This window comes from Amycolatopsis sp. NPDC104863 (genome assembly GCF_055582965.1).
The window spans coordinates 185,990-240,035 of record NZ_JBVJOW010000006.1 but is presented as its reverse complement, the minus strand read 5'-3'; the positions used below and the strand labels follow the sequence as shown (position 1 = coordinate 240,035).

General features: G+C 71.5%; 59 protein-coding genes and 1 riboswitch (1 of these 60 only partly in view). Of the genes, 29 read left to right on the top strand and 30 right to left on the bottom strand.

Features of this window, described 5'->3' with window-relative positions; translation table 11 throughout:
- Positions 1–427 precede the first annotated feature (427 nt).
- Positions 428–1,414, bottom strand: a complete 987-nt coding sequence (locus ACZ63J_RS31815) for a HAMP domain-containing sensor histidine kinase (protein ID WP_465399528.1) — start codon at positions 1,412–1,414, stop codon at positions 428–430.
- 2 nt (positions 1,415–1,416) lie between these two features.
- Positions 1,417–2,103 (bottom strand): response regulator transcription factor, encoded by a 687-nt coding sequence (locus tag ACZ63J_RS31810; RefSeq protein WP_465309506.1) that lies wholly within the window; start codon positions 2,101–2,103, stop codon positions 1,417–1,419.
- 220 nt (positions 2,104–2,323) lie between these two features.
- Between ACZ63J_RS31810 and ACZ63J_RS31805 the strand changes: the two genes are divergently transcribed.
- The 5 genes from ACZ63J_RS31805 to ACZ63J_RS31785 all read left to right on the top strand — a co-directional run bounded on the left by ACZ63J_RS31805 (position 2,324) and on the right by ACZ63J_RS31785 (position 8,577).
- The gene (locus ACZ63J_RS31805; protein ID WP_465399527.1) at positions 2,324–3,877 is read left to right on the top strand and encodes an NCS1 family nucleobase:cation symporter-1; all 1,554 of its coding nucleotides are present in this window, start codon (positions 2,324–2,326) and stop codon (positions 3,875–3,877) included.
- 10 nt (positions 3,878–3,887) lie between these two features.
- Positions 3,888–4,670, top strand: a complete 783-nt coding sequence (locus ACZ63J_RS31800; RefSeq protein WP_465335504.1) for a nitrilase-related carbon-nitrogen hydrolase — start codon at positions 3,888–3,890, stop codon at positions 4,668–4,670.
- A complete protein-coding gene (hydA, locus tag ACZ63J_RS31795) occupies positions 4,670–6,052 on the top strand; it encodes a dihydropyrimidinase (protein ID WP_465399526.1) in 1,383 nt (460 codons plus the stop codon). The genes ACZ63J_RS31800 and hydA overlap by 1 nt, the downstream gene beginning before the upstream one ends.
- A 9-nt stretch (positions 6,053–6,061) precedes the next feature.
- Positions 6,062–7,060: a TIGR03842 family LLM class F420-dependent oxidoreductase gene (locus ACZ63J_RS31790; protein WP_465334873.1), complete on the top strand. Its 999-nt coding sequence runs from the start codon at positions 6,062–6,064 to the stop codon at positions 7,058–7,060.
- Between the two features lie 71 nt (positions 7,061–7,131).
- A complete protein-coding gene (locus ACZ63J_RS31785; protein WP_465399525.1) occupies positions 7,132–8,577 on the top strand; it encodes an alpha/beta hydrolase in 1,446 nt (481 codons plus the stop codon).
- Here the strand turns inward: ACZ63J_RS31785 and ACZ63J_RS31780 are convergent.
- Positions 8,574–9,809: a styrene monooxygenase/indole monooxygenase family protein gene (locus ACZ63J_RS31780; protein WP_465399524.1), complete on the bottom strand. Its 1,236-nt coding sequence runs from the start codon at positions 9,807–9,809 to the stop codon at positions 8,574–8,576. The genes ACZ63J_RS31785 and ACZ63J_RS31780 overlap by 4 nt on opposite strands.
- Before the next feature lie 93 nt (positions 9,810–9,902).
- Here ACZ63J_RS31780 and ACZ63J_RS31775 point away from each other — a divergent pair, with 93 nt between their 5' ends.
- A complete protein-coding gene (locus tag ACZ63J_RS31775; RefSeq protein WP_465399523.1) occupies positions 9,903–10,493 on the top strand; it encodes a GNAT family N-acetyltransferase in 591 nt (196 codons plus the stop codon).
- Between the two features lie 95 nt (positions 10,494–10,588).
- On the opposite strand, the gene ACZ63J_RS31770 is transcribed toward ACZ63J_RS31775, so the two are convergent.
- The 4 genes from ACZ63J_RS31770 to ACZ63J_RS31755 form a co-directional block, all read right to left on the bottom strand.
- Positions 10,589–11,818, bottom strand: coding sequence for a serine hydrolase domain-containing protein (locus tag ACZ63J_RS31770; RefSeq protein ID WP_465334865.1), 1,230 nt, complete (start codon positions 11,816–11,818; stop codon positions 10,589–10,591).
- 9 nt (positions 11,819–11,827) lie between these two features.
- Positions 11,828–12,640: a siderophore-interacting protein gene (locus tag ACZ63J_RS31765; RefSeq protein ID WP_465399521.1), complete on the bottom strand. Its 813-nt coding sequence runs from the start codon at positions 12,638–12,640 to the stop codon at positions 11,828–11,830.
- Between the two features lie 65 nt (positions 12,641–12,705).
- Positions 12,706–12,945, bottom strand: a complete 240-nt coding sequence (locus ACZ63J_RS31760) for a hypothetical protein (RefSeq protein ID WP_465334861.1) — start codon at positions 12,943–12,945, stop codon at positions 12,706–12,708.
- Between the two features lie 92 nt (positions 12,946–13,037).
- Entirely contained in the window at positions 13,038–13,454 is a 417-nt protein-coding gene (locus ACZ63J_RS31755; protein ID WP_465399520.1) for an SgcJ/EcaC family oxidoreductase, read from the bottom strand.
- Between the two features lie 84 nt (positions 13,455–13,538).
- Between ACZ63J_RS31755 and ACZ63J_RS31750 the strand changes: the two genes are divergently transcribed.
- Complete coding sequence (locus ACZ63J_RS31750) at positions 13,539–14,243, top strand: TetR/AcrR family transcriptional regulator (protein ID WP_465399519.1); 705 nt, start codon at positions 13,539–13,541, stop codon at positions 14,241–14,243.
- Here the strand turns inward: ACZ63J_RS31750 and ACZ63J_RS31745 are convergent.
- The 3 genes from ACZ63J_RS31745 to ACZ63J_RS31735 all read right to left on the bottom strand — a co-directional run bounded on the left by ACZ63J_RS31745 (position 14,240) and on the right by ACZ63J_RS31735 (position 16,870).
- Positions 14,240–15,160, bottom strand: coding sequence for an NADP-dependent oxidoreductase (locus ACZ63J_RS31745; protein ID WP_465399518.1), 921 nt, complete (start codon positions 15,158–15,160; stop codon positions 14,240–14,242). The two genes, ACZ63J_RS31750 and ACZ63J_RS31745, sit on opposite strands and share 4 nt — an antisense overlap.
- 61 nt (positions 15,161–15,221) lie before the next feature.
- A complete protein-coding gene (gene hemW / locus ACZ63J_RS31740) occupies positions 15,222–16,439 on the bottom strand; it encodes a radical SAM family heme chaperone HemW (protein WP_465399517.1) in 1,218 nt (405 codons plus the stop codon).
- Between the two features lie 14 nt (positions 16,440–16,453).
- The gene (locus ACZ63J_RS31735) at positions 16,454–16,870 is read right to left on the bottom strand and encodes a VOC family protein (RefSeq protein WP_465334855.1); all 417 of its coding nucleotides are present in this window, start codon (positions 16,868–16,870) and stop codon (positions 16,454–16,456) included.
- Positions 16,871–16,986: 116 nt separating this feature from the next.
- On the opposite strand from ACZ63J_RS31735, the gene ACZ63J_RS31730 reads away from it, so the two are divergent.
- From ACZ63J_RS31730 to ACZ63J_RS31680, 11 genes are all read left to right on the top strand, one after another.
- The gene (locus tag ACZ63J_RS31730; protein ID WP_465334853.1) at positions 16,987–17,121 is read left to right on the top strand and encodes a putative leader peptide; all 135 of its coding nucleotides are present in this window, start codon (positions 16,987–16,989) and stop codon (positions 17,119–17,121) included.
- A gap of 107 nt (positions 17,122–17,228) precedes the next feature.
- Positions 17,229–18,917, top strand: a complete 1,689-nt coding sequence (locus ACZ63J_RS31725; protein ID WP_465399516.1) for a nitrite/sulfite reductase — start codon at positions 17,229–17,231, stop codon at positions 18,915–18,917.
- Positions 18,914–19,069, top strand: coding sequence for an Insertion element protein (locus ACZ63J_RS31720; protein ID WP_155545716.1), 156 nt, complete (start codon positions 18,914–18,916; stop codon positions 19,067–19,069). Before ACZ63J_RS31725 ends, ACZ63J_RS31720 begins: the two co-directional genes overlap by 4 nt.
- Positions 19,066–19,761 (top strand): phosphoadenylyl-sulfate reductase, encoded by a 696-nt coding sequence (locus ACZ63J_RS31715; protein ID WP_465399515.1) that lies wholly within the window; start codon positions 19,066–19,068, stop codon positions 19,759–19,761. Before ACZ63J_RS31720 ends, ACZ63J_RS31715 begins: the two co-directional genes overlap by 4 nt.
- Before the next feature lie 12 nt (positions 19,762–19,773).
- On the top strand, positions 19,774–20,694 hold the full coding sequence (gene cysD / locus ACZ63J_RS31710) for a sulfate adenylyltransferase subunit CysD (protein WP_465399514.1): 921 nt from the start codon (positions 19,774–19,776) through the stop codon (positions 20,692–20,694).
- Positions 20,694–21,956 carry a sulfate adenylyltransferase subunit 1 gene (locus ACZ63J_RS31705; RefSeq protein WP_465399513.1) on the top strand — a complete coding sequence of 421 codons (1,263 nt, stop codon included), beginning with the start codon at positions 20,694–20,696 and terminating at the stop codon, positions 21,954–21,956. The genes cysD and ACZ63J_RS31705 overlap by 1 nt, the downstream gene beginning before the upstream one ends.
- Positions 21,953–22,690, top strand: a complete 738-nt coding sequence (locus ACZ63J_RS31700) for a sirohydrochlorin chelatase (RefSeq protein WP_465399512.1) — start codon at positions 21,953–21,955, stop codon at positions 22,688–22,690. The genes ACZ63J_RS31705 and ACZ63J_RS31700 overlap by 4 nt, the downstream gene beginning before the upstream one ends.
- 26 nt (positions 22,691–22,716) lie before the next feature.
- Positions 22,717–23,436, top strand: coding sequence for a hypothetical protein (locus ACZ63J_RS31695; RefSeq protein ID WP_465399511.1), 720 nt, complete (start codon positions 22,717–22,719; stop codon positions 23,434–23,436).
- A gap of 181 nt (positions 23,437–23,617) precedes the next feature.
- Positions 23,618–24,247 carry a cyclase gene (locus ACZ63J_RS31690; RefSeq protein WP_465399510.1) on the top strand — a complete coding sequence of 210 codons (630 nt, stop codon included), beginning with the start codon at positions 23,618–23,620 and terminating at the stop codon, positions 24,245–24,247.
- Positions 24,248–24,413: 166 nt separating this feature from the next.
- A complete protein-coding gene (locus ACZ63J_RS31685; RefSeq protein WP_465399632.1) occupies positions 24,414–24,578 on the top strand; it encodes a DUF3291 domain-containing protein in 165 nt (54 codons plus the stop codon).
- A 38-nt stretch (positions 24,579–24,616) separates the two neighbouring features.
- A complete protein-coding gene (locus ACZ63J_RS31680; protein ID WP_465399509.1) occupies positions 24,617–25,390 on the top strand; it encodes an enoyl-CoA hydratase family protein in 774 nt (257 codons plus the stop codon).
- Positions 25,391–25,393: 3 nt separating this feature from the next.
- Here the strand turns inward: ACZ63J_RS31680 and ACZ63J_RS31675 are convergent, their stop codons facing one another.
- The 3 genes from ACZ63J_RS31675 to ACZ63J_RS31665 are packed head-to-tail and all read right to left on the bottom strand — an operon-like array spanning position 25,394 to position 26,438.
- Positions 25,394–25,762 (bottom strand): barstar family protein, encoded by a 369-nt coding sequence (locus ACZ63J_RS31675; RefSeq protein ID WP_465334837.1) that lies wholly within the window; start codon positions 25,760–25,762, stop codon positions 25,394–25,396.
- A complete protein-coding gene (locus ACZ63J_RS31670; protein ID WP_465314508.1) occupies positions 25,759–26,223 on the bottom strand; it encodes a guanyl-specific ribonuclease in 465 nt (154 codons plus the stop codon). The genes ACZ63J_RS31675 and ACZ63J_RS31670 overlap by 4 nt, the downstream gene beginning before the upstream one ends.
- 11 nt (positions 26,224–26,234) lie before the next feature.
- Positions 26,235–26,438 (bottom strand): hypothetical protein, encoded by a 204-nt coding sequence (locus ACZ63J_RS31665; RefSeq protein WP_465314509.1) that lies wholly within the window; start codon positions 26,436–26,438, stop codon positions 26,235–26,237.
- 59 nt (positions 26,439–26,497) lie between these two features.
- Between ACZ63J_RS31665 and ACZ63J_RS31660 the strand changes: the two genes are divergently transcribed.
- The 3 genes from ACZ63J_RS31660 to ACZ63J_RS31650 all read left to right on the top strand — a co-directional run bounded on the left by ACZ63J_RS31660 (position 26,498) and on the right by ACZ63J_RS31650 (position 30,193).
- Positions 26,498–27,463 (top strand): quinone oxidoreductase family protein, encoded by a 966-nt coding sequence (locus ACZ63J_RS31660; RefSeq protein ID WP_465399508.1) that lies wholly within the window; start codon positions 26,498–26,500, stop codon positions 27,461–27,463.
- A 149-nt stretch (positions 27,464–27,612) separates the two neighbouring features.
- Positions 27,613–28,656, top strand: coding sequence for an alpha/beta hydrolase (locus tag ACZ63J_RS31655; RefSeq protein ID WP_465314511.1), 1,044 nt, complete (start codon positions 27,613–27,615; stop codon positions 28,654–28,656).
- Positions 28,657–28,747: 91 nt separating this feature from the next.
- Entirely contained in the window at positions 28,748–30,193 is a 1,446-nt protein-coding gene (locus ACZ63J_RS31650) for an amino acid permease (RefSeq protein WP_465399507.1), read from the top strand.
- On the opposite strand, the gene ACZ63J_RS31645 is transcribed toward ACZ63J_RS31650, so the two are convergent.
- Genes ACZ63J_RS31645 through ACZ63J_RS31635 form a run of 3 tightly spaced genes read right to left on the bottom strand, consistent with a single transcriptional unit; the run spans position 30,190 to position 32,174 of the window.
- Complete coding sequence (locus ACZ63J_RS31645; protein ID WP_465399506.1) at positions 30,190–31,239, bottom strand: nitronate monooxygenase; 1,050 nt, start codon at positions 31,237–31,239, stop codon at positions 30,190–30,192. The two genes, ACZ63J_RS31650 and ACZ63J_RS31645, sit on opposite strands and share 4 nt — an antisense overlap.
- Positions 31,240–31,256: 17 nt before the next feature.
- The gene (locus ACZ63J_RS31640) at positions 31,257–31,613 is read right to left on the bottom strand and encodes a nuclear transport factor 2 family protein (RefSeq protein ID WP_465399505.1); all 357 of its coding nucleotides are present in this window, start codon (positions 31,611–31,613) and stop codon (positions 31,257–31,259) included.
- Between the two features lie 51 nt (positions 31,614–31,664).
- Positions 31,665–32,174 carry a MarR family winged helix-turn-helix transcriptional regulator gene (locus tag ACZ63J_RS31635; protein ID WP_465399504.1) on the bottom strand — a complete coding sequence of 170 codons (510 nt, stop codon included), beginning with the start codon at positions 32,172–32,174 and terminating at the stop codon, positions 31,665–31,667.
- A gap of 107 nt (positions 32,175–32,281) precedes the next feature.
- Between ACZ63J_RS31635 and ACZ63J_RS31630 the strand changes: the two genes are divergently transcribed.
- The 4 genes from ACZ63J_RS31630 to ACZ63J_RS31615 all read left to right on the top strand — a co-directional run bounded on the left by ACZ63J_RS31630 (position 32,282) and on the right by ACZ63J_RS31615 (position 35,733).
- Positions 32,282–34,054: a family 20 glycosylhydrolase gene (locus ACZ63J_RS31630; protein ID WP_465399503.1), complete on the top strand. Its 1,773-nt coding sequence runs from the start codon at positions 32,282–32,284 to the stop codon at positions 34,052–34,054.
- A 161-nt stretch (positions 34,055–34,215) separates the two neighbouring features.
- Positions 34,216–34,638 carry an HIT family protein gene (locus tag ACZ63J_RS31625; RefSeq protein ID WP_465399502.1) on the top strand — a complete coding sequence of 141 codons (423 nt, stop codon included), beginning with the start codon at positions 34,216–34,218 and terminating at the stop codon, positions 34,636–34,638.
- A gap of 40 nt (positions 34,639–34,678) precedes the next feature.
- Positions 34,679–35,125, top strand: a complete 447-nt coding sequence (locus ACZ63J_RS31620) for a pyridoxamine 5'-phosphate oxidase family protein (RefSeq protein WP_465314517.1) — start codon at positions 34,679–34,681, stop codon at positions 35,123–35,125.
- A 26-nt stretch (positions 35,126–35,151) separates the two neighbouring features.
- Positions 35,152–35,733 (top strand): hypothetical protein, encoded by a 582-nt coding sequence (locus ACZ63J_RS31615; protein ID WP_465399501.1) that lies wholly within the window; start codon positions 35,152–35,154, stop codon positions 35,731–35,733.
- Between the two features lie 451 nt (positions 35,734–36,184).
- On the opposite strand, the gene ACZ63J_RS31610 is transcribed toward ACZ63J_RS31615, so the two are convergent.
- Both ACZ63J_RS31610 and lepA read right to left on the bottom strand, forming a co-directional pair.
- Positions 36,185–36,754 carry a Uma2 family endonuclease gene (locus tag ACZ63J_RS31610; protein WP_465399500.1) on the bottom strand — a complete coding sequence of 190 codons (570 nt, stop codon included), beginning with the start codon at positions 36,752–36,754 and terminating at the stop codon, positions 36,185–36,187.
- Positions 36,755–36,886: 132 nt separating this feature from the next.
- A complete protein-coding gene (gene lepA / locus ACZ63J_RS31605) occupies positions 36,887–38,728 on the bottom strand; it encodes a translation elongation factor 4 (protein ID WP_465334817.1) in 1,842 nt (613 codons plus the stop codon).
- A gap of 115 nt (positions 38,729–38,843) precedes the next feature.
- On the opposite strand from lepA, the gene ACZ63J_RS31600 reads away from it, so the two are divergent.
- Positions 38,844–39,464 (top strand): class I SAM-dependent methyltransferase, encoded by a 621-nt coding sequence (locus ACZ63J_RS31600; RefSeq protein WP_465399499.1) that lies wholly within the window; start codon positions 38,844–38,846, stop codon positions 39,462–39,464.
- Here the strand turns inward: ACZ63J_RS31600 and ACZ63J_RS31595 are convergent.
- Together ACZ63J_RS31595 and ACZ63J_RS31590 are read right to left on the bottom strand one after the other, a co-directional pair.
- The gene (locus ACZ63J_RS31595; RefSeq protein ID WP_465399498.1) at positions 39,461–39,835 is read right to left on the bottom strand and encodes a VOC family protein; all 375 of its coding nucleotides are present in this window, start codon (positions 39,833–39,835) and stop codon (positions 39,461–39,463) included. The two genes, ACZ63J_RS31600 and ACZ63J_RS31595, sit on opposite strands and share 4 nt — an antisense overlap.
- Before the next feature lie 23 nt (positions 39,836–39,858).
- Complete coding sequence (locus tag ACZ63J_RS31590; protein WP_465399497.1) at positions 39,859–40,722, bottom strand: DMT family transporter; 864 nt, start codon at positions 40,720–40,722, stop codon at positions 39,859–39,861.
- 354 nt (positions 40,723–41,076) lie between these two features.
- Here ACZ63J_RS31590 and rpsT point away from each other — a divergent pair, with 354 nt between their 5' ends.
- Positions 41,077–41,337 carry a 30S ribosomal protein S20 gene (gene rpsT / locus ACZ63J_RS31585; protein ID WP_284742036.1) on the top strand — a complete coding sequence of 87 codons (261 nt, stop codon included), beginning with the start codon at positions 41,077–41,079 and terminating at the stop codon, positions 41,335–41,337.
- A gap of 49 nt (positions 41,338–41,386) precedes the next feature.
- Here the strand turns inward: rpsT and holA are convergent, their stop codons facing one another.
- Positions 41,387–42,367, bottom strand: a complete 981-nt coding sequence (gene holA / locus ACZ63J_RS31580) for a DNA polymerase III subunit delta (protein WP_465399496.1) — start codon at positions 42,365–42,367, stop codon at positions 41,387–41,389.
- A gap of 135 nt (positions 42,368–42,502) precedes the next feature.
- Positions 42,503–42,636, top strand: a riboswitch (SAM riboswitch).
- Between the two features lie 13 nt (positions 42,637–42,649).
- Between holA and thrC the strand changes: the two genes are divergently transcribed.
- Positions 42,650–43,915: a threonine synthase gene (thrC, locus tag ACZ63J_RS31575; RefSeq protein ID WP_465334807.1), complete on the top strand. Its 1,266-nt coding sequence runs from the start codon at positions 42,650–42,652 to the stop codon at positions 43,913–43,915.
- A 47-nt stretch (positions 43,916–43,962) separates the two neighbouring features.
- Here thrC and ACZ63J_RS31570 read toward each other — a convergent pair whose 3' ends face one another.
- The 4 genes from ACZ63J_RS31570 to ACZ63J_RS31555 form a co-directional block, all read right to left on the bottom strand.
- Complete coding sequence (locus ACZ63J_RS31570; protein WP_465399495.1) at positions 43,963–46,341, bottom strand: DNA internalization-related competence protein ComEC/Rec2; 2,379 nt, start codon at positions 46,339–46,341, stop codon at positions 43,963–43,965.
- A 1,093-nt stretch (positions 46,342–47,434) separates the two neighbouring features.
- Positions 47,435–48,160: a ComEA family DNA-binding protein gene (locus tag ACZ63J_RS31565; RefSeq protein ID WP_465399494.1), complete on the bottom strand. Its 726-nt coding sequence runs from the start codon at positions 48,158–48,160 to the stop codon at positions 47,435–47,437.
- 144 nt (positions 48,161–48,304) lie between these two features.
- Entirely contained in the window at positions 48,305–49,630 is a 1,326-nt protein-coding gene (locus tag ACZ63J_RS31560) for an FtsX-like permease family protein (RefSeq protein ID WP_465399493.1), read from the bottom strand.
- Between the two features lies 1 nt (position 49,631).
- Positions 49,632–50,396, bottom strand: coding sequence for an ABC transporter ATP-binding protein (locus tag ACZ63J_RS31555; RefSeq protein ID WP_465399492.1), 765 nt, complete (start codon positions 50,394–50,396; stop codon positions 49,632–49,634).
- A gap of 65 nt (positions 50,397–50,461) precedes the next feature.
- Here ACZ63J_RS31555 and ACZ63J_RS31550 point away from each other — a divergent pair, with 65 nt between their 5' ends.
- Positions 50,462–51,004: a TetR/AcrR family transcriptional regulator gene (locus ACZ63J_RS31550; RefSeq protein WP_465399491.1), complete on the top strand. Its 543-nt coding sequence runs from the start codon at positions 50,462–50,464 to the stop codon at positions 51,002–51,004.
- Here ACZ63J_RS31550 and ACZ63J_RS31545 read toward each other — a convergent pair.
- The 5 genes in view from ACZ63J_RS31545 to nadD are tightly spaced (at most 59 nt apart) and all read right to left on the bottom strand, a layout consistent with a single transcriptional unit that may run on beyond the window.
- Positions 51,001–51,855: a DegV family protein gene (locus ACZ63J_RS31545; RefSeq protein WP_465334797.1), complete on the bottom strand. Its 855-nt coding sequence runs from the start codon at positions 51,853–51,855 to the stop codon at positions 51,001–51,003. The two genes, ACZ63J_RS31550 and ACZ63J_RS31545, sit on opposite strands and share 4 nt — an antisense overlap.
- Positions 51,856–51,859: 4 nt before the next feature.
- Positions 51,860–52,588: a diglucosylglycerate octanoyltransferase gene (gene octT, locus ACZ63J_RS31540; RefSeq protein WP_465399490.1), complete on the bottom strand. Its 729-nt coding sequence runs from the start codon at positions 52,586–52,588 to the stop codon at positions 51,860–51,862.
- A 3-nt stretch (positions 52,589–52,591) separates the two neighbouring features.
- Positions 52,592–53,206, bottom strand: coding sequence for a histidine phosphatase family protein (locus ACZ63J_RS31535; RefSeq protein WP_465314533.1), 615 nt, complete (start codon positions 53,204–53,206; stop codon positions 52,592–52,594).
- Entirely contained in the window at positions 53,203–53,598 is a 396-nt protein-coding gene (gene rsfS / locus ACZ63J_RS31530; protein WP_465399489.1) for a ribosome silencing factor, read from the bottom strand. Before rsfS ends, ACZ63J_RS31535 begins: the two co-directional genes overlap by 4 nt.
- Before the next feature lie 59 nt (positions 53,599–53,657).
- Positions 53,658–54,046 carry the 3' portion of a nicotinate-nucleotide adenylyltransferase gene (gene nadD, locus ACZ63J_RS31525; RefSeq protein WP_465399631.1) on the bottom strand. The gene runs 181 nt beyond the window's last position, so 389 of the gene's 570 nt are visible here — the last part of the coding sequence; its start codon lies off the right edge, out of view; it ends in the stop codon at positions 53,658–53,660.

Below are 54,046 nucleotides of genomic sequence, written 5' to 3'. Positions count from 1 at the left end.
CGCCAGCTGAGGCACCACCGCCACCGCCCGCCAAGCCTCCCCCACCGCCAGCGCGCCCGCCAGCTGAGGCACCACCGCCACCGCCCGCCGAGCTTCGCTCACGACCAGCGCGCCCGCCGACCGAGGCGCCACCACCCGCGCTCGCCGAGCCTCCCCGACCACCGGCGACCCCACCGCCCGAGGCGTCACCGCCCGCCGAGCCTCCCCCGCCGGCGCGCCCACCAACCGAAGCACCAGCCACCCCTCCCTCCACATCGGCACGCGCCGCGGCTCCCGGCCGCCGTTTCCCCCGCGGCACGCCCGGTTCCCCGGGCTCACCAAACCTGCTCTTCGGCATCTCGCCTGCTTTCTAGTCAGCATTTCCCGCACACAAGTTCGCTTTTGCAAATACCCGCAGCGTGTCAACCCACCACCCGAGCCGAAAGCGCTAAATCGTCGGAAGGCTCACCCGGATCCGGCACCCCGGCGCCGAATCCACGACCCCGATGGTCCCGCCGTGCAGATCCACGGCCCACCGAGCTATCGCCAGCCCCAACCCCGTCCCACCCCCGGTCGGACGCTCGCCACGCGTGAACCGCTCGAACACCCGGACCCGATCGGCCGGGGCGATGCCCGGGCCCTCGTCGCACACCTCGATGCGCACCTCGCCCGGGCGCACCTCCGCCGTCACGCGGACCGAGCCGCCCGCCGGGCCGTGGCGGGCCGCGTTCTCCAGGAGGTTCGCCACCACCTGGAACAGCCGGCCGCGGTCCGCGAACACCGTCGCGTCCGGCGGGGACACCGCCACCTCGAAGCTCACCCCGCGCACCAACGCGGCCTCGGACACCGCCTCCGACAGCAGCTCCGCCACCGGGAACGTCGTCTTGTGCAGCGGGATCGCCCCCGCGTCCAGGCGCGACAGGTCCAGCAGCTCGTCCACCAGCGTCGCCAGGCGCTCGGTCTGCTGCAGCGCCGTCTTCAGCGTCGCCGGGTCCGGGTCCTCGACGCCGTCGACTAGGTTCTCGAGCACTCCGCTCAACGCCGTGATCGGTGTGCGCAGCTCGTGCGACACGTTCGCCACCAGCTCACGGCGCTGCCGGTCCGCGTCGCCGAGGTCGCCGGCCATCTGGTTGAACGCGCGGGCCAGCGTTCCCACCTCGTCGCGGGTCGTCGCGCGGATGCGCCGTGTGTAGTCGCCCTTGGCCATCGCGCGCGCCGCCGCCGTCATCTCGCGCAGCGGCCGGGTCATCCCGTGGGCCAGGACCTGCGACAACACCAGGGCCAGCACCATCGCCGTGATCGTGGTCCGCGGCGGCAGCCAGCCGATCTGCCAGTTGAAGAACGCGAACGCGACGCCGCCCGAAGCGACCATCAGGATCGCCAGCTTCAGCTTGATCGACCGGATCCGGTCCAGCGGCCGCGGAACGAGGTTCACGATCACGCCTCCAACGCGTAGCCGACACCGTGCACCGTGCGGATGAGGTCGGCGCCGAGCTTCCGCCGCAGCGCCTTGATGTGGCTGTCCACCGCCCGCGTCCCCGCGGAGGTGCCGTGGACGTCCCAGTCCCACACCTCCGACAGCAGCCGTTCCCGCGGCTGCACGACCCGTGGCCGGCGCGCGAAGTGCACCAGCAGGTCGAACTCGATCGGCGTCAGCTGCGCCGCCACCCCCGCCCGCGCGACGCGCCGCTGGTCGACGTCGATCTCGAGGTCGCCGAGCACGATCCGGGCGCCGTGCCCGGACGAAGACCGCTCGACCCGCCGCAGCAGCGCGTGCACCCGCGCCGTGAGCACCCGCATCGAGAACGGCTTCGTGAGGTAGTCGTCGGCGCCGACCCCCAGCCCGACCAGCATGTCCGTCTCGTCGGCCCGCGCGGTCAGCATGAGCACGGGCACCGGCCGCCGCCCCTGGATCCGGCGGCAGACCTCCAGGCCGTCGAACCCCGGGAGCATCACGTCCAGCACGACGAGGTCCGGCTCCGCGGCCGCTTCCGCCTCGACCGCGGCCGGCCCGTCGTGGGCGACGTCCACGGTGAACCCTTCGGCCCGCAGCCGGGCCGTGATCGACGCGGCGATCGTGACGTCGTCCTCGACGACCAGCACCCGTCTTGCTCCCGGTTCCATGGTCACGACCTTAAGCACCCCCGGTGGAGACGGTTCGCGTGAAGTGTGGAGATCCTGTGGAGACGTTTCACCCGCTTTTCCGGTTCGTGACGAGCGGATGTGTGACGCAGGTCATGCACTTCGACGCCCGTTCGCGCAATCGACAGACTGCACTCCTGATCAGGGAAGAGTGAACAGTCTGCCGTTGCCCCGGCGATGACCAGGCGCGCAGGATGCCGCAATGGCGCCGACACCCGCAGACCAGCGCGTGCACGACGACGGCCGGGTCGAGCTCGACCCCGCCGACGCCGGGTCTCTCGAAGGCAGCCGGTTCTTCAACGAAGAGCTGGCCCCCGTCCCCGTCGCAAAGCGGACCTGGACCACTTACAACTACTTCGCGCTCTGGATGGGGATGGCCCACAACATCCCCAGCTACGCCCTGGCCGCGTCGCTGATCGCGCTCGGCATGAACTGGGTGCAGGCGCTCATCACGATCACGATCGGCAACCTGGTCGTGCTCGCGCCGATGCTGCTCAACAGCCACGCGGGCACGAAGTACGGCATCCCGTTCCCGGTGTTCGCCCGCGCGTTCTACGGCCTGCGCGGCGCCAACCTGGCCGCGCTGCTGCGCGCGTTCATCGCGTGCGGCTGGTTCGGCATCCAGACCTGGGTCGGCGGCGAGGCCATCTACGTCATCCTCGGGCGCCTGCTCGGCTCGTGGTGGCGGGACGCGCCGGAGGTCGCCGGGCAGCACTGGACGCTGTGGCTGTCGTTCGTGGTCTTCTGGATCGGCCAGATGCTGATCATCTGGCGCGGCATGGAGGCGGTCCGCCGGTTCGAGAACTGGACGGCGCCGCTGGTGTCCGTCGGCTTCCTGATCATGCTCGGGTACGTGCTGGTCAAGGCGGGCGGGCTCGGCCCGATCCTGTCCGACGGCGGCAAGCTCGGCTGGGGCCCGGACTTCTGGAAGGTGTTCGCGCCGTCACTGATGGCGATGATCGCCTTCTGGTCGACGCTCTCGCTGAACATGCCGGACTTCACGCGCTTCGGCGGCAGCCAGCGCAAGCAGGTCCGCGGCCAGATCCTCGGCCTGCCGACGACGATGACGTTCATCGCGATCGTCGCCATCCTGACCACGTCCGGCGGGCACGTGCTCTACGGCGAGGACATCTGGGACCCGGCGCAGCTGGCCGACAAGTTCACCAGCCCCGTCGTGGTGGTCGTCGCGCTGGTCGCGCTGGTGCTCGCCACGATTTCGGCGAACCTGGCGGCCAACGTCGTCAGCCCGTCCTACGACTTCTCCAACGCCTTCCCGAAGAAGATCACGTTCGCGGTCGGCGGCGGCATCACCGGGGTCATCGGCATCCTGATCCAGCCGTGGCGCCTCTACTCCGACCCGAACATCTACATCTTCGCCTGGCTCGGCTTCTACGGCGGCCTGCTCGGCGCGGTCGCCGGCGTGCTCGTCGCGGGCTACTGGGTGATCGCCCGCACCCAGCTCAAGCTGAAGGACCTCTACACACCCGATGGGGTGTATTGGTTCTCCGGCGGCTGGAACTGGCGCGCGCTGGTCGCGACGCTGGTGGGAGCCGTCCTCGCGGTCGGCGGCGCGTATGGCGGGCCGTTCCCCGACGGCGGGCTGATCCCGTTCCTCAAGCCGCTTTACGACTACAACTGGGTGGTCGGCTTCGTCGGCGCGCTCGTCGTCTTCGCCGCCCTGTCCCGTTCCACGACCAAGGAGGTAGCCAGTGACCACGGTCCGAGCCGGATTGATCCAGCAGCGGTGGACGGGTGACAAGGAGTCCATGATCAAGGCGGCGGTCGACCACATCGCCACCGCCGCCTCGCAGGGCGCCCAGGTCGTCTGCCTGCAGGAGCTGTTCTACGGCCCCTACTTCTGCCAGGTGCAGGACACCGAGTTCTACTCCTACACCGAGGGCATCCCGGACGGGCCGACGACCAAGCTCATGCAGGAGGTCGCCGAGCGCCACGGCGTGGTGCTGGTCGTGCCGATGTACGAGGTCGAGCAACCCGGCGTCTACTACAACACCGCCGCGGTGATCGACGCCGACGGGACGTACCTGGGCAAGCACCGGAAGAACCACATCCCGCAGGTCAAGGGCTTCTGGGAGAAGTTCTACTTCCGGCCCGGGAACCTGGGCTACCCGGTGTTCGACACCGCCGTGGGCCGCATCGGCGTCTACATCTGCTACGAGCGGCACTTCCCCGAGGGCTGGCGCGCGCTGGGCCTGGCCGGGGCGAAGATCGTGTTCAACCCGTCGGCGACCAGCCGCGGGCTGTCGCAGTACCTCTGGCGGCTGGAGCAGCCGGCGGCCGCGGTGGCGAACGAGTACTTCGTCGGCGCGATCAACCGCGTCGGCGTGGAACCGCTGGGCGACAACGACTTCTACGGCCAGACGTACTTCGCCGACCCGCGCGGCCAGCTGATCGGCGACGCCGCGTCCGACACCGACGACGAGGTCGTCATCCGCGACCTCGACATGACGCTGCTCGACGAGGTCCGGGACCTGTGGGCGTTCTACCGCGACCGCCGGCCGGACACCTACGGCCCCCTCACGGAGGCCTGATGACCACGCTCATCAAGGGTGGTCAGGTCGTTTCGCCGTCGGGCGCGCTCCTGGCCGACGTCCTCGTCGACGGCGAGACGATCACCGCCGTCGGGGCGCCCGGGACGCTGACCGGCGACGAGACGATCGACGCCACCGGCAAGTACGTGCTGCCCGGCGGAATCGACGCGCACACGCACATGGAGATGCCGTTCGGCGGCACGCATTCGGTCGACACGTTCTCGACCGGCACCACCGCGGCCGCGTGGGGCGGGACGACCACGATCATCGACTTCGCCGTGCAGGCCAAGGGGACGTCGCTGCTGTCCACTTTGGACAAGTGGCACGCCAAGGCCGACGGCAACTGCGCGATCGACTACGGCTTCCACATGATCGTCTCCGACGTCAACGACCAGTCGTTGAAGGAGATGGAAGCCTGCGTCGACGGCGGGGTCGGCAGCTTCAAGATGTTCATGGCGTACCCGGGGGTGTTCTACTCCACGGACGGGGAAATCCTGCTGGCGATGCAGAAAGCGCGGGAAATCGGCGCTACGATCATGATGCACGCGGAGAACGGCATCGCGATCGACCAGCTGGCGGCGCAGGCGTTCGAAGCGGGCAACATCGATCCCGTGCAGCACGGCCTCACCCGGCCCCCGGAACTGGAAGGAGAAGCGACGTCGCGGGCGATCCAGCTCGCGAAGGTGACCGGCTCGCCGTTGTACATCGTGCATCTGTCGGCGTCGCAAGCGCTGGCGGCGGTGGCGGAAGCGCGCAACGACGGCCAGAACGTCTTCGCCGAGACGTGCCCGCAGTACCTCTACCTGTCCATTGAGGACCTGGCGAAGCCCGACTTCGAGGGCGCGAAGTACGTCGCTTCGCCGCCGCTGCGGGAGAAGTCGCACCAGGCCGACCTGTGGCGCGGGCTGCGGACCAACGACCTGTCCGTGGTGTCGACCGACCACTGCCCGTTCTGCTTCAAGGACCAGAAGGAGCTGGGCCGGGGCGACTTCCGGGCGATCCCGAACGGGATGCCGGGGGTCGAGCACCGGATGGACCTGCTGCACCAGGGTGTCGTCGCCGGTGAGCTGACGCTCGGCCGCTGGGTCGAGACATGCTCGGCGACGCCGGCGCGGATGTTCGGGCTGTACCCGCGCAAGGGTGTCATCGCGGCGGGTTCGGACGCGGACATCGTCGTCTACGACCCGTCGGCGAAGCAGACCCTGTCGGCCGAGACGCACCACATGAACGTGGACTACTCGGCGTACGAAGGGTTCGAGCTGACCGGGCGGGTGCACACGGTGCTGTCGCGGGGGCGCGTGGTCGTGTCGCCGGACGGGTTCACCGGGTCTACGTCGCACGGGAAGTTCCTGTCCCGCGAGCTGAACCAGTACCTGAACTAGGAGCGGGCCATGGACTTCGGGATCGTGCTGCAGACGGACCCGCCCGCGCGGGACGTGGTGCGGCTGATGAAGGACGCCGAGGCCGCCGGGTTCCGCTACGGCTGGACGTTCGACTCCTGCGTGCTGTGGCAGGAGCCGTTTGTCATCTACTCGGCGATCCTCGCGGCGACGTCGTCGCTGGTGGTCGGGCCGATGGTGACCAGCCCGGGCACGCGGGACTGGTCGGTGATGGCGTCGACGTTCGCGACGCTCAACGACATGTACGGCAACCGGACGGTCTGCGGCATCGGCCGCGGCGACTCCGCGCACCGGGTCGTCGGGAAGCCACCGTCCACTTTGGCCACCGTGCGCGACTGCATGCAGGTCGTGAAGGACCTCGCCGAAGGCCGCGCGGTGACGATGAACGAGAAGACCGTGCAGATCCCGTGGATCCGCAACGGCCGGCTCGAGATGTGGATGGCCGGGTACGGGCCGAAGGCGCTGAAGACGGTCGGCGAGCACGCCGATGGCTTCATCCTCCAGTGCGCGGACCCGGCGATCGCCCGCTGGACGATCGGCGCGGTCCGCGACGCCGCGCGGGCGGCCGGCCGCGACCCGGGCGGGATCACGATCTGCGTCGCGGCCCCGGCGTACGTCGGCGAAGACCTGCCGCACCAGCGGGAACAGCTGCGCTGGTTCGGCGGGATGGTCGGCAACCACGTCGCGGACCTGGTCGCGCGTTACGGCTCTTCCGGTGCGGTGCCGAAGGAGCTGACGGACTACATCCGCGAGCGGGAGGGCTACGACTACAGCCACCACGGGAAGGCGGGCAACCCGTCGACGGAGTTCGTCCCGGACGAGATCGTCGACCGGTTCTGCCTGCTCGGCCCGCCGTCGGCGCACATCGCCCGGCTGCAGGAGCTGGCCGAGCTGGGCGTGGACCAGTTCTCGCTGTACCTGATGCACGACGACCGCGAGGCGACCCTGGCGTCGTACGGGTCGCAGATCATCCCGAAGCTGACCGCGTAGGGCTCGCCCTACCCCGGTTCCGGGGGTGCGCACCAGCGCGCCCCCGGTCCCGGCGGCGGGACGATCGGCGGATGAAATCTCCGAAACTCCGTGCTGCGCTGGCTCTGGGGGCCGCGGCGGGCGTGGTGGCGTTGAGCGCACCCGCAGCGTCGGCGAGCCCCGCCGGAATCGTCTGGGAAGACACCTGTCAGGCCGGCTACCAGTGCGGCCACCTCGACGTCCCGCTGTCCTACCAGGATCCGTCCGCCGGGACGGTGACCATCGCGGTCGGGCGCCTCCCGGCCACCGACCAGGCCCACAAGCTGGGCACGATCTTCTACAACCCCGGCGGCCCCGGCTCGTCCGGGCGCTTCGCCCCGGCGCTCACCCCGCAGCTGCACGCGCGCTTCGACATCGTCGGGATCGACCCGCGTGGCGTCGGGGCGAGCTCGAAGATCCGCTGTTTCACCGATCCCTCGCAGCTCGAAGTGCTGCAGCGCGCGCTCGGCACGTTCCCGCTGACCCGTGACGCCGAACAGCAGCAGATCGCGGACACGAAGACCGTCACCGACCTCTGCGAACAGAACACGGGCCCGCTCGCGAACCACCTCTCGACCGGCACGATCGCGCGGGACCTCGACCGCCTGCGGGCGGCGTTCGGCGAGAGCAAGCTGCGGTTCTACGGGAAGTCGTACGGCACCTACATCGGCGAGACGTACGCGAACCTGTTTCCGGGCCGGGTCGGCACCCTCGCGCTGGACGCCGTCGACGACCCGTCGCGATGGGCGACCGGCGCCGGGCCGATGAGCTACCGGCTCGGCGGTTTCGAGGACGGCCCCCGCTCGATCAAGTCCTTTTTGGACGCCTGCGCGTCGCGCTGCGCCTTCGACTACAACGCGATCCTCGACCGCCTGCAGCGCGGCCCGATCACGGTGACGGACACTTCCGGCAAGCAGGTGACCGTCACCTACCAGAGCGCGATCGGCCAGATCCACACCTACCTGACCGACGCCCAGGCCGCGCCGCAGCTGGCGGCGTACCTGCAGGCGCTGGCGGATCCGGCTTCCCGGGCGCCGGTCGTCGCGGGCGGCCCGCCGGACGTCGACTCGCTGCTGGGCGGCGGCGCGACCCTGTGCTCGGACGCGGCGAACCCGCGCGACCCGGCGGTCTGGTGGGACTACGCCCGGCGCGCGGACCAGGTCGGACGCGGCTTCGGCCCGTACGACGTCTACAAGACGCTCCCGTGCGCGACCTGGGACGTCGCGGACACCGGTCGTTACACCGGGCCGTGGAACCGCCCGACCGCCCCGATCCTGCTCCTCGCCAACCGCCAGGGTGACCTGGAAACGCCGTACGCGGGGGCTCAGCGGACGGAACGGCTCCTGGGCAACGCACGGCTGCTGAGCCTCGACACTTACGGCCACGGCTCGCGCGGCAAGAGCGCGTGTGTGGACGGGTGGCTGGACCGCTACTTCGTCGCCGGTTCGGTGCCGGCCCGGGGCACGGTCTGCGCCCCGGACCACGGCCCGTTCGGCTAGCGCGTCGCGACGAGCCGGGCCGTCGCCTCTTCGAGGAACCCGTACGACGCCCGGGGGTCGGCGAGCCAGCCCTCGTAGTCGGCGGGGTTCTCGAAGAGGTGCGCGAACCGGTGCGCCACTTCGGGAACCCGCTGCGCGGTGTCCAAAGTGGCCAGTACGTGGTCGGCCGGCGGGGCCAGCAGGTCGTTGTTGAAGAGTGTCGCGTGCCGGGCGTGCCGCCAGTAGCGGGCGAAGGTGCCGTACATGAACTCTTCGTCGAACGGCCGGTCGGCGTGGTCGACGATCGCCTCCTGGTACGCCCGGGCCGCGCGGGCGGCCATGTTGGCGCCCTGGCCGCCGACCGGGTCGTTGGTCACCGCGGTGTCGCCCATCGCGAGGACCTTCGCCCCGGACGGCAGGGTGCCCACGGGGTGGCGCACGACCGGCGTGATCCGGCCGTGCAGCAGGTCGCCCGGCGCCGCGGGCTGCGTGTGGTCGAGCAAGCCGGCCTGCCACGGGTAGTGCGTGCGCAGCAGTTTCCGGGCCGTCTCGTGGTGCTGCTCGACGTCGGTGACGCCGTCCCAGACGTCGAGGGGGCCGCCGGGCACGCCGAAGAAGCCGAGGCCGTGGACCGGGCCGTGGACCGAGAACACCGGCAGCAGGAAGAACTCGCCCACCTGCGACATCCCGAAGGTGAGCCCGGGAACGGCGTCCACCGGCCCGGCGACGTAGAACACGCCGATCGCGCGCTGCGGCTCGCGGTAGGGAGAACGCTCGTCGTCCCGCGGGAAGAGCGCGTCGAACTGCGGCCCGCGCCCGGCGGCGACCACGAGCAGCTCGAACTCGCGGGCGCACTCGTCGAGCTCGGCCGGGCTCACCCGGCGGATCCGCAGGTCGCCGCCGAGGCGTTCGAACTCGGCCAGCCAGTCGGAGACCTTGACGCGCTGGTCGACCGACTGCGCCGGCCGGTCGAGCGCGACCCGCCAGGAGATGGCCGGATCCCCGGTCTCCCCAGCGGCGGCGAAGGCGACCTCACGCACCGGCGGCGCGTCGGCGTCCCAGAAGTTGATGCCGAGCTCACGCTCGCGTTCGAGCGCGGGGTGGAAGAGGCACTGGTTCGAGACGAGCCGCCCCGCCCGCACCTCGGCGGCGGGACGTTCGGCGAACACGGTGACGTCGTAACCCCGTTGCCGCAACCCGATCGCGAGGACCAGTCCCGCTTGCCCCGCTCCGACGATCCCGATCCGCCGCATGGCCGCCCTTCCCCCCGGAAACCCCTTTGTTCCCAACGTACTCGTCCGGCGGAAGTCCGCCCTGCCCGAAAGGGCAGCCGCTAGGGTGACCCGGTGACGCAGCCGCCGCCGGGATTCGACCGAACGCTCCTCCTCCGCGACGGCCGCCGCGTGCGGGTCCGCCCCCTCACCCCGCAGGACGCGCCGGAGCTGGGCGAAGCGATCCGCACGGCCGACCCGGAGACGCTGCGCCGCCGCTTCTGCGGCACGGCGCCCCGGGTGACGCCCAGGCTGCTGGAGCGCCTGACGGTCCTGGACTACGAGCGCCGGTTCGCCCTAGTGGCCCGCAGCGAGGAAGGCCCGGGCGTGGCGATAGCGCGTTACGAGGCAACGGGCCGAAGGGTGGCGGAGATAGCGGTGGCGGTGGCCCCGGCGTGGCGCCGGGTGGGGTTGGCATCGGCAATGCTGCACATGCTGGGGCTGGCGGCGTTGGAGAGGGGGTTCGACCGGTTCACGGCGGTGTTTTCGGCGGACAACCGGCCGGTGTCGGAACTGCTGGACTTCGCCCGCGGGCGCAAGGTGATCGCGGAGGGAGTGGCGGAGGCCGAGGTCAGGTTGGCCGACCACCCCGCCGCGCCGGCGCATGTCGCCGCGGAACAGGTGAGGCGGGCTTCGGGGTTTTCGTTTTTCGAGCGGAGTCCATGACGGGCCTCGAGAACCAATAGTCGCGAGAGCGGGGCGGCGACTGGAGGCCGGACGCGGCGCCGCGACGAGGTATCTCACCGCGGCGCCGACGCCGCTCAGTCCACCAGCGCCTGGTAAACCAGCTGCCTCAGCTGCGACCGCAGCCGATAAGTACTCGAAGGCAACAGCTGCGTATAAAACCCCACGGTCAGATCCTCATCCGGATCCACCCAAAACGCGGTAGAAGCCGCCCCACCCCACGCGAACTCCCCCGCCGACGACAGCGTCCGGGCCTTCACCGGGTCCTCCAACACCGAAAACCCGAGGCCGAACCCGTGCCCGTCGAACGGCATCTCCGCGAACAGCGGGCGCCCGAAGGACTCCAGATCGACGTGGCCCGGCAAGTGGTTGCTGGCCATCAACGACACCGTCCGCGGGGACAGCAGGCGGACGTCGTCGAGAGCTCCGCCGCGCAGCAGCATCTCCGTGAACCGCCAGTAGTCCGCCGCTGACGACACCAGGCCGCCACCTCCGGACAAGCAGTCCGGGCGGGACTTGCCCAAGCTTCCGAACGCCTCGTTCCGGGTCGCGCGCCCCGTCGCGGGGTCCGGGATGTACAACGCCGCCAGGCGGTCCGGGGCAGACGTCCAGAAGCCCGTGTCCGTCATGCCCAACGGCGTGAAGATGCGCGTCGCGAAGAACTCGTCCAACGGCAGCCCGGACACCACCTCGACCAGCCGGCCGAGCACGTCCGACGCGATCGAGTAGTTCCATTCGCTCCCAGGCTGGAACAGCAGCGGCAGCTTCGCCCACTGTTCGGAGCACGCGGCCAGGTCCAGGCCCGGCGGCGTGCCCCACTCGAAGCCTGCCGCGCGGTACATCGCGTCCACCGGGTGGCCGTGGTGGAAGCCGTACGTCAGGCCCGCCGTGTGCGTCAGCAGGTGCCACACCCGGATCGGCGACGTGGCGGGCTCGGTCAGCGGCCTGAGCGAAGACCCCTTCACGAACACCTGCGGCGAAGCGAACTCCGGCAGCCACCGCGAGATCGGGTCGTCCAGCTCCAGCAGGCCCTCTTCGGCGAGGATCATCGCCGCGACCGAGGTGACCGGCTTGGTCATCGAGAAGATGCGCCACAGCGTGTCGGTCTCCACCGGCGCCCCGGCTTCGACGTCGCGGTGGCCGCCGCTGCCCACGTGCACGATCCGGCCGTGCCTGCTCACCACCGCGAGCCAGCCCGGCAACCGTCCATCCTCGACGTACCGGTCGAAATGCGTGTCCAGCCGCGAAAGCCGCGCCGCGTCGAACCCGGCTTCGGCCGGGTCGACGTCCACCTTGAGTTCTGCCATGCCGCGAGGTTACTTCTCGCGCGCCCGCTCGGCCGCTTTCTCCTCGCGCCAGGCTTCGTCGTTCTTCCCCAGCCGCCAGTAGCCCGAAATGGACAGCAGCTCGCGCCGCACCCCGCGCTCGTCGAGCAGGTACCGGCGCAGGTCGCGCACGAAGCCCGCTTCGCCGTGCACGAACGCCTGCACGACGCCGTCCCGCCACGGCAGCGCCCGGACCGCCTCGGCGATGTCGTCCCCGGCGGAGCGGTGCAGCCACGTGATCTGCGCGTCCGCCTTCGTGAGCAGTTCCTGCTCCTCCGCCGAGTCCTCGACCAGGATCACGGCGTGGGCCACGGCGCCGGCCGGGAGCGCTTCGAGCGACGCCGCGATCGCGGGCAACGCGCTTTCGTCGCCGGCCAGCAGGTGCCAGTCCGCCTCGGAACCCGGCGCATACGCCCCGCCGGGACCGGAGAGCAGCAGCTCGTCACCCGGCTGGGCCGCGGCGGCCCACGGGCCGGCGATGCCTTCGTCACCGTGGTGCACGAAGTCGAAGACGAGCTCGCCGGCCTGCGGGTCGAACGCCCGGACGGTGTAGGAGCGCATCCGCGGCCAGTGCTCCCGCGGCAGCGTGGCCCGGCACTCCTGGACGTCGAACGGCTCCGGATACTCGACCCCCGGGACCTTGAACAGCACCTTCACGTAGGCGTCGGTGAACGCGTTGGGGGTGAAGTCGGCGATGCCCTCCCCGCCCGCGACGATCCGGAGCATGTGCGGGGTGAGCCGCTCGGTGCGCAGCACTCGCAGTTTCACCGCGGGCCGTCCGGACCGCCGGGGTGCTTCGGCCATCGGCCAACTCCTCGCTCGTACTAAGGCTTGCCTAAGTCACCCTACGCGCCCCGGACGGCCGACGCCTACCCGCCCGAACCCAGTTCTTCCAGCATCCGGGCAAAACCGGCAGCCGTCTTCGCCCGGAACCCGACGAAGAACCGGTTCGCCAGCGGCACTCCCCAGCGCCACCACGAAGCCGCGTTGACGACCCGGTGCTCCACCCGGGCGCCCGCGGGATCCGGCGTGACGCGGTATTCGCCGCGGTACCACCAGCCACCCTGCACCGCGACGAACCCGCGCTCGGGATCCACTTCCGTCTTCATCGGGTGACCACCCCCGGTCACCCGGCGCCGCACCGCGTCGAACACCTCCGCCGGCGGCCGTGCGACGACCCCCGAGGCCTCCGCAAGCGTTTTCACCCGCGCGGATCCGAGACGCGCGTGTTCTGGAACGCCGTGATCAGCCACTCGCCGTCCTCCTCGACGAGCACGAAGCTGACCGTGGATTCCCGGCCTTCGTCGGCCGTGTCGGAGCCGTCGAGCGAAGAGCCGCCGCCCACCACGACGACCGCGACGTCCGGGCGGACGAACCGCACCTTCGCCGTGACGCCGAGCTGCCCGGTCAGCTTCGAGCCCTTGAGCGGCCCTTCGAACAGGGCGCGGTGCGAGCTTTCGATCGCGTCCCGGCCCGGGAAGTTCATCCCGAAGAAGGTGATGTAGTCCGCGTCTTCGGTGAAGAGCCGCCCGTACGCGGTGGCGTCGGCGGCGTTCCACGCGTCGGTGAGCCGGCCCAGCACGGCGCGGACGTCGGCTTCGGCGGTGGTCGTGGTCATGAGAAGTCCCCTTTCGCGAACGGCGTTCGTTCGACGAACACAGTTCTACTTACGAACGGCGTTCGCGTCAAGTACAGTGTTCGTGTGACCGTTCCCCCACCGCCGTGGCGCAGCGCCCCTCGTCGTCGTGCCGCGAAGCCCGCGCTCTCCCAGGACCTGATCGTGAAGACGGCGCTGGGGATCCTCGCCGAGGAGGGGCTCGAGGCGGTGACCATGCGACGGGTCGCCCAGGAGCTGGAGACGGGGCCCGCGTCGCTCTACGCGCACGTGGCCAACAAGGACGAGCTGGCGGAGCTGATGCTCGACGCCGTGCTCGCCGAAGCCGCGCTGCCGGACCCGGACCCGGCGCGCTGGGACGAGCAGGTGAAGGAGCTGGTCCGCGACCAGATCCGGGTGATGGTCGCCCACCCCGGCATCGCCCGCGTCGCGTGGGACATCGCGGTGCCGGTCACGCCCAGCTCGCTGCGTCAGGGCGAGGCGATGCTGGCCCTGCTGCGCGCGGGCGGCCTGACGCTCCGGCAGGCGACCTTCGCGGGTGACGCGTTGTCGTTGTACGCCAAGGCGTACGCCTACGAAGCGAGCGGCTGGACCTGGGGCGACATCGACGAGGCCGAGACGGCGAAACGCGGCGAGCAGATGGTGGCCTACATGCGGTCGCTGCCGCCCGAAGCCTTCCCGAACATGCTGCACATCGGCGAGTTCTTCTCCGCCGAGACGGCGCAGGAACGCCTCGAGTTCGCCCTCGAGACGTACCTGGCCGGCCTGAAAGTCCTCGCGGCGAAGAACTAGGGACGCAGCACGATCTTGCCGCGCGTGTGCCGCTTCTCCAGCTCACGGTAGGCGTCCCGCACGTCGGCGAGCGGGTAGACGGCGGCGACCGGCACCTCCAGCAGCCCCTTGGCCGCCAGCAGGCTCAGCTCGCGCAGCACTTCGGCCGACGACGCCGCGGCGTTGCCCTCGGTCTTCACGTTGTACTTCTGGGCCGCCGCGAAGTCGATGACCGTGTTGATACGCCCGGGGTGGATGCCCAGGTGCAGGGCCAGTTCCACGTACCCGGAGCCGAAGGTGTCGATGAACGCGTGCACCCCGTCGGGCGCGATGGCCCGGATCCGCTCCAGCACACCGTCGCCGTAGGTCACCGGGAGCACGTCGAACTCGCGCAGCCAGTCGTGGTTCGCTTCCCCGGCGAGGCCGATCACCGTGGCGCCGGACAGCTTCGCCAGCTGCACCACCAGGGATCCGACGCCGCCCGCGGCGCCCGACACGACGATGGTCTCGCCCTCGCGCGGGCAGACCGCGCGCACCGCGGCGTACGCGGTGGTCCCGGCGACGAACAGCGATCCGGCGACCTCCCACTCGACGCCGTCCGGGCGCGGGGTCAGGTTCTCCGCCTCGGCCACGACGAAGTCCGCGTGGCTCGCCCGCGTCTCGACGAAGCCGATGACCTCGTCGCCCACCTGGATCTCCTCGACGCCGTCGCCGAGCTCGGCGACCACGCCGGCGAAGTCGCTGCCCTGGCCGGACGGGAACGTCGCCGGGAAGCGCTCGTGCAGGAACCCCTGGCGGATGGCGGCCTCGCCGGGGTTGATCCCGGCGGCGCGCACCTCGACGAGCACCTGCCCGGGGCCCGGCGCCGGCCGCGGCACCTCCGCGACCCGCAGGACGTCCACGTCGCCGTACTCGTCGAACCTGATCGCGCGCGCCATGGGCCCTCCTCTAAGTCGTTGCTGAATACAAGCAACGACCGGGTCCCCGGTTTTAATCCCGTCAGCCGGCCAGGCGGCGGACGACGCCGTCCGCGAGGAGCCGTCCGCGGTCGGTGAGCACCGCGCGGCCCCGGGAGTCCAAAGCGGACGGGTCGAGCAGGCCTTCGGCCGCGGCCGCCCGCGCTTCGACCAGCCCGGGCTCGTCGAGCACGTCGAGCGGAAGCCCTTCGGCGACGCGGAGTTCGAGCATGATCCGCTCGAGGTGCTGGTCGTCTTCGGTGAGCACCTCACGCCCGCCCGCGGGCGATTCACCGGCGGCGAGCAACGAGGTGTAGCGCGCGGGGTGCTTGACGTTCCACCAGCGCACGCCGCCGACGTGGCTGTGCGCGCCCGGCCCGGCGCCCCACCAGTCGTCGCCGCGCCAGTAGCCGAGGTTGTGCCGGCAGCGGGCCGCGTCGGACGCCGCCCAGTTCGACACCTCGTACCAGCGCAGCCCGGCCGCGGACAGCGTCGCGTCGATCATCTCGTAGTCCGCGGCCAGCACGTCGTCGTCCGGCGCGGGCAGCTCGCCGCGGCGCACGCGGCGGGCCAGCGCCGTGCCCTCCTCGACGATCAGCGCGTACGCCGACACGTGGTCGACCCCCGCGGCCAGCACGGCGTCGAGCGTCGCGAGCAGGTCGTCGGGGCGCTCGCCGGGCGTGCCGTAGATCACGTCGAGGTTCACGTGCTCGAACCCGGCCGCGCGGGCCTCGGCGGCGGCCTTGCCCGGCCGGCCCGGCGTGTGCACGCGGTCGAGGATCTTCAGCACGTGCTGCGCGGCCGACTGCATGCCGAGCGACACGCGCGTGTACCCCGCGTCCCGGATCCCGGCGAAGAACTCCGACGACGTCGACTCGGGGTTCGACTCCGTGGTCACCTCGGCGCCCGGGGCGAGCCCGAAGACGTCGCGGACGGCGTCGAGCACCGAGCGCAGGCCGTCGGCGCCGAGCAGCGACGGGGTGCCGCCGCCGACGAACACGGTGTCGGCGGCGGGCGGCACGACCAGGACCTTCGCGGCGAGCTCCAGCTCGCGCCGCAGCCCGTCGAGCCAGGACTGCGGCGACGAGCCCGAGTCGAGCTCTCCCGCGGTGTAGGTGTTGAAGTCGCAGTAACCGCAGCGTGTCGCGCAGAACGGGACGTGCACGTAGACCCCGAACGCTCTGCTGCCGAGCCCCTTCAGCGCGCTTTCCGGCAAGGCCGGATCGATCGAGGTGGCGGGGTCGGAACGCAGTACGGGCACCCCCGGATTGTCCCCTACGACGCCGGGAGGTTCGCCGCCGCCCAGTCCGGGTCCGGCGCGATCATCTCGATGACGTCGAGCAGGACGCCGTTGGGGTCGGCGAAGTAGAAGTGCCGCTGCCCGTAGACCTCGTCGACGACCGGGGTGACGAGCTCGACCCCCGCGTCCACCAGCCGCTTCGCCTCCGCCGCGGCGTCGTCGACCACCAGCCCGAACATCAGCCCGGCCGTCTCGCTCGCGCGGTAGGCCGGCGGGACCGACTCGTGGCCGCGCTGGACGAAGCTGATCTCGTAGCCGGGCGCCCCGGCGTTGATGCTCGCGAACCAGTCGAGCTCGACCGTGACCGGCAGCCCGACGACGTCCGCGTAGAAGCGGGTGGTCGCGGCGACGTCGTCGACCAGGTACCCCGCCCCGAAACCCTTGACCTGCATCCCCTGGATTCCTTCCTCCGAACCACTGAGCTTGTAGTACTTTAGACGTAGTGGTTTGAACTGCGCAAGGGCGGCGGTTGACACCGTTCTCGCAGGCAGGTGACGCTTCTCCCAGCATGCGGTCAGCCCTGGACCACATTGTGGACGCGTGGCACGCTGACGCTGTGACTCATGCCGGTGTTCTCCTCGTGGCCCGCCGCCACGTCGACCTCCTGCGGGTCGCCAGCGCCCTCTGCGCACCCGTTCGCTGACTGCCGTCGCCACCACCTGCCACGAAATCTGGACAGCCGGCGCTGGAGAAGCCCCCGCGAGCCGGTGGCCCTCCGCCGCCACGAAGAGCCTCTCGGAGGACGCCGCCATGGCCACGCCCCAGACCCCCGCCCGCCCCGCGCGCGTCAAGCAGAAGCGCGGCGAAGGGCAGTGGGCGCTCGGATACCGGGAGCCGCTGAACCCGAACGAGCGGTCCAAGAAGGACGACCACCCGCTCAACGTGCGGGCGCGGATCGAGAACATCTACGCCCACCGCGGCTTCGACGCGATCGACCCGGGCGACCTGCGCGGCCGGTTCCGCTGGTTCGGCCTCTACACCCAGCGCAAGCCGGGCATCGACGGCGGCCGCACCGCGACGCTGGAGCCCGAAGAGCTCGACGACCGCTACTTCATGCTGCGGGTCCGGCTCGACGGCGGCGCGCTGACCACCGGCCAGCTCACCGCGCTCGGCGAGATCTCGCAGGACTACGCGCGCGACACCGCCGACATCACCGACCGGCAGAACATCCAGTACCACTGGATCCGGATCGAAGACGTCCCGAAGATCTGGGCGAAGCTCGAGAACGCCGGCATGACCACGATGGAGGCCTGCGGCGACAGCCCGCGGGTCATCCTCGGCTCGCCGGTCGCGGGCATCGCCGCCGACGAGGTGATCGACGGCACCCCGGCGATCGACGAGATCAAGCGCCGCTACATCGGCAAGCCGGAGTACGCGAACCTGCCGCGCAAGTTCAAGACCGCGATCTCCGGCCAGTCCGACGTCGCGCACGAGATCCACGACATCGCGTTCGTCGGGGTCAACCACCCCGAGCACGGGCCCGGCTTCGACCTCTGGGTCGGCGGCGGCCTGTCCACCAACCCGATGCTCGGGCAGCGCCTCGGCGCCTGGGTGTCGCGCGACGAGGTCCCCGACGTCTGGGAAGGCGTCATCTCGATCTTCCGGGACTACGGCTACCGGCGGCTGCGCTCGCGCGCCCGGATCAAGTTCCTGGTCAAGGACTGGGGCGCGGAGAAGTTCCGCCAGGTGCTGCAGGACGAGTACCTCAAGCGCGAGCTGATCGACGGCCCGGCGCCCGGGCAGCCCGCCCAGCCGATCGACCACGTCGGCGTGCACCCGCAGGTCGACGGCAAGTTCTACGTCGGCGCGGCGCCGATCGCCGGCCGCTCCTCCGGCGCCACGCTCGTCGCGGTCGCGAAGGCCGCCGAGCGGGCCGGGTCGAACCGGGTGCGGCTCACCCCGCAGCAGAAGCTCGTGGTGCTCGACGTCCCCGAAGCGCAGGTCCCCGCGCTCGAGGCCGAGCTGAGCGAAATCGGCCTCGAGACCAAGCCGTCGCCGTGGCGGCGCGGGGTGATGGCCTGCACCGGGCTGGAGTTCTGCAAGCTCGCCATCGTCGAGACGAAGGCCCGCGCGCACCAGCTCGTCGCCGACCTCGAGAAGTCCCTCGCGGACATCCAGGCGGACCTCGACACGCCGGTGAGCGTGCACCTCAACGGCTGCCCCAACTCCTGCGCGCGGATCCAGACCGCGGACATCGGGCTGAAGGGCCAGATCGTCACCGACGGCGAGGGCAACCAGGTCGAAGGCTTCCAGGTGCACCTCGGCGGCGGCCTGGGCCTCGACGCCGGGTTCGGCCGGAAGCTGCGCGGCCACAAGGTGACCTCGGGCGAGCTGACCGGGTACGTCGAACGCGTCGTGCGCAACTACGTGGCCGGGCGCGAACCCGGCGAGCGGTTCCCGCAGTGGGCCGCACGGGCCGAAGAGAGCGCCCTGCAGTGACTTCCACCGAACGCGCGGTGCCGTACCACTGCCCGTACTGCGGCGACGAAGACCTGCGGCCGGAAGAGAACGGCGGCTGGCTGTGTTCCGCCTGTCGCCGGGTCTTCTCGGTGAAGTTCCTCGGACTGTCCCTCCCGGAGGTGTCCCGATGACCGCCACAGCCGACTACAAGACCCTCGCCGAGCGTGCCTCGAAGGAGCTCGCCGAGGCCACCGCGGAAGAAGCGCTGCGCTGGACGACCGAGACGTTCGGCGACGACTTCATCGTCGCGTCCAACATGCAGGACGCCGTGCTCATCGACCTCGCCACGAAGGTGAAGTCCGATGTGGACGTCCTGTTCCTGGAGACCGGGTACCACTTCCCCGAGACGATCGGCACCCGCGACGCGGTGCAGGCCGTCTACCCGGACGTGCGCATCGTCAACGCCCAGGCCGAGCAGAGCGTCGCCGAGCAGGACGCCGAGTACGGCGCGAAGCTGCACGACCGGGACGCGACGCTGTGCTGCAACCTGCGCAAGGTCGTGCCGCTGCGCAAGACCCTGGCGAACTACTCGGCGTGGGTGACCGGCGTCCGCCGCGTCGACGCGCCGACCCGCGCGAACACCCCGATCGTCACCTGGGACGACCGCAACGGGCTGGTGAAGATCAACCCGATCGCGGCGTGGACCGACGACGAGTTCAACGGCTACATCCAGGAGCACTCGATCCTGGAGAACCCGCTGGTCTCGATCGGGTACCTGTCGATCGGCTGTGCGCCCTGCACGGCTCGCGTGGAGCCGGGCCAGGACCCGCGCAGCGGCCGCTGGGCCGGGCAGAGCAAGACCGAGTGCGGACTGCACGGCTGAGGGAAGGGACGCATGACGACCTTGGAGCCCGCGACTGACGCGGCACAGGACAACCTGGCCGCGCTCGAATCCGAAGCCATCCACATCTTCCGTGAGGTGGCCGGCGAGTTCGACCGCCCGGTGATCCTCTTCTCCGGCGGCAAGGACTCGACGCTGCTGCTGCACCTGGCGATCAAGGCGTTCTGGCCGGCGCCGGTGCCGTTCCCGCTGCTGCACGTCGACACCGGGCACAACTTCGACGAGGTCATCGAGTTCCGCGACCGCGTCGTCGAGCGGCACGGGCTGCGCCTGGTCGTCGCGAAGGTCCAGGACTGGATCGACGACGGGCGGCTCGAGGAGCGCGCCGACGGCATGCGGAACCCGCTGCAGACCACGCCGTTGCTCGACACCATCTCGGAGAACAAGTTCGACGCGGTGTTCGGCGGCGGCCGCCGGGACGAGGAGCGCGCCCGGGCGAAGGAGCGGATCTTCAGCCTCCGCAACGCCTTCGGCCAGTGGGAGCCGCGGCGGCAGCGGCCCGAGCTGTGGAACCTCTACAACGGCCGGCACCGCCCGGGCGAGCAGGTCCGCGTCTTCCCGCTGTCCAACTGGACCGAGGCCGACGTCTGGAACTACATCGCCCGCGAGAAGGTCGAGCTGCCGTCGATCTACTACGCGCACCAGCGCGAGGTGTACCTGCGCGACGGCATGTGGCTGGCCGAAGGCCCGTGGGGCGGCCCGCGGCCGGGCGAAGAGGTCACCGAGCGGACCGTGCGCTACCGGACCGTCGGCGACGGCTCGTGCACCGGCGCGATCGAATCCACCGCGGCCACCGTCGAAGAGGTCATCGCCGAGGTGTCGGCGTCCCGGCTGACCGAGCGCGGCGCGACCCGCGCCGACGACCGGATGTCCGAGGCAGCCATGGAAGACCGCAAGCGTGAGGGGTACTTCTGATGAGCTCGCTGCTTCGCCTGGCCACGGCCGGGAGCGTCGACGACGGCAAGTCCACCCTGGTCGGGCGGCTGCTGTACGACACCAAGTCGGTGCTCGCGGACCAGCTGGACGCGGTCACCCGCGCGTCCGTCGACAAGGGACTGTCCACTCCGGACCTGTCCCTGCTCGTCGACGGCCTGCGCTCGGAACGCGAGCAGGGCATCACCATCGACGTCGCGTACCGCTACTTCGCGACGCCGAAGCGGTCGTTCGTGCTGGCCGACACCCCGGGGCACGTGCAGTACACGCGCAACACGGTGACCGGCGCGTCCACCGCGCAGCTGGCCGTGCTGCTGGTCGACGCGCGCAAGGGCGTCATCGAGCAGACCCGGCGGCACGCGGCCGTGCTGGCGCTGCTCGGCGTGCCGCAGCTGGTGCTGGCGGTGAACAAGATCGACCTGGTCGGCTACGACGAGGCGACGTTCACCGTGATCGCCGAGGAGTTCGCCACGCACGCCGAATCGCTGGGCTACGAGCGCGGTTCGGTGCTCGCGATCCCGGTGTCGGCGCTGGAGGGCGACAACGTCGCGACGCGGTCGGAGCGGACGCCGTGGTACGCCGGGCCGAGCCTGCTGGAGCACCTCGAAGAGGTGCCGGTCGCGCCGGACCCGCACGACCAGGCGCTGCGCTTCCCGGTGCAGTACGTGATCCGCCCGCGCACGCCCGAGTACCCGGACTACCGCGGTTACGCGGGCCAGATCGCGGCGGGCACGGTGCGCCCGGGTGACGAGATCGTCGTGCTGCCGCAAGGCATCCGCAGCCGCGTCGAGCAGATCGACACCGCCGACGGCCCGCTGGCCGAGGCCGGCGCCGGGACGTCGGTGACGCTGCTGCTCACCGACGACATCGACATCTCCCGCGGTGACCTGATCGCCGCCGCGGACGCGCCACCGCGGGTGACCGCCGAGATCACCGGCACGCTGTGCTGGCTGTCGTCGAAGCCGCTGAAGCCCGGGGCGCGGGTGCTCGTCAAGCACGGCGCCCGCACGGTCCAGGCGCTGGCCGGCGAGCTGCACGCGCGGTTCGACGAGCAGAAGCTGTCCAGTGTGGATGCTCCGGCCGCGTTGGAGCTGAACGACATCGGGCTGGTGACGCTGACGCTGGCCGAAGAGCTGAGCGTCGACGACTACGGCGTCAGCCCGCGCACCGGCGCGTTCCTGGTGATCGACCCGAAGGACGGCGACACGCTCGCCGCGGGCCTGGTCGGTGAGCGCTTCTCGTGACGCCTCCCCTGGTCGCCGTCGCGCACGGCAGCCGCGACCCCCGCTCGGCCGCGACCGTGCGGGCGCTCGTCGACGTCGTGCGCGCGCGGGCGCCCGGGCTTGCGGTGCACGAGTCCTTTTTGGACCTGTCGGAACCCCGGCTCACGGACGTGCTGCGGTCGGTGCACGCGGCCGGCCACCGGACGGCGGTCGTGGTGCCCGTGCTGCTGGGCAGCGCGTTCCACGCCCGTGTCGACCTGCCGGCGTTGATCGAGCAGGTCGTCGCCGAGTGCCCGGGTTTCCGCGTCGAGGTGTCGGACGTGCTGGGCGCGGACCCGGCCCTGGAGGCGGTGGCCCTGGACCGGCTGGCCGCCGCGCCTCGCCGTCGTGGGACGGGCGTGCTGCTGAGCGCGGTCGGCTCGTCCAACGCTTCGGCGAACGCGGTGGTCGCTTCGCTGGCTTCGCGGTGGGAGTCGCGGTTGGGTGTGCCGGTGAGCGAGGCGTTCGCGTCGGCGACCCAGCCGGACATCCCGACGGCGGCGGCCCGGTTGCGAGACCGGGGCGTGCGGCACCTCGTGGTGGCGTCGTGGTTCCTGGCGCCGGGGTTGCTGCCGGACCGGATCGCCCGGCTGGCCCGCGAGGCCGACCCGCGCGCATTCGTCGCGGAGCCGCTGGCCGACGATCCGCGCGTCGCCGACGTTGTCATCAGCCGCTACGCCACGGCGACGAGCGGGTTGCTCCGCCAGTACGCCTGACCGGCGGTCCGTGCCATGGTGGACGCATGGCGTGGGGGCGTTTCGTCTTCGGTGCGGTGGTTCTCGTCGGGTGCGTGAGCGGGACGACGGGATGCGGACCGTCGCACACACGAGCCGAGTACGAGGCCGCCGCGCAGTCCGCGGCCGCGCGAGCGAACCGCGAGATCGGCGACCGATGGGCGGAGACCCCGCTCGCGCAGCTGAGCCAGGAGCTCCCCGGCGGCCAGTGGACCGAAGCCCGCGTCCGTGAAGTGTGCGAAGCCGACCACGCCATCTCCTTCGGTGCGCCGGAACCCGGGACGATCACGTGCGAGACGGACTACGTCCGCCAAGCCGGGTTCGACGGCGGCCTGCCGGACCTCCTCCGCGCCGTCGACGTCGCCGCGCGCAAGCTCGGCTGGTCCGACCGCGACGGCCGCCTCCGGACCGCGCTCGGCTACTACGAGACCAGTCGTCGCGCAGGCACCCCGGTCGACGCCGGGGTCGTGCCCGCCATCTCCTACACCGTTCCGCCGCCCGCCACCGGGACCACGGGCTGCAGCTCCCCCGACTACCTGCGCGAGACTTCGGTGGAGCGCTCGAGCGCGCCCTGGGCGAAGGACTTCACCGAACGCGCGGTCCACAACCCGGCGTTCGAGCGGTCGAGCGGGCCCCCGGCCGCGACGACAGCGCCCGAACTGCTGCGCGTCCACCGGTTCGTCCTGACATTCGGCCTCGTGCGCCAGTGCAGCCTCCCCGTGGACTGAACCACTGTCGGTAGCGCGGGGCGATCGCGGCAGCATCACCACCGCCAAAAGGCGAGTCTTATTCACATTTCTGTTACCCAGCGTGCCTGGGAACGGAAAATCCTTGACGTGCTACTTAACTTGCCGGTAACTCTCTAAACGCTCTCTCCTCCCCTCCAAAACCGCAGGTAGGTGGATACAGATGAAAGCGCTTCACTTTTCCCGGCTGGCTGCTCTGACCGCGGCCGCGGCCCTCCCGATCGCCCTCGCCGCCCCGGCCCAGGCGGCCACGACGATCGCCTTCGACTGTCAGGCCGACGCTCCGATCGTCGGGCCGCAGCAGGTGTCGCTCAACCAGGACGCCGATGTCACCGCGCCCGCCACCGTCGCGCCCGGCGGCGCCTTCGACGTCGTCATCGACCCGGCGCCGAACGAGGTGCCGAGCGAGGTGGCCGGGAACACGGTCAAGAACATCAACACCTTCGCGCTGAAGTTCCCGGTGCCCGCCAACTCCACCTACGTCGGCGCCGACCTCGCCGGCGGGTCCGGCCTCGGCAGCACGGCTCCGACCATCGGCGTCGCGAACGGCGTCGCGACCCTGAGCTTCCCCGGCCCGATCGCCGGCGGCGCCACCTTCGAGCTGCCGACCATCACCGTCCACCTGACCGCCGGCTCGTCGGGCACGATCGAGACGAAGCTGTCCGGCACCAGCTACAGCGACCCCGGCCTGACCTTCAAGGCGGTGGCGGGCACCTTCATCGGCGACATCACCGCCCCGACCGCCTGCTTCCCCAACCCCAGCCCGGTCTTCACCACGACGACCATCGGCTGAGCACGGCGGAAAAGGCCACCCTGCGGGCGCGAAATCGCCCGTAGGGTGGCCGCATGGGGAATGGGCGACGAGTCCTTCCGTGACTTCGTCGACAACCCGTCAACGCCCTCGCCGAGGCCGCACCGGGGTTCGTTCGGCGTCTGCAGGCCGAGAACGGCGACGCAACATCGGTCCGGGCGCCAGGCACCGCCCGACCACCGCCGAGGCCGAGCGGAAGCTCGACCACCTGCGTCTCCACGGCCTGACACCCGAGGCGTTCACGCTGAAACGGCACTTCTCGCCGGTCGCCGAAGCCCGCGAGGGTGATCCCGATTGGCTGTGCCCCGCGTAACACCGGCGGCGTGCGGGGAGTGTGCAAAGGTGTCGGTCATGGCTGACGAACTGGTGCACTACGACGTGGTGGGCGGCACCGCCACGATCACCCTGGACTCCCCGCACAACCGCAACGCGCTGTCGTCCCAGCTGCGCCGCGAGCTCGCGGAATCGCTGACGAAGGCCGCCGGGGACGACGCCGTGCGCGTGGTCGTGCTGACCCACACCGGGCCGGTGTTCTGCGCGGGGATGGACCTCAAGGAGGCCCGCGGCGCCGGCGCGGGCGACCAGGGCGTGAACGAGTTCCCGAAGATCCTCGACCAGCTGTGGACCAGCCCGAAGCCGGTGGTCGCCCGGCTCGCCGGCCCCGCCCGCGCCGGCGGCATCGGCATGGTCGCCGCGTGCGACATCGCCGTGGCGGTGCCGGAGGCGACATTCGCCTTCTCCGAAGTCCGCATCGGCGTGGTGCCCGCGGTGATCTCCCTGACCGTGCTGCCCCGGCTCAACGCCCGTGCCGCGCACGAGCTCTTTCTGACCGGTGACACGTTCGACGCCCGCCGCGCGGTCGAGATCGGCCTGCTGAACTCCGCCGTCCCGGCCGACGAGCTCGACGGCGAGGTCGCCCGGTTCGTCAAGGCGCTGGCGCAGGGCGGGCCGAAGGCGCTGGCCGAGACGAAGGCGCTGCTGAGCCGCCCGCGCGCGGCGACGCCGTCGGAAGGCTTCGAGGAGATGCTCGGCCTGTCCGCGAAGTTCTTCGCCAGTGAGGAAGGCCAGGAGGGCATCCTCGCCTTCGCCCAGAAGCGCAAGCCGAACTGGGTCCCGCAGGACTGAGGCTCAGGCGTCCGGCAGCACGACGGTGAGCCGCCACGAACCGGCGCTGGGCCCGCTCGGGCCCAGCGCCCGCTGCGCGTCGGAGAGCACGCTGCGGATCGCCAGGTACGTCTTGGGTTCGGCCTTGCGCAGCGCGTCCGAGCCCGGCCAGATCAGCACGTGCTCCCCCTGCGGCAGCCACGAAAGGTCGGTCAGGCAGTCGTAGAGCGCGTCCAGGTTGTGCCCGAAGTAGTCCGGAAAGGACAGTGCTTCGGCGAACGCGGTCAGCGTGCTCGCCTTGTCGACGGTTGCCCGCGAGTTCACCAGGTGCGGGTACGCGCCCCGGGCGAAGGCTTCTTCCGCGGCGGCCTTCGCCTGCTCCCCGGCGCTCATCGGGCCGGGTCCACGACGACGAACGACGCGTAGTGGTCGCCGGTGTAGAACAGCTCGTGCGCCTGCCCGGTGATCAGCCGCCGCGCGCCGCGGTCGGCGCTGCCGGGGGTCTTCACGGTGTACTCGTGGTAATAACCGGACTGCTTGCGGGGCAAGCGCTTCTCCCGGTTCTCGAAGACGACGTCGTCGTTGCGCGGATACGGGTAGGGGCCGCCCTTTTGGATCAGCTTCCAGGTGTCGCCGGCCTGCGAGGGCAGTGTCGACAACGGCTTGAGCGGCAGCCCGGAGTCGGCGCCGGGCAGGGCCGCGCCTCCCTGGGCGGGCGCGCTCGCCGACGTGCCGGGGCCCGGCGAGGGGGTTGCCGGCTTGTCGCCGCCGACGGCGTCCTTGACCAGCCAGCCCCCCAGCACCAGCACGAGGAGCCCGATCAGCGCGGCGGTGATCCGCCTTCGGTTGAACATGGTGCGCCAGCCTAGGACGAGGTGTCGGAGCGGTCGTCGTCACGGCCCGGGGTGAGCCGGCGGGCGAAGAGCCCGACGAGCTTGTCGAGGATCCAGGCGGCGGCCAGGCACAGCGGCACGACGACCACCATGACCAGCACGAACTGGACCGGGAACCACGCCTGGGCGAGCCACAGCTCGACCCCGTCCCACCAGTCGGCAAGCCCGTTGAACACGGTGTGAGCCTACGCGCGGTCTGCTGCCCCCGCGCCGTAGGGGCGGTACGTTGCCAGACATGTTCGCCGTGTACGCGCAAGAACCCAACGCCGAAAGCCCCTTGGACTCGCTCGTCGTCGGCGAGCGACCCGAACCCGACGTGCCGGACGGCTGGGTCCGGGTGCACGTCAAGGCGGCCAGCCTCAACATGCACGACCTGTGGACGCTGCGCGGGGTCGGGATCAAGCCGGACCAGTTCCCGATGGTCCTCGGCTGCGACGGCGCCGGCACCCTCGACGACGGCTCCGAGGTCGTCGTCCACTCGGTGATCAACGCGCCGGGCTGGCAGGGTGACGACACCCTCGACCCGAAGCGCACGCTGCTCACCGAGAAGCACCAGGGCACCTTCGCGGACCAGGTCGTCGTGCCCGCGCGCAACGTCGTCCCGAAGCCGGCCGGGCTGAGCTTCGCCGAGGCCGCGACCATGGGCACGGCGTGGCTGACCGCGTACCGGATGCTGTTCGTGAAGTCCGGGCTGCGGCCGGGGCAGACGATGCTCGTGCAGGGCGCCTCCGGCGGGGTCTCGACGGCGCTGGTGCAGCTCGGCCGCGAGGCCGGGTTCCGGGTCTGGGTGACCGGCCGCACCGAGGAGAAGCGCGCGCTCGCGTCCAGCCTCGGCGCGCACCAGACGTTCGAATCGGGGGCGCGGCTGCCCGAGCGCGTCGACGCCGTGTTCGAGACGGTCGGCAAGGCCACCTGGTCACACTCGGTGAAGTCGCTCAAGCCGGGCGGCATCATCGTCGTCTCCGGCTCGACCAGCGGGCCCGACGCGAACGCCGAGCTCCAGCGTGTGTTCTTTCTCCAGCTGCGGATCGCCGGGTCGACCATGGGCACCCGTGACGAGCTCGCGGACCTGCTGGCCTACCTCGACCTGACCGGCGTGCGGCCGCAGATCGGCGCGGAACTGCCGTTCGCGGAAGCGGCCAAGGGCTTCCAGGCGATGCTCGACGGGGACACCGCGGGCAAGATCGTTTTCACCCGCTAGGGCGCTGACCTGGGCGGATCCTGTCGGAGCCCGCCCAGGTCACCGCTTGTACCGCCCATCTCGTGAATTGTCAACGTACTCGAACCGAGATCTGGTCGTTAGCACCGAAATTCCACCAAAACCCAATGGTGGCAAGCTAATCTGTAGTCATGACCGCAACGAAGCGGCCCGCTCCGGCTGTACCGGGCGGCCGGCCCAGCAGCGACCCGGACCCGATCCGGGTTTCCTTCCGGCGCTACGCCGGCGTCCGCACCCGCGTGCTCGAGGTCGGTGACCTCGCACCGGACCCGGAGCTCCCCCGCCGCTCACTGCGGCGGCGGGCAGCGACGCCACACGTGCGGCCCAGCGCCCCGCGGCTCGTGCTGCTGCACGGCTACTGCGACAGCGCCGACACCTGGCGCCCCGCGCTCGAGCAGCTCGCGGCCGCCGGCGTCCCGGCGATCGCCGTCGACCTCCCCGGCTTCGGGGACGCCCAGCCGCTGCGGCCCGGCCCGATGCTGCCCCAGCTCGACGCGTTCACCACCGCCGTGGTCCGCGAACAGGCCGTGCTCGGCTCGGTCGTGCTGGCCGGGAACTCCCTCGGCGGCACCATGAGCCTGCGCGCGGCGCAGAACAGCCGGCTGCCGATCTCCGGGGTCGTTTCGATCGCCGCGCCGGGGTTCGTCGACTCGTGGCTGATCCGCACGGTCGCGCGGTACCCGCTGCCGCTGCGGCTGTACTCGGCACTGCCGGTCCCGGTGCCGGGCTTCCTCGTGCGCAAGGTCGCCGAGCAGGTCGTCCCGCGGCTGCTCTACGCGAACTCGGGCGCGGCCGACGCGACGCAGGTCCAGCGCTTCACCGCGCTGTTCCCGGACTACCGCGCGACGAAGAGCCGTCTGGAGCAGGCCCGGCAGCTCGTCGCGGAGCTCGCCGACGCCTACCGCCTCGACTCGGTGAAGGTGCCGCTGCTCGTCGTCGCGTGCGGCAAGGACAAGCTCGTCACCGCCGCGTCCGGGCGCCAGCTGCACACGCTGGTGCCGCACAGCCGGCTGCTGGTGCGCGAGGACTGGGGGCACTGCCCGCAGCTGGACGACCCGGTGGAGGTCTCCGAGCTGCTCACCTACTTCGCCGCGAGCGCGGTCCGGACCACCCAGGCCAAGCGCGCCGTCGCGGCGGCGCCGGAAGCCGTGAGCGAAGACACCGCGGCAGGCTGAGCGGCTCACACTGTCTTCACGCGGAGTTGGCGGTAGGTTCCCCCGTTGGGTCCGTGATCCGGGCTCGTCCACCGACGTTCGGGAGACGAAGATGTCCGCTCCAAGCCTGGGCTCCAGCTCCGGCATCTTCCGGCGCAAGCCGATCGACCAGATCCAGGACACCAGCGAAGCCGGTGGCCTGAAACGCACCCTGGGACTGTGGCAGCTGACCGCCATCGGCATCGGCGGCATCATCGGCGCCGGGATCTTCGCCCTGGCCGGCAGCGTCGCGCACGGCGACGACTCGGCGGGCATCGCCGGCGTCGGCCCGGCGGTGCTGATCTCGTTCCTCATCGCCGGTGTCGCCAGCGCCGCCGCCGCGTTCTCCTACGCCGAGTTCGCGGGCATGATCCCGAAGGCCGGTTCGGCCTACACCTACGGCTACGCGGTGCTCGGCGAGATCGTCGGCTGGTTCATCGGTTGGGACCTGCTGCTGGAGTACACCGCGATCGTGGCGGTGGTGGCGATCGGCATCTCCGGCTACTTCAGCTTCCTGCTCGGCCAGCTCGGGCTCGACCTGCCCGCGTGGATGCTCGGCGCGCCCGGCACCGGGCCCGGGCACAAGGTCGACCTCTTCGCGATGCTGCTGTGCCTGTTGATCGCGTACCTGCTCAACCGCGGCATCCGCAGCGCCGCCCGGTTCGAGACGGCGATGGTCGGGATCAAGGTCCTGATCGTGCTGGTGGTCATCCTGGTCGGCTTCTTCTACGTCAAGACCGGCAACTACACGCCGTTCGCCCCGGCCGGCTTCGGCGGCGCGGTGACCGGAGCGGCGACGGTCTTCTTCGCCGTCTTCGGCTACGACGCCATGTCCACCGCCGCGGAGGAGTCCAAGGACGCGCAACGGCACATGCCGAAGGCGATCCTCTACTCGCTCGGCATTTCCATGGTGCTGTATGTGCTGGCCTGCCTGGTGCTGACCGGCATGCAGAAGTACACCGAGATCGACCCGAAGAGCGGCTTCTCGACGGCGTTCAAGTCGGTCGGCCTCGACGGGCTCGCGACCGTGATCGCGATCGGCGCGATCGTCGGCATTCTCACCGTGCTGTTCACGTTCATGATGGGCGCCACCCGCGTCGGCTACTCGATGAGCCGCGACGGCCTGCTCCCGCCGTGGTTCGGCAAGACGAGCCCGAAGCGCCAGGTGCCGAGCCGGATGACCTGGCTCCTCGGCGGCGCGTCCGCCGTCATCGCCGGGGTGCTGCCGATCGGCGAGGCGGCCGAGCTGACGAACATCGGCATCCTGCTCGCGTTCGTCGTCGTCTGCGTCGCGGTGATCGTGCTGCGCTACAAGCGTCCCGATCTGTCGCGGACGTTCAAGACGCCGGGCATGCCGGTGGTGCCCGCGATCGGCGTCGTTTTCTCGATCTGGCTGATCACGTTCCTTCAGCCGGCGACCTGGCTGCGGTTCGCCGTCTGGTTCGTGCTCGGGATGATCGTCTACTTCGCCTACAGCCGGCGGCACTCGGTGCTGAACCGCACCGGCCCGGAGGCCTAGCGGATCCGGTCGAGGCGCGCGGCGGCGTCGCGCGCCTCGACCTTCAGCCGTTCGACGATCACGGCGGCCGAGGCGTCGTAGGCGAGCGGGTAGGTCTGGCCGGCCCACAGCGAGATCGCTTCCGGGTCACCCGCCTTCGCCGACGCCTTGCGCACCGGCCCGGCCAGGCTGTTCAGCTGCGGGTACGCGGCGGGCGCGCCTTCCGACAGCGCGTCCATGAACCTGTTGACCAGCCCGCGCGCCGGACGTCCGCTGAAGGCACGGGTGAAGGCCGTCTCGCGTTCGGCGAGCGCCAGCGCCTTGCGGTGGGCCTCGGAGGTGCCGGCTTCGTCCGCGCGCAGGAACACCGTCCCCAGCTGGGCGGCCACGGCCCCGGCGGCGAGCACGGCGGCGACGTCCGCGCCGTGGACCAGGCCACCGGCGGCGACCAGCGGCAGGTCCGTCTGACCGGCCACGAGCCGCAGCAGCGCGAGCACGCCGTACTCCGGGCCGCCGCCGGGCAGGTGCGCGTCGTCGGTGAACAGGCTCCGGTGCCCGCCGGCCTCGAACCCCTGGAGGACCAGCGCGTCGGCGCCGAGGTCCGCCGCCCGGCGCGCGGCTTCCGGCGTCGTCACGGTGACGACGACCGTGCTGCCGGCCTCCTTGAGCCGCACGACGTCGGACGGACTCGGCGGCCCGAAGGTGAACGACACCACCGGGCTCCGCTTCTCGAGCACGACGTCCAGCTTCGCCGCGTACGCGTCGTCGTCCCACTTCGGCTCGCCGAGCTCGACGTCGTACTCGCGGGCGAAGACCTCGAGCCGCTCGCGGTGGGCGCTGACGTCGGCGCCGGTGTCCGGCTGCGGGACGAAGAGGTTGACGCCGAACGCGCGGCCGGTGAGCTCGCGGGTGCGGTCGATCTGCGCGGCGAGCGCCGCGGGGGTGAGCATGCCCGCCGAGAGGAAGCCGAAGCCGCCGGCTTCGGTGACCGCGGCGACCAGTTCGGGCGTGGTCGGCCCGCCCGCCATGGGCGCGGCGATGACCGGGAACGTCAGCTCGTCGAACATGCCACCGAGCGTAGTACTCAGGCGGGCAGCAACATCGTGTAGAGCTTGGTGATGAGCCCGTCCTCGACGAGGGCGACGTCGATCCCCCGCACGACCGGCGGCGCGCCTTCCGAGCCGAGCTCCCAGGCGAGGTGGCCCAGGTCGTGGTTCACGAGCACCGGCCCGGCCGGCGCGAACACGAACCCCGGGGACTGCTCCAGCAGCCCCTTCGCCTTGGCGTTCAGCTCTTCGTGCCCGGTCGCCATCCCCTCGGGATCGGCGAAGGTGACGTCGGCCGCATACGTCGCCGCGATCGCCTTCGCGCGCCGCTCGTCGTCACGCTCGTTGAAGACCTCGAGCAGGTTCGCCCGCATCAGTTCGGCCACCGTCGCCATCTCGCACCCTCCTAGGCTCGGCGCCATGTTACGTGACATGTCACGTAACCGTCAGGGGTGGTCGTCCGGCCGGGGCAGGCTGCCGTGCTCGACGAGCGAGTCGTAGACGCGTTCGAGGAGGCCCGCCAGCTGCGGCAGGCCGTCCGGCCCGAGCGCGTCCAGGAACGCCGTGCGCACGAACTCGACGTGGTCCGGCGCCGCCCGGCGCAGCGCCGCCCAGCCGTCCTCGGACAGCGTCACGTCGGTGGCCCGGCGGTCCTCGGGGCTGACGCCGGTCGCGACCAGGCCGCGTTCGCGCATGCGCTTCAGGTGGTGCGAGAGCCGGCTGCGCTCCCAGCCGAGGCGGACCGCGAGATCGGTGACCCGCATCCGGCCGTCCGCCGCGCTGGTCAGCGCGACCAGCACGTGGTAGTCGGCGAGCGAGATCCCGCTGTCGGCGCGCAGCTGCCGGTTCAGCTCGTACTCCAGGCGGAGGTGCACCTTCATGTACGCGTACCACGCGGCCGTCTCGGCGCTCGAGAGCAGCGCGAACGGCGAGCCCGCCACGAAGTCCCGCGTCACCAGACGAGCTTAACCACCCAAACTGGTCTAGACCATGACCGGCGGAAATGCGACGATCCCGGCAGGCGTGACGGCGAGGTCGCGCCCTTCCCGCCAGGAGGTCCCCGGTGAAGCCATCCCGCACGCGACGGCTCGGCCGCGCACTCGCCGTGCTGGCCCTGATCGGCGCCAGCACGACCGCCGCCCAGCTGACCCCGGCCGCGGCGGCCACCCCCGCGTTGCAGTCGATCGTGCCGGTGCCGGTTTCGGTGACCCCGGCGGCGGGAGTGACGTTCCCGCTGGTGGCGTCGACGAAGATCGTCACCGAGGCCGGGTCCGCGCCGGCCAAGCAGGTCGGCGACTACCTCGCCGGGGTGCTGCGCCCGTCGACGGGCTACGCGCTGCCAGTGTCCGACGCGCCCGCGTCCGTGCCCTCGGACAGCATCGCCCTCCTGCTCTCCGGCGCACCCGCGTCGGTCGGCGCGCAGGGGTACCAGCTGGTGTCGACAGCGTCGTCGGTCACCATCCGGGCCACGACGGCCGACGGGCTCTTCGCGGGCGTCCAGACGTTGCGGCAGCTGCTGCCGGGCCGCGTCGAGAGCGCGTCGGTGCAGCAAGGGCCATGGACCGTCCCGGGCGCGACGGTCGTGGACTACCCGCGCTTCGGCTACCGCGGCGCGATGCTCGACGTCGCGCGGCACTTCCACCCGGTGTCGACGGTCAAGCGGTACATCGACCAGCTGGCCCAGTACAAGATCAACAACCTGCACCTGCACCTCGCCGACGACCAGGGCTGGCGCATCCAGATCGACAGCTGGCCGCGGTTGACGACCTACGGCGGCAGCACCCAGGTCGGCGGCGGCGCGGGCGGCTACTACACGAAGGCGCAGTACACGGACATCGTCACCTACGCGGCCTCGCGGCACATCACGGTCATCCCGGAGATCGACATGCCGGGGCACGTGAACGCGGCGCTGGCGTCGTACGCGGAGCTGAACTGCAACGGGGTGGCGCCGGCCCTGCGAACGGACACGGCGGTCGGGTACAGCTCGCTGTGCATCTCGAAGGACATCACGTACACGTTCATCGCGGACGTCCTGCGCGAGCTGGCGGCCCTGACCCCGGGCCCGTACCTCCACATCGGCGGCGACGAAGCGTCCTCGACGTCGGCCTCGGACTACCTGACGTTCGTGAACAAGGTGCTGCCCCTGGTCGCGGCAACGGGCAAGTCGGTGGTCGGCTGGCACGACATCGCGAAGGCGACGTTGCCGGCGTCGGCTTCCCCGCAGTTCTGGGGGACGTCGACGTCGGACTCGGGCGTCTCGGCGGCGGTTTCCCGTGGCAGCAAGGTGATCCTGTCACCGGCGAACAAGGCGTACCTGGACATGAAGTACAACAGCTCGTCCCCGATCGGCCTGTCGTGGGCGGGCTACGTCGAGGTCCAGGACGCGTACGGCTGGAACCCGGGAGCGTACCTGTCGGGCGTGGGCGAGTCCGCGGTCCGCGGCGTGGAGTCCCCGCTGTGGGCGGAAACGGTGGTGACCCCGGCGGACATCGACTACCTGGCATTCCCTAGGTTGGCGGCGCACGCGGAGCTGGGCTGGTCCCCGTGGTCGACCCACGACTGGACGGCGTTCCGCACCCGCCTGGGCGCCCAGGCGCCCCGCTGGGTGGCCCAGGGCATCAACTTCTACCGGTCAACGCAGGTCACGTGGGACACGGGCGGCACGACCAACCCGGGCACGTGCACGGACGCAGCCTGGACGGCGTCGCAGGTGTACACGGGCGGCAACGTGGTGTCCCACAACGGCCACAAGTGGACGGCGAAGTGGTGGACCCAGGGTGAGGAGCCGGGAACAACGGGCCAGTGGGGAGTGTGGACCGACAACGGCGCCTGTTGAGGCATCGCTGGGCCCGTCTCGCGGAGGCGGGCCCAGCGGTCGTCCGCAGACCGGGTCGGGCAGTTCCAGGTCCTCACCAGCGGCTCCTTGACTCGCGGGCTCCGCACCACCCGGCCCAGTGAACCTGGTGCGGCTCCGGTGTGCGTCGCTAGTCTGCGGCCATGCCGGAGCCGTGCCCGATCTGTGCCAAGCACCGGGGGGCCGGGCCGCTGGTGAGCCCGGTGGTCTGGGCTGACGACCTCCTCGTCGTGACCCATCAGCCCGGCACCTTCCTCGGCTATCTCTTCGTCGAGCCCCGGCGGCACGTCGCGGGGCTGGACGAGCTCACCGAGCCCGAGGCGCTGGCCGTCGCGCGGGCGGTGTGGGTGGGCGCCCGGGCGCTGCGGACGGAGCTCGATCCGCTGTCCGTGCACACCTTCGTCGCCGGGCGGTCGGTGGCCAGGGTTCATTTCCACCAGCACCTGTTCGTGCGGCACCGGGGCACGCCCGAGGAGCGCGGCTGGACCGACGTCGACTGGCCTGGCGCTCCGCATGGCGATCCCGCCGGGCTGTGCGGACGGTTAGCACCGCACTTCACCCGGTGAAACCGGAACATCGCGCCGGGCGGGCAGGTTAAGTTGAGGCATGAGCGTTGATCTCGAGCAGGTTCGGACGCTGTCGCTGCAGGAGCACGGCCTCGCCACCGTCGCCACGACGCGCGCCGACGGCACGGTGCACTCCTCCGTGGTCAACGCCGGCGTCTTCGACGACCCGGTGACCGGTACCCCGGGTGTCGCTTACGTCGCCGTCGGGCAGGCGCACAAGCTTCTGCTGCTGCGCCGGGCCGGGCACGCCACGCTGACCTTCCGCCGGGGCTGGAACTGGGTCTCCGTCACCGGCGCCACCCACCTCATCGGGCCGGACGACCCCGACCCCGCCTTCGACGCCGCGGGCCTGCCGAAGCTCCTGCGCGACGTCTTCATCGCCGCCACCGGCACGCACGACGACTGGGACGAGTACGACCGCGTGATGGCCGCGGAACGCCGGGTTGCGGTGTTCGTGCGGGCGGACCGGATAATCGGCAACCCCTGACCCGCCCGGCCCCAGGAGTCGTCCCGTTGCCCGAGTCCCCGTCCCGCGTCACCACGCCGGTCAAGGTCCTGATCGGCGTGCTCGCGGTCGCCGACGCCGGTTTCGGCGGAGCGCTCGCCTTCGGGCTCGTGCGCGGCCTGTCCCCATGGCTGATCGGCGGCGCCTACGCGGCCACCGTGCTCGTCGCGGTGGTCGTGTTCCGCGCCTCCCGTGCTCGCATGCTCAAGCGTGGCCTCGACGGCCTCCGCGACCTCACGCTCGGCGAGGAGGGCATCCGCCTGCCCGCGGGCACGCTCAGCACCCGGGTGGTCCCGTGGTCCCAGATCGCCGACGTGACGGTGCGCCGCTCAGCCCGCTTCGGCGACGGCCACCTGCGCGACGCCATTTGGCTGGATCTGGTCACCGGTGAAGGGGTGGAGAGCTCGGTACAGTGCTACGCCCCGCGCGGCAAGCTGCACCCGGCCCCGGCGGGAAGGCGCCAGTTCGAGCAGACGGCGATCCTGGACCCGGCGCTGTTCACGGCGGTGATCGAGCGGCTCCGGAAGGAGCTGCGGCACCGGCAGCTGCACTCCCAGCTCCGCGGCGCACCACGCATCCGCCACCACTGACGGTCCTCCGCAGCTGCGCGCATTCGACGGCGCGGCAAACGGACTGCGCACTCACTCCGCCGGCGGCGAAGCAGCGCCGCTGGACCACAGGGAGGAGTCGATGACCCGGTCCTCCAGCGCCGCGATCCACCAACTCGCCCGGCCGCACCAGCAGCGCGGCCGACGGCCCGCCGGCCTCAGGCGCGCCGGACAGCTTCGCCGGCATGGCCAGCGCCTCCCGACCGGGTCCGGCCAGCGCGGCCAGCCTGTCCTGGTGCTCGGCCCGCAGGCCTCAGGCACGCCGGGCAGCCTCGCCGGCATGGCCAGCGCCTCCCGACCGGGTCCGGCCAGCGCGGCCAGCCTGTCCTGGTGCTCGGCCCGCAGGCCTCAGGCACGCCGAGCAGCCTCGCCGGCATAGCCAGCGCCTCCCAGCCGGCGCGGCCAGCCTGTCCTCGTGCGCGGCCCGCCGGCCTCAGGCGAGCCGGCCCAGCAGCTCCCGCGGCACGATCCGCACCGGGAACGGCCGCTCGAGCTCGACCGCCTCGTCGCCCGCCGCCTTGGCCACCTGCTGGTAGCAGCCGTCCTCGTCCAGCTCGAACACCGTCAACGCCGGCTCCGCCGGGTCGATCACCCAGTAGCTGCCCGTCCCGAGCCGCTCGTAGACCACCCTCTTGGTGTTGAGGTCGTGGATCGCCGTGCTGGGTGAGAGCACCTCGACCGCCAGCACCGGTGGCACCGGGAGATCCTTGTCGGTGAAGTCTTCGTCCCGGCCGACCAGGACGTCCGGCTGTAGCTCGATCTTGTCACCGTGATGCACCGCGAACGGCGCGACGACTACGTCGAACTCGGGCGGGCAGGAATCGACGAGCACTCTCCAGAGCCATACCGCGATCGTCTGGTGTCGTCTTCCCGGCGCAGGGGTCACCAGGAGCACCCCGTCGATGAGCTCGTAACGTCGGCTGTCATACGGCATTTCCCCGAGGTCGTGCACCGTCAGGGGGCCCGAATCGCCGGGATGCTCGATGTCCGCCATGACCGTCATGGTGCTCTCCTTTCGCTCTTCGCACCAGAGCACACCAGACAGCACCGACAGAAACCGCGTCGAACACGGGTTCGGCGCCCATATTCACTAGTCGGAGTGAATATGGGCGCAACTGTCACATCAGGAGAACAGTTACTTCTTGCCCTTACCCGAGTCCTCAGTGGACAAAGCGGCGACGAAGGCCTCCTGCGGGACCTCGACCCGGCCCACGGTCTTCATCCGCTTCTTGCCTTCCTTCTGCTTCTCCAGCAGCTTGCGCTTCCGCGAGATGTCACCGCCGTAACACTTGGCCAGGACGTCCTTGCGGATCGCGCGAATCGTTTCGCGGGCGATGATCCGGGAGCCGATGGCCGCCTGGATCGGCACCTCGAACTGCTGGCGCGGAATGAGTTCGCGCAGCCGCGTCGCCATTCGGTTGCCGTAGCCGTAGGCCGCGTCCTTGTGCACGATCGCGGAAAACGCGTCGACGGTTTCGCCCTGCAGCAGGATGTCGACCTTCACCAGCTCGGCGACCTGCTCGCCCGCCTCTTCGTAGTCGAGCGACGCGTAACCGCGCGTACGCGACTTCAGCGTGTCGAAGAAGTCGAAGATGATTTCCGCCAGCGGCAGGTTGTACCGCAGTTCGACCCGGTCCTCGGACAGGTAGTCCATGCCGAGCAGCGTCCCGCGCTTGGTCTGGCACAGCTCCATGATCGTGCCGACGAACTCCGACGGCGCGAGGATGCTGACCTTCGAAACCGGTTCGTGCACCTCGGAGATCTTCAGCCCGCTCGGCCAGTCCGACGGGTTGGTCACGACCACCTCGCTGCGATCCTCCAGCACCACGCGGTAAACCACGTTCGGCGCCGTCGAAATCAGGTCGAGGCCGAACTCGCGCTCGAGCCGGTCGCGCGTGATCTCCAGGTGCAGCAGGCCGAGGAAGCCGCAGCGGAAGCCGAAGCCCAGCGCCACCGACGTCTCCGGCTCGTAGTCGAGCGCGGCGTCGTTCAGCTGGAGCTTGTCGAGCGCCTCGCGCAGCTCCGGGTAGTCGGAGCCGTCCACCGGATACAGTCCGGAGTAGACCATCGGCTTCGGCTCGCGGTAGCCGGCCAGCGCCTCCTTGGCGCCGTGGCGTTCGGACGTCACGGTGTCGCCGACCTTGGACTGGCGGACGTCCTTCACGCCGGTGATCAGGTAGCCCACCTCGCCGACGCCGAGGCCCTTGCTGGGCTTGGGCTCCGGCGAGATGATCCCGACCTCGAGCAGCTCGTGCGTCGCGCCGGTCGACATCATCTTGATCTTCTCGCGCGGCGTGATCTTGCCGTCGACGACCCGGATGTAGGTGACGACGCCGCGGTAGGTGTCGTACACCGAGTCGAAGATCATCGCGCGGGCCGGCGCGTCCGCGTCGCCCTGCGGCGCCGGGACCTGCTTGACGACCTCGTCGAGCAGCGCGCCGACGCCCATGCCGGTCTTGGCCGAGACCCGCAGGACGTCGTCGGGCTCGCAGCCGATGATGTGGGCCAGCTCACCCGCGTACTTGTCGGGGTCGGCCGAGGGCAGGTCGATCTTGTTGAGCACCGGGATGATCTGGAGGTTGTTCTCCAGCGCGAGGTAGAGGTTGGCCAGCGTCTGGGCCTCGATCCCCTGCGCGGCGTCGACCAGCAGGACGGCGCCTTCGCACGCCTCCAGCGCCCGCGAGACCTCGTAGGTGAAGTCGACGTGGCCGGGGGTGTCGATCATGTGCAGGACGTGGTCCTGCCCGTCGACCTGCCACGGGAGCCGGACGTTCTGGGCCTTGATCGTGATCCCGCGCTCCCGCTCGATGTCCATCCGGTCGAGGTACTGCGCGCGCATGGCCCGCTCTTCCACGACGCCGGTGAGCTGCAGCATGCGGTCGGCCAGGGTGGACTTGCCGTGGTCGATGTGCGCGATGATGCAGAAGTTCCGGATGAGCTCCGGAGGCGTGAAGGTCGTGTCGGCGAACGTCGTCACTCGAATGAGTCCTCGGAAAGTCGGGGATGGCCACCTCTATGGTCCCATGGCCCTCCGGGTGCGGGTGGGGGTCATCCCCGATGCGGGCTTTTGTGATCCGTGGTGCCCTCGAAGTATGAGCACTTCGCACCAGCCGGCACCCCCTCCCCAGCCGGAGACCAGCGGCTTCGCCCGTGTCCTCGACCGGACGTTCGGTCACCCCTCCGGCGTGCTCGGCCGCCTCGGCGGCCTGCTGATGGCCCGGGGCAACGCCGCCACCGAACACCGCGTCGTCGACCTGGCCAAGCTCGAGCCGGACGAGACCGTCCTGGTCGTCGGGCCGGGCCCCGGCGTCGGCCTGGAAGCCGCGTCGCGGCTGGCCGGGCGCGTCGTCGGCGTCGACCCCTCCCCCGAGATGCTCGCGCTCTGCCACGAGCGCTGCGGCGACCGCGCCGAGCTGCGGGAAGGGTCGGCCGCGCACACCGATGAGCCCGGCGAGTCCGTCGACGTCGTGCTGACCGTGAACAACGTCATGCTCTGGGACGACCGCGCCGCGGGGTTCGCCGAGCTGTTCCGGGTGCTGCGGCCCGGCGGGCGGCTGCTGCTGTCCGCGCACGAGAAGTGGCTGCCCGTGAGCAGGCACGTGCTGGCCGACGAGGCCGCCGCCGCGGGCTTCGCCGACCTGCAGACGTGGACCTGGGAGCCGCCCGGCTTCACCGCGCTGGCCGCGCAGCTGCGCGCCGTCAAGCCCGCCTAGCGGGTGTCGGTGCGGATCGGGTGGCCCTCGGGCACCTCGACCAGCACGATCCGCGTGCCGTCCGGGTCGGCGATCCAGGCCTCGTCGAGGCCCCAGGGCTCGCGCTGGGCGTCGCGCACCGGCTCCAGGCCCTTCCCCTTGAGCTCGGCCAGGGTGCCCGCCAGGTCCCGGACCTGCACCCAGAGCACCAGGTCGGGCGACGCGCCCGCCATCCCCTCGCCGGAGACCTCCAGGGAACCGTGGCCGAGGAAGAAGACGGTGCCGCCGGGGAACTCGCGCTCCACGGCCAGGCCGAGGGTGTCGCGGTAGAACCCGGTGGTCGCGGCGACGTCACGCGGGCGGATCAACAGCCTGCTCTTCAGGACTTCCATCCGACCATCCCTACCGGACGCGCTCAGGCGACCGCAATCGCGGCGATCCCCGACAGCACGATCACGGAGCCGGCGAGCCGCCGCACGGCGTCGCTTTCGCCCAGCACCAGCCACGCGGCGAGACCGCCGAGCACGATGCTCAGCTCCCGGGCGGGCGCGACCAGGCTGACCGGCGCCATGGTGAGCGCGAACAGCACCAGGACGTACGCGATCGGCGAAAGCACCGCGACGACCAGCACCTCGCGACGCTGCTCGCGCCAGATCCGCCGCACCTCCCCGCGGTCGGCCAGCGCACCGGGTACGAGCAGCACGCTCTGCAGGACCGACCCCAGGCCGAAGTAGACGATCGGCGGCACGCTGAGGCCGGTCACCGCGTGCGCGTCCCAGAGCGTGTAGCCGGCGATGACGGCGCCGGTCAGCAGGCCGTAGAAGATCCCGGCCTTCACCGCTTGCGGGTCGCCCGCCTTGCGGCCGGTGCTGATCACCAGCACCCCGGTGATCACGAGGAACGCGCCGAGCAGGCCGAGCCAGCCCGGCCGCTCGCCGAGCACGAGGACGGCGGCCAGCACCGACAGCAGCGGCCCGGTGCCGCGCGCGACCGGGTAGACGACCGAGAGGTCGCCGACGCGGTATCCGCGCTGCAGGACGATGCCGTAGGCGATGTGCAGCACCGCCGTCACGACGGCGGCGAGCAGCCAGCTCCACTGTGGACGGTCCGTTTCCACGACCAGCAGCACGACCGTCACCGGCAGGAGGAAGACCGCGGAAGCCGTGTAGTAGAGCCAGACGAACTGCGTGCCGCCGGAGGAGATCCGCTTGGCGGCCAGGTTCCACGCCGCGTGCACGACCGCGGCGACGAGGACGAAGGACAGGGCGGTGGCGTTCATGGGACCCTTTCGGGTTTTCGCGCGCGCGAAAACCGGGTCCTCCAGGCTTTTGCCCCGTCAGATGAACGACCGGCCGTCCGGGCCCGCCGATGGTGCCGCTCGGACCAGACCCGCCGGTCCTGGTTGTGTGGTGCGGCGTGTGCGGACCGGCGACGGAACCCTAGGCACTGACCGCCCTCCACCGTACTCCCCATGATCGGTTGCGCGCAGGTCCCGGCGGACGGGGCCGGGAGCCGGGCTGTTAGAGTTGTCGCTCGCTGCCCGTGCGGCATTCCGTCATGGAGGAAACCTGCTTTCGAGCAGGGCCACTTCAGCGCGGCGGCGAATCTCACCGAGTGAAACAGGAGTTGCCCTATGGCCAACATCAAGTCGCAGATCAAGCGCATCACGACGAACGAGAAGGCGCGTCAGCGCAACCAGGCGATCCGGTCCTCGGTGAAGACCGCGATCCGCAAGGTCCGCGAAGCCGCCGACGCCGGCGACAAGGCCAAGGCTGCCGAGCTGCAGCGCGACGCCGCCCAGAAGCTGGACAAGGCCGTCTCGAAGGGCGTCATCCACGCCAACCAGGCCGCCAACAAGAAGTCGGCGCTCGCGAAGCGCGTCAACGCGCTCTGAGCAAGCTGTTTCTGGAGAAGCCCCGGCCTCGGCCGGGGCTTTCTTCATGTCAGCGGTCGCCCTTGGCGGCCGCCACCTCCAGCACGGCTCGTTCCAGCGCGTAACCCGGGTCGGCCGCCACGCCCTTGACCTCGGCGTTCAGCCGCGCGACCACCCGCATCGCCGTGGCCAGCCCGTCCTGGTTCCAGCCCCGGGACTGGCCCTGCGCCTTGCGGATCTTCCACGGCGGCATGCCCAGCTCACCGGCCAGCTGGTTGGGGTTGCCCCGGCCCGCGCCGGAGACGCGGGCGATCGTGCGGACGGCGTCAGCCAGCGCGTCGGCGACCAGGACGTGCGGGACCCCGAGCTGCATCGCCCAGCGCAACGACTCCAGCGCCGCCGCGCGGTCACCGCTGACCGCCCGCTCCGCGACCGCGAACCCGGTGACGTCGGCGCGGCCGCGGTGGTAGCGCCGGACCGCTTCGGCGTCGACCGCGCCGCCGGTGTCTGCGACCAGCTGCGTCGCGGCGGAGGAGAGTTCCCGCAGGTCGGAGCCCACGGCGTCGATGAGCGCGGCGACACCGGCCGGGTCGATCTTGCCGCCCACCCGGCGCACCTCGTGCCGCACGAACTGCTCCCGCTCAGCGGGCTTCGTCATCTTCGGGCATTCCGTGACTTCGGCGCCGGCCTTCTTCAGCACGGCCGGGAGCGTCTTGCCGGCCTTGCTGCGGCCACCGCCGGTGTGCACGACGACCAGCACGACCCCCTCCGCCGGGTCCTTCAGGTAGGACGCCACGGCGTCGGCCAGCTCCTGCGAGATGTCCTGCGCCGACTCCAGGACGATCACGCGCCCTTCGCTGAACAGCGAGGGACTGACGAGTTCGGCCAGCTCAGGGGCTGTGAGATCGGACACCCGGACGCGGGTCAGCTCGGCGGTCGCGTCGATCGCGCGGGCCGCGGCCAGCGTCTCGCGGACGGCGCGCTCGATCAGCAGTTCTTCCTCACCCAGGACCAGGTGCAGCGGGGGCGGGGCGGTGGCTTGCGCGGTCACCGGAGGATCCTCTCACTTCTCCGAACGTGCGCCCGCTCCGGTGATGTGGAGCCGCCACCATGGCACGGTCCGAACGCCATGTCGTACGGTGTGCTCGAGGCGGCGCGTTTGTGGCGCGCCCCGACAACCGAATACCGCTCATCCAGAGGGGCAGAGGGAACGGCCCGACGAAGCCCCGGCAACCGGCGTACAGCCCGTCATCCCGCGATCGCGGGGTAGCTGACGACCACGGTGCCAATTCCGGCCCGCTTCGGCGGGGCAGATGAGGAAAGGAACCTCGCGATGACCGCAACCCTCGGCACGACCTCCACCACCAAGACCCCGGATCTCGGACCGGCCGTCGAACTGGTGTCGAAGGAAGAGGGCCACCGGCAGCCGCTCGCCCCCGAGTTCGTCTCCGCCGAAGACTTCTCGCCGCTCGAGGTCGCCTACGACTTCGGCCGCGTCCGCCGCGAAGACATCGAGGCCGGCCCCAAGAACATCTGGCGCTACAAGAAGCTCCTCCCGGTTCCGTCGAACATCGAAGAAATCCCGAACACCGAGCCCGGCGCGACCCGCCTGGTGCGCGCCGACCGCCTCGCCAAGGAGCTCGGCCTCAAGCGCGTGTGGGTCAAGGACGACACCGGCAACCCGACGCACTCCTTCAAGGACCGCGTGGTTGCCGTCGCGCTGGCCGCGGCCCGCGAGTTCGGGTTCGAGGTGCTCGCGTGTCCCTCGACCGGCAACCTGGCCAACGCGACGGCCGCCGCGGCCGCCCGTGCCGGCTGGCGGTCGGTCGTGCTGATCCCGAAGTCCCTCGAGCGCGCCAAGATCCTCACCACCGCGGTGTACGACGGCGACCTCATCGCCATCGACGGCAACTACGACGACGTCAACCGCCTCGCCACCGAGCTCGCCGGTGAGCACCCGAAGTGGGCGTTCGTGAACGTGAACGTCCGGCCGTACTACTCGGAAGGCTCGAAGACGCTGGCCTTCGAGGTCGCCGAGCAGCTCGGCTGGCGCATCCCGCCGCAGATCGTCGTGCCGATCGCCTCCGGTTCGCAGCTCACCAAGGTGGACAAGGGTTTCCGCGAGCTGGGTCAGCTCGGTCTCGTGGACGCCAGCCCGTACAAGGTGTTCGGCGCCCAGGCCACGGGCTGCTCGCCGGTGTCGGCCGCGTTCCGCGGCGGCCACGACGTCGTCCAGCCGGTGAAGCCGGACACGATCGCCCGTTCGCTGGCGATCGGCAACCCGGCCGACGGCCCGTACGTGCTCGACATCGTCAACCGCACCGGCGGCGCGATCGAGGACGTCTCCGACGAAGAGGTCGTCGAAGGCATCCGCCTGCTGGCCCGCACCGAGGGCATCTTCACCGAGACGGCCGGTGGCGTCACCGTCGCCACGGCGAAGAAGCTGGTCGAGACGGGCAAGCTGGACCCGGACGCCGAGACCGTGCTCCTCATCACCGGCGACGGCCTCAAGACCCTCGACGCGATCGAGAACCACGTGGGCCCCAAGGCGGTCCTCCCGCCGTCGGCCGCCGCGGTGAACAAGGCGCTCGGGTACTGATCTTCGCCCGGCGGTGTGCCGGGGCGGGCCGCGTGGCTCGCCCCGGCTCATCGGCGCGGTGGGCCGCGGGGCTCGCCCCGGCGTGAGACCGCCGGGCCCGCCGGTTCGCCTACCACGGCGGTGTCTCCGTCCTGGTCCGTCCGGGTCACCCGTGCGCCCAACGCCACCAGAGTGTCCATTGTGGACTTGCTGGGATGCCCGTAGGTGTTGCCCGCGCCCACGCTGACCAACGCCACCCGCGGCGCCACCGCGGCGAGGAACGACGGCAGCGAGTACCGCGAGCCGTGGTGTGGGACCTTCAGCACCTCCGCTTTCAAGTCTGCGACGTCGGCCAGGAGATCCGCCTGCGCGGCCAGTTCGACGTCGCCGGTCAGGAGCATCCGACCGGCTGCTGTCTGCGCCCGGAGGACCACCGAGCTGTTGTTGATCGTGGTGCCGTCCTGCCCGGCTGCACGGGCCGGGACGTAGCGCGGGCCGAGCACGTCGAGTGAGAGCCCGGGCCAGTCCAGCCGCTCCCCCGGGTTCAGCTCGACCAGGGGCACGGACTGGCGGGCCGCCTCCGCGGCGACCTGCCGCCACGCCCACTCCGGCGCGCGCCCCGGCCCGACGGCGATGCCACCGACCGCGCGGCCGTCGAAGACCGACGCGAGCCCGCCGATGTGGTCGGCATGCAGGTGGCTCAGCACCACCAACGGGATCCGGTCGACGGCGAGCCGGTGCAGGCACTCGTCGACCGGTCCCGGCTCGGGTCCGGTGTCGATGACGATCGCCCGCCCGGGCTCGGCGGTCGCCAGGACGACCGCGTCACCCTGCCCGACGTCGCATTCGACCATCGCCCAGTCGCGCGGTGGCCACGCCGGCGCGATCACCCGGACCGGCACGAGCACCAGCAGCGCGCCGACGACCAGCACGGCCATGAGCAGCCGGATCCGCCGGTGGCGGGCGGCCAGCACCAGCACGAGGAGCACACCGGCGGCGAGCAGGCCGCCGGCCCAGCCGCCGGGCCACGCGACTGTCGCGCCCGGGGCTCGTGCGCCGTGCCGCGCCACCGTGATCAGCCAGCGTGCCTCCGGATCGGCCAGGTGCACCAAGACCTTCCCCGCGCCCGGCCACCAGGGACCGGTGACCGTCGCCAGCACGCCAAGCACGGTCGCCGGAGCCACTACCGGTGCCGCGAGGACGTTGGTCAGCACCGAAACCAGGCTCACCGAGCCCGCCATGCCCGCGATCACTGGCGCAGTCACGAGGAACGCCGCCAGCGGGATCGCCAGCCCTTCGGCGAACCCCGGCGGAACGCCGAGGCGGACGAGCGCGGCCGCCCAGCGAGGCGCGAGCAGCACGAGCCCGGCGGTGGCGAACACCGACAGCGCGAACCCGAAGTCCGTGGCCATCGCCGGATCCGCCACCACCAGCACGCAGACCGCGAACGCCAACGCGGGCAGCGCCGAACCACGCCGTCCCAGCGCCAGAGCCAGCAACGCGACCGCCGCCATGACGCCGGCCCGCAGCACGCTCGGCTCCGGGCCGACCAGGACGAGGAACCCGGCCAGGCAGGCGCCCGCCGCCACCGCCGACAACCGGGGCCCGAGCCGGACCAGGCGCAGGAGGAGCAGGACCGCGCCGCAGGCCACGGCGAGGTTCCCGCCGCTGACCGCGGTCAGGTGGGCGAGGCCGGCGGTGACGAACTCCTGCTCGACCCGCGGCGACAGGCCGCTCGTGTCACCGAGGACCAGGCCCGGCAGCAATCCGGCGGGCTCGTCCGGCAGGCTCTGGCACAGGTCGTGGAGACCCGCGCGCAGGTCGGCCGCCGCCCGCTGCCACCACGGCGCGGGGCCGGGTTCCGTGGGCGGGCCGCGCACGGACAACACGGCGACGGTCAGGTCCGAACCACGCGGCGGCATCAGCAGACCCGAGACGGCCACTTCCTGGCCTGGCAGCAAGGTCGCCCATTGCGCGACCGGCGCGAGGAGGAGAACCTGCCCGGAGGAGTCGACCGGGCGGCCGTCGATTGATGCGGTGCGCACGTCGGCGGTGAGCACTACTGATCGGGCGCCGGCTTGGGTGTCGGCGTATCCCGCGCTCCGCACCGGCTTCGGACGTTCGGCGACGATGACTCGGAGGGTGGCCGGTAGGCCGTTTGCTGCTGCCGCGCGGAGTTCGTCGTGCTGGGCGTCGCGGATCTGCCAGGCAACCGGGCCGGCTGTGACGAGGCCCAGTACGAGTACGGCCGGGGCTGTGCCGAGTGCCCGGGGACGGCCGCGGGCGCGGTAGAGCACCAGGCCGGCGATGAGCGCCGAGGCGAGCCCGGCGGCGAGTGCCGTCCACCAGCCGAGGAAGAGGCCGGACAGTGCCGCGAGCCAGCACAGGAGGGCTGCCGGGACCAGCCGCATGTCTTGGCGGGTGTCGGTTACGGGGACGGTGGTCATCCGACCGGCTCCTGACTCCGCGGGCTGGCGGCTGTTGTCGACTGTGAGCAGACGAGCAGGCTGGCTGGTGCGCCGAGTCGGGCCAGCGCCCGGGCCACCGGCAAGCCTTGCCAGGCGACAGTCACCTGCGTCCGTGCGCGGACGAGGAGCCCGACCAACACGCCAAGCCACGCCGGGACCCGCTGCGGGCCCTGCCAGGCGGCGGTCACCGGGGTAGCCGCCGACCGTGAATCGACGAGGAACCCGAAAAGCGCGCCAGGAATGCACATCTCCGCCGCCTGAACCAACCGCAAGTCGTGTGGAGCGGCAGTCACCGCGACGGCGGCCGCCGACCACCAGCCACCAAGTGACCCGGCCATGGCCGCCGAGAGCAGCCGCGAGCCCTGCAAGGCGGCAATCACGTGCGTCCGCGCGCGGACGAGGAGCCCGACCAGCGCGCCAAGCCACGCCAGGACCCGCCGCGAACCCTGCCTGGCGGTAGTCGCAGGGACAGGAACTGCCGACCGCGAGCCGGCGCGGAGCCCGGAAAGCGCGCCAGGCAAGCACATATTCGCCGCCTGAACCAACCGCAAGTCGTGCGGAGCGGCAGTCACCGCAACAGCGGCCGCCGACCACCAGCCGCCAAGTGACCCGGCCATGGCCGCCGAGAGCAGCTGCGAGCCCTGCAAGGCGGCAGTCGCCGGGGTAAGAGCCGTCGATCGCGAGCCGACGAGGAACCCGAAGAGCGCGCTGGGCCGGTACGCCAGCGCGGCCTGAAGCAACCGCAAGTCCCGCCCGCTCGCAGGAGAGGGCGGTGTTGGCCGGGTTGCTTGGCAGCCGGTGGCCGACGGTCGCCGTTGCAATGACTGCTGCTCGGCGCCGTTCGGGATCGACGTCGGGCACCGCGACGGGGAGCCGTTGGGCCCGCCGGCGGGTGTGCGGTTCGAGCGGCTGCAGGAGACCATCCGGCCGGCTGGGGCAAGCCGGCGCACCAACGCCGCCCAAACGGACTGCAGGTCGTGTGGAGTGGCAGTCACCCGGGCGGCGACCGATGACCACCAGCCTCCAAGCGATCGTGCCGATGCCGCGGGGACAAGCCGGGCAGGGACGGAGGTCATCCGACCGTCACCTGCTCCCGCAACTTGGCGAACTTGCTTTCGCCGATGCCATCGACGTCACGCAACTGTTCCACCTTCGTGAAGCCGCCGTGGTCGGTGCGCCACTGGACTATGCGCTTGGCCATCACCTCGCCGACGCCCGGCAGGGTGTCAAGCTGGTCTGCCGTCGCCGCGTTGAGGTCGACCTTCGCGCCAGCCGGGTCGTCGGGGGCCGCCAAGGGAAGTGCGGGGGCCGGGATTCCGACGGCCAACTGTTCGCCGTCGGTCACCCGGCGGGCGAGGTTCAGCGCGTGGAGGTCCGCTCCCGGGTCGACGCCGCCCGCTGCTCGGAGGACGTCCGCGACCCGGGAACCCTGGGGCACCGTGACCAGCCCCGGTGAGCGGACGCGGCCGATCACGCTGACCACCAGACCGGCCTGGGGTGCGGCCCGGGCCGGCGCCTCGGCCGCCGGTTTTGCCGACGGCAGTGCGGGCGCCGGCTCGGGTGCCGGGCGGCCGCCGAGGAGGGCCACCGAGCCGAGGATGATCAGCACGACCGCCGCGAGGACGCCGGCGAAGGCCCACCGGCGGCGGCCGGCGCCGGTGGGGCCGCCCGGCAGCCAGCGCCGGACCAGCCGGCCGCCCGGCCCGACCGTGCTCGCGTCGGGCGTGAGCTGGTCGGCCAGCCAGGCGAGCCGGTCGTTGAGGGGTGGGCCCGGATCCCGGGCGGGCTGCTCGAACACACGATCGACGTTAGGGCCCGCGGGGAGGCGTCCGACAGGGGTGCCGCCGCGTTCTGTGGACAACCGGGGTGTTGTGGATGGATCAGCTCCGCCCGGCCCGGGACCGGCCGTTTCCGTCGTACCCGGATGGCATGCTGGAGGGTTTCACCCCGCTGCCGACACGGTGGCCCGCCGGATGACGCGGCCCCCGGCCACCGACGTCACCGCCAGCGCCACCACCGCCCCGAAGACCGCGCTGAGCAGGAACGGCCCGGCATCAAGAGCCAGGCCGCCCGTCTTGACGACGGCGAACGGCACGACGCAGACCACCGCGCCGGCGGAGGCGGCCACGATCGCCGTCACCGCCGCGGCCGTCGTTTCGCGCAGCAGCATGCCTTTCGCCTGCCGGCCGGTCGAACCGAGCAGCGCCAGGACGGCGAACTCGTCGTGACGGCGGCCGATCGCCGCGACCAGGTTGTTCGTCAGCGCGATGGCCATGAACAGCCCGATGAGGACCACCACGAGGTAGTTGATCGACGCCAGGACGCGCGCCGTGCTGTCCGCCGCGACGTGCCGGTTCTCGATCCCCTGCATGGCCAGCGTGCCCGCCGAAACGCCGACGAGCAGCGTCAGGAACGTGACCACCGGCCGCATCCGGTCCGGCGCCGCGGCCAGGTTGACCGCGGCCAGGTAGGCGCCCGCGCCCCGGGACCGCGGCCGGAAAAGGCGCAGGACGGCGTTGGCGACCGCGATCAGCTCCGGCGCGAGCACCGCGAGCCCGATCGCCGTCAGCACCGTGGCGGGGCCGGTCATCGCCGTCGTCGCGATGCTGTCGGCCGGCAGCCCCAGGACCGCCGACGCCGACCCGATCCCGGCGACGAGCAGGACGATCGCCGTCACCCGCCGGCCGTTGCCGGCCCGGCGCGAAGGCAACGGCTCGGCCACCGCGACCGGGCTGCGCCGCGCGGGCTTCCGGCTGCCGATCCAAGCGGCCAGGACACCCGCGCCGAGCACCACGGCGACACCCGCGACCGGCAGGGCGATCCCGGGCGCGTAGACCGTCGCCGGGTCGGTCAGCCCGGTCGCACGGACGCCCCGCAGGAGCAGCCACCCGAGGAGGTACCCGGCCCCGAGCCCCGGGACGGCGGCCGCGGTCGAGATCGCGAGCGTTTCGACCGAAACCAGGACCCGCACCTGCCGCGGGGTGGCCCCGATCAGCCGGAGGCCGCCGACTTCGGCAGCACGGGCCGCCAGCGTGACGCCGATGGTGGAGACCATCGCGAACACGACGATCGCCACCACCCAGCCGCCCATGATCAGCGGGAACTCGACGAGGAACGCCCGGTCCGCCGCGGCGGTGCCGGTGGACAGGCCGGTGCCGAGCAACGCCGTCATCGCGACGACCAGGGCCATGCCGACGACGGCGACGAGCCCGGTGGCGAGCGCCGCGCCGCGGTGGTGGCGCGCCAGCCGGAGAGCCAGGGAACCCATGTCAGCGCACCCCTGCCGCGTTCGCCGCCCGCTCGGCCGACTCGACCAGCGTCGCCATCCGGTGGGCGACAGCCGCCGCGTTCGGCCGGTCCAGCCGGTCGACGACCAGGCCGTCGGCGAGGAACAGCACGGTGTCCGAAAAGGACGCGGCGACCGGGTCGTGGGTGACCATGATGATCGTCTGGCCGCCGTCGGCGAGCCGCCGCAGCAGCCCGAGCACCTCCCGTGCGCTGCGGATGTCCAGCGCCCCGGTCGGTTCGTCCGCGAACACGACCTCGGGGTCGGTCACGAGCGCGCGGGCGACGGCGACACGCTGCTGCTGGCCGCCGGAAAGCTGCCCGGGCCGGTGCTGTGCGCGGTTCCCGAGGCCGACGTGGGCCAGCAGGTCCGCGGTGCGCCGCGGTTCGGGCCGGCGACCGTCCAGCCGCAGCGGCAGCTCGACGTTCTCGGCCGCGGTCAGCGCCGGCAGCAGGTTGAACGACTGGAACACGAACCCGACGCGGCGGCGCCGGATCTCGGCGAGCCGCGTCTCACCCAGCCGGGCCAGGTCGTGCCCGTCCAGTTCGGCGGTGCCGCCGGTCGGGGTGCGCAGACCGGCCGCGCAGTGCAGCAGCGTGGTCTTGCCGGAGCCGGACGGCCCCATGATCGCGACGAACGAGCCGCGCGCGACGTCCAGGTCGATCCCGCGCAGCGCGTCGACCGGCCCTCCTTCGCCGTCGAATCGGCAGCGCAGCTGCCGCGTGCGGACCGCGGGTGCTGTGGTCATGACGTCCCCTTAGCCTGTGATGGTCGTTCGTTTAAAACGAACGTTTACATGCTACGGTAGCACGCGTGGGACACCGGGAAAATCTGCTGACCGCGGCACGCGAGTGCCTCCTGAAGACCGGCTACGCGCGCACGACGGTGCGCGACCTGGTCGCTGCGTCGGGCGCCAACCAGGCGTCGATCAACTACCACTTCGGGTCGAAGGACCAGCTGCTCACGCGGGCTCTGATCGAGCTGAACACCGAGTGGGGCGAGCTGCTCTTCTCCGCGCTGGGCGCCCCCGACGAGCCGGTCGGGCCCGAGGCGCGCTGGCGCCGGATCATCGCGTCGATCGAGGCGAACCGGGAGCTGTGGTTCGTCAACTTCGAGAGCGTCAGCTACCTGCAGCACGACGAGCAGATCCGGGAGATCAACGCCCAGGGCCAGCAGCTGGCGCGCACGACACTGGCCCACGCGTTCGGCGGCCTGCCCGCCGACGCCGACCCCGACGACCTCCGGGTCGTCGGCTCCCACTACTACTCACTGCTGGTCGGGGTGGCCGCGCAGTGGCTGACCGACCCCGGGAACGCCCCCAGCGCGGCCGAAGTCACGCGGGCCGACCGGCGTTAACGAGACGGGACCGTCCGCTGGACGACCACGCCCAGCACCCCGGGCCCGGTGTGCGCCCCGATCACCGCGCCCAGCTCGGAGACCACGCAGCCCGCCGAGCGCGGCACCGCCTCCTCCAGCCGGTTCGCCAGCGCGACCGCCCGCTCCGGTGACGCGAGGTGGTGGACGGCCAGCTCGACGTCGTCGTCCTGGGCGGCGGCCGCGGCCAGCTCGACCAACCGCGCGAGCGCCCGGTTCATGGTCCGGACCTTCTCCAGCGGCAGGATCCGGCCGTCGGACATGTGCAGCACCGGCTTCACCGCCAGCGCCGTGCCGAGCAGCGCCGCCGCCGGCCCGATCCGGCCGCCGCGGCGCAGGTGGTCCAGGGTTTCCACGACGAACAACGTCGACGAGCAGCCGGCCGCCGTGACCGCGGCGGCTTCGACCTCGGCCGCGTCCTTCCCGGCGCCCGCGGCGTCGGCGGCGTGCAGGGCGGCGAACCCGAGCCCCATCGCCGTCGTGCGCGAGTCGACCACGCGCACCCGGTCCGGCCCGACTTCCTGCGCGGCCAGCACGGCCGCTTCCCAGGTGCCCGAGAGCTCGCGCGAAAGGTGCACCGAGACGATCGAGTCGGCGCCGTCGGCGAAGGCGGCCCGGTACTCCTTCACGAACTCCGTCGGCGTCGGCCGGGACGTCGTGACGATCTTGCGCTGCTTCATCGCTTCGGCGACCGCCGCGGGACCGGTCTCGATGCCGTCGAGCGAAACCACGCCGTCGACCAGGACGTGCAGCGGCACCACCCGGACCGCGTGCCGTTCGGCGAAGCCCTCCGGCAGGTGGGCGGTGGAATCCGTGACTACGGCGACCGACACGCCGTCAGCCTACGTGGCCGGGGGCCAGCACCGGGGCCATCAACACGGACATCGCGTCGCCCACCACGGCGTGTCCCTGCCAGCCCCAGTGCATGCCGTCCGGGTTGCCTTCGCCGCTGAGCACGTGCTCCCCCACGACGGCTTCGAGGTCCAGCAAAGGGATTCCGGCTCGCGCGCCCCACGCGGCCAGTGCGGCGGCCGCGGCGGGCCGCGCGGTGTGCACCCCGCCGTAGGCCGCGGCCCGGTGCACCGACGGCAGCATGCCGAAGATCGGCAGCTCGGGCCGCAGGACGCGCAGCGCGCCCACGGCCGTGTCGAGGTACTGCACGGTGAGCTTGGCCGGCAGCACCGTCGGACGGCCGCGGAACGCGACCGACAGCTTCGGCTGCGCGGCGAGGTACGCCTTGCGCACGACGCGCCGGACCGGGTCCGGCCGCAGGTACTTCAGCCCCGTGCGCAGGTAGGTCGGCAGCGGCGAGGGCAGCGTGTCCATGCTCCCGACCGCCAGCACGACCGCGTCGACGTGGTGCAGGTCGGCCCAGACGCGCGGGTCGCCGGTCAGCGACCACCACGCGTCGCGGGCGGTCCAGCCGATCCCGGCGACCAGGTCGGCGGTGCCGCCCAGCGCCGCGGCGGCCACGTTGGGCCACAGCCGCGGTTCGTCGGCGGCGCAGGGTCCTTCGGGACCGTGAAAGCTCAGCGAATCGCCGAACACGAGCAGGCGCGGCCCCATCGGCTAGCCGTGCATCCCCGCGTTGTAGGCATGCAGCCGCCACTTGCCGTCACGCAGGCCGAGCTCGACCCAGTGGCAGTTCGAAATCCCGCCCAGCGACGGCCAGATCTCGACCGGCAGGTTCACCAGCCGCGCGGTGAGCGCGGTGATCAGGCCGCCGTGGGCGGCCAGCAGCACGGTGTCGCCGGCGTCGGAGTTGGCCTGCTGCAGGTCGGCGACCACTTCGCCCGCGCGGTCGGCGACGTCGAGGCGGTTCTCCCCGCCCGGCGGCGCCCAGGTCGCGTCCTTGCGCCAGCGGTCGCGCTCACCGGGGTAGGCCTCGTCGACCTCCGCGCCGGTCATGCCCTGCCACTCGCCGAGGTGCGTCTCGCGCAGCCGCTTGTCGATGCGCAGCGGGACGCCGATCGCGTCGGTGAGCACGGTGGCCGTGTCGGTGGCGCGACGAAGGTCGGAGGCGATCACCAGGTCCGGCGCGAACCGGGCCAGCGCGGGTGCGGCGAACCGGGCCTGGTTCCAGCCGCGCGGCGTCAGCGCCGAGTCGAGGTGACCCTGCATCCGCCCGGCGGCGTTGTAGTCCGTCTCGCCGTGGCGCCAGAGCACGAGCCGCCGCGGGCTCACGGGACGTCCGGGTCCTCGTCGGCGACCGGCTCCTCGAGCCCCGCCACCTCGATCCTCGGGCAGTCCTTCCACAGCCGCTCGAGGCCGTAGAACGTGCGCTCCTCGACGTGCTGGACGTGCACGACGACGTCGACGTAGTCGAGCAGGACCCAGCGGCCCTCGCGGGCGCCTTCGCGGCGGACCGGCTTGTGCCCGCTCTCCCGCAGCTTCTCCTCGACGTTGTCGACGATCGCGCCGACCAGGCGCTCGTTGGACGCGGAGGCGATGACGAAGGCGTCGGTGATGACGAGCTGCTCGGACACGTCCAGCACGACGACGTCGCTGGCCTTCTTGTCCGCCGCCGCGTGTGCGGCCGCTACGGCCAGCTCTCGTGCCTCGGACGTGGCTGCCACGGTGCTCCTTCACAGATCGGGTTCGCCCGAGAAGGGTACCCGCACCGACCAGCGGCCTTTCAGTCGCTCTTCCGGTAGAGATCCTTCTTGGTGATGTAGCGGACGACGCCGTCGGGGACGAGGTACCAGACCGGCTCCCCGCGTTCGACACGGTCGCGGCAGCCGGTCGACGAGATCGCCATCGCGGTCACCTCGACCAGGCTCACCTTGCCGCTGGGCAGATGGTGCGAGTTGAGCCGGTAGCCGGGCCGCGTGACGCCGATGAAATGCGCGAACTCGAACAGCTCTTCGGCCTTGTGCCAGGTCAGGATCTGCTCGAGCGCGTCGGCGCCGGTGATGAAGTAGAGCTGGTCGCCGGGGTACTCGGCGGCGAGGTCGCGCAGGGTGTCGACGGTGTAGGTCTGGCCGGCGCGGTCGATGTCGACGCGGCTGACCGAGAAGACGGGGT

Bases quoted from the DNA above. Each gene is read 5' to 3' on its own strand.
- ACZ63J_RS31705 (WP_465399513.1), top strand. From the start codon at position 20,694: ATGAGCTCGCTGCTTCGCCTGGCCACGGCCGGGAGCGTCGACGACGGC.
- ACZ63J_RS31785 (WP_465399525.1), top strand. From the start codon at position 7,132: ATGAAATCTCCGAAACTCCGTGCTGCGCTGGCTCTGGGGGCCGCGGCG.
- ACZ63J_RS31570 (WP_465399495.1), bottom strand. From the start codon at position 46,341: ATGACCACCGTCCCCGTAACCGACACCCGCCAAGACATGCGGCTGGTC.
- ACZ63J_RS31560 (WP_465399493.1), bottom strand. From the start codon at position 49,630: ATGGGTTCCCTGGCTCTCCGGCTGGCGCGCCACCACCGCGGCGCGGCG.
- ACZ63J_RS31660 (WP_465399508.1), top strand. From the start codon at position 26,498: ATGTTCGCCGTGTACGCGCAAGAACCCAACGCCGAAAGCCCCTTGGAC.
- ACZ63J_RS31730 (WP_465334853.1), top strand. From the start codon at position 16,987: ATGCGGTCAGCCCTGGACCACATTGTGGACGCGTGGCACGCTGACGCT.
- ACZ63J_RS31650 (WP_465399507.1), top strand. From the start codon at position 28,748: ATGTCCGCTCCAAGCCTGGGCTCCAGCTCCGGCATCTTCCGGCGCAAG.
- ACZ63J_RS31675 (WP_465334837.1), bottom strand. From the start codon at position 25,762: ATGAGCGCCGGGGAGCAGGCGAAGGCCGCCGCGGAAGAAGCCTTCGCC.
- ACZ63J_RS31760 (WP_465334861.1), bottom strand. From the start codon at position 12,945: ATGAAGACGGAAGTGGATCCCGAGCGCGGGTTCGTCGCGGTGCAGGGT.
- ACZ63J_RS31765 (WP_465399521.1), bottom strand. From the start codon at position 12,640: ATGGCCGAAGCACCCCGGCGGTCCGGACGGCCCGCGGTGAAACTGCGA.
- ACZ63J_RS31735 (WP_465334855.1), bottom strand. From the start codon at position 16,870: ATGCAGGTCAAGGGTTTCGGGGCGGGGTACCTGGTCGACGACGTCGCC.
- ACZ63J_RS31810 (WP_465309506.1), bottom strand. From the start codon at position 2,103: ATGGAACCGGGAGCAAGACGGGTGCTGGTCGTCGAGGACGACGTCACG.
- ACZ63J_RS31695 (WP_465399511.1), top strand. From the start codon at position 22,717: ATGGCGTGGGGGCGTTTCGTCTTCGGTGCGGTGGTTCTCGTCGGGTGC.
- ACZ63J_RS31805 (WP_465399527.1), top strand. From the start codon at position 2,324: ATGGCGCCGACACCCGCAGACCAGCGCGTGCACGACGACGGCCGGGTC.
- ACZ63J_RS31725 (WP_465399516.1), top strand. From the start codon at position 17,229: ATGGCCACGCCCCAGACCCCCGCCCGCCCCGCGCGCGTCAAGCAGAAG.
- ACZ63J_RS31555 (WP_465399492.1), bottom strand. From the start codon at position 50,396: ATGACCACAGCACCCGCGGTCCGCACGCGGCAGCTGCGCTGCCGATTC.
- ACZ63J_RS31640 (WP_465399505.1), bottom strand. From the start codon at position 31,613: ATGGCGACGGTGGCCGAACTGATGCGGGCGAACCTGCTCGAGGTCTTC.
- ACZ63J_RS31590 (WP_465399497.1), bottom strand. From the start codon at position 40,722: ATGAACGCCACCGCCCTGTCCTTCGTCCTCGTCGCCGCGGTCGTGCAC.
- ACZ63J_RS31620 (WP_465314517.1), top strand. From the start codon at position 34,679: ATGAGCGTTGATCTCGAGCAGGTTCGGACGCTGTCGCTGCAGGAGCAC.
- ACZ63J_RS31610 (WP_465399500.1), bottom strand. From the start codon at position 36,754: ATGACGGTCATGGCGGACATCGAGCATCCCGGCGATTCGGGCCCCCTG.
- ACZ63J_RS31745 (WP_465399518.1), bottom strand. From the start codon at position 15,160: ATGGCGCGCGCGATCAGGTTCGACGAGTACGGCGACGTGGACGTCCTG.
- ACZ63J_RS31690 (WP_465399510.1), top strand. From the start codon at position 23,618: ATGAAAGCGCTTCACTTTTCCCGGCTGGCTGCTCTGACCGCGGCCGCG.
- ACZ63J_RS31655 (WP_465314511.1), top strand. From the start codon at position 27,613: ATGACCGCAACGAAGCGGCCCGCTCCGGCTGTACCGGGCGGCCGGCCC.
- ACZ63J_RS31755 (WP_465399520.1), bottom strand. From the start codon at position 13,454: ATGACCACGACCACCGCCGAAGCCGACGTCCGCGCCGTGCTGGGCCGG.
- thrC (WP_465334807.1), top strand. From the start codon at position 42,650: ATGACCGCAACCCTCGGCACGACCTCCACCACCAAGACCCCGGATCTC.
- ACZ63J_RS31715 (WP_465399515.1), top strand. From the start codon at position 19,066: ATGACCGCCACAGCCGACTACAAGACCCTCGCCGAGCGTGCCTCGAAG.
- ACZ63J_RS31770 (WP_465334865.1), bottom strand. From the start codon at position 11,818: ATGGCAGAACTCAAGGTGGACGTCGACCCGGCCGAAGCCGGGTTCGAC.
- ACZ63J_RS31645 (WP_465399506.1), bottom strand. From the start codon at position 31,239: ATGTTCGACGAGCTGACGTTCCCGGTCATCGCCGCGCCCATGGCGGGC.
- ACZ63J_RS31600 (WP_465399499.1), top strand. From the start codon at position 38,844: ATGAGCACTTCGCACCAGCCGGCACCCCCTCCCCAGCCGGAGACCAGC.
- rpsT (WP_284742036.1), top strand. From the start codon at position 41,077: ATGGCCAACATCAAGTCGCAGATCAAGCGCATCACGACGAACGAGAAG.
- octT (WP_465399490.1), bottom strand. From the start codon at position 52,588: ATGGGGCCGCGCCTGCTCGTGTTCGGCGATTCGCTGAGCTTTCACGGT.
- ACZ63J_RS31625 (WP_465399502.1), top strand. From the start codon at position 34,216: ATGCCGGAGCCGTGCCCGATCTGTGCCAAGCACCGGGGGGCCGGGCCG.
- hydA (WP_465399526.1), top strand. From the start codon at position 4,670: ATGACCACGCTCATCAAGGGTGGTCAGGTCGTTTCGCCGTCGGGCGCG.
- ACZ63J_RS31670 (WP_465314508.1), bottom strand. From the start codon at position 26,223: ATGTTCAACCGAAGGCGGATCACCGCCGCGCTGATCGGGCTCCTCGTG.
- ACZ63J_RS31790 (WP_465334873.1), top strand. From the start codon at position 6,062: ATGGACTTCGGGATCGTGCTGCAGACGGACCCGCCCGCGCGGGACGTG.
- ACZ63J_RS31595 (WP_465399498.1), bottom strand. From the start codon at position 39,835: ATGGAAGTCCTGAAGAGCAGGCTGTTGATCCGCCCGCGTGACGTCGCC.
- ACZ63J_RS31680 (WP_465399509.1), top strand. From the start codon at position 24,617: ATGGCTGACGAACTGGTGCACTACGACGTGGTGGGCGGCACCGCCACG.
- ACZ63J_RS31780 (WP_465399524.1), bottom strand. From the start codon at position 9,809: ATGCGGCGGATCGGGATCGTCGGAGCGGGGCAAGCGGGACTGGTCCTC.
- cysD (WP_465399514.1), top strand. From the start codon at position 19,774: ATGACGACCTTGGAGCCCGCGACTGACGCGGCACAGGACAACCTGGCC.
- ACZ63J_RS31800 (WP_465335504.1), top strand. From the start codon at position 3,888: ATGATCAAGGCGGCGGTCGACCACATCGCCACCGCCGCCTCGCAGGGC.